The organism is Embleya sp. NPDC059213 (assembly GCF_042754445.1).
Lineage (GTDB): Bacteria > Actinomycetota > Actinomycetes > Streptomycetales > Streptomycetaceae > Embleya.
Genome location: NZ_JBHZAV010000034.1, coordinates 1 through 57671 on the forward strand (window position 1 = coordinate 1; position 57671 = coordinate 57671).

Here is a 57671-nt window from a genome sequence, read left to right on the forward strand (position 1 = left end):
TTTTTTTTTTAAATCCCCCTGGGGGGGGTACACCCGGGTTCGGTCGGGGTTCTTCTGGCTCCCCCCCCCGGTGGGGGGGGCCCGGCGCCGGCCCCCCCGCGACTTCGCGGGACGCGAAGTGCCTGGGCCCCCGTGCCGACCGGATGGCTGCCCGGCCGGCCGGGCGGTGGCGGTAGTCCTCCCAATCGTCGGGTGAGCCGGCCCGCACGGTTTCGGCGACGCCGGGCAGACGCGGCGGGAGGAGCCCGCATGCGTCGTCGAAGCCGCCGACCGTCTCGCCGAAGAGGGTCGCTTCGATCCCGGCGATGTGCGCTGCGGGGATGGGGAGAACCCCGCGTCATCGCGTCCGGCCCCCGGCCGGTCTCCAGGCAGTACACGCGGTCGCCGACGCCCATGATCAGCGGCGGTCGACGCCCGCCCGGTCGGCGTGCCGAACGGTTCGACCCGGTGCGTGGTCGCGTCATCCAGCCTCGTTCCTGCGCAGCACCGAGGAAGCCGAGAGCGGATCCGACCGTGCCGCATCGGCGTGGGCCCGACAGCACTGAGCGAGAGTGCAATTTCTAGATACGTTTGCATCTAGATCTCTAGTGAAAAGATCGATAGGAACCCCGTAAAATGCGGCCCTATCGTAGTGCGCTGCCGGGCGGCACCTAGCACCTTTTGCATCTAGGTCAAGCCCGCAGCCGCCTTGGGTGTCGATGTCGGCCGAGCGCCACGCACGTCATCGGGCTGCCCGGCGCCAACGGACGGTCGTCCGGCAGGCACACTGGTCTCGCACAGGTTGTCCCAGCCAGCCAGAAGGAAGGGTATGCAACTCGACTTCGTCATCCTCGGGATACTCGCGCTGCGCCGCTACTCCGGCTACGACCTGCGCAAATGGATGGAAGGCCCGCTCAAATACATCGGCTACGGCGTCCAGCTCCCCCAGATCTACCGCCGCCTGGCCAAACTCGTCGAACGCGGCTGGGTCGAATACGACGTCGACCCCCGCGACGGCGGACCCGACGCCAAGCTCTACCGCATGACCGAGACCGGACAACAAGCGCTCAGGGACTGGGCGCGCTCTCCGTATGTGCCGTCACCGCGCATCGGCGACCCCGAGTTCGTCATCCGCTTCATTTTCGGCGGCCAGCTCGACCCCGAGATCGCCCTCACCGTCGTACGCGCCGAACTCGCTTTCAGGGAGGCGAACCAGGACCCGTCGGGGGCGCCGCCGTGGACGCACAATCTCCCCTACGCCCACCTCCAGATGCCCGGCCTGGATCCCGCCTGGGTGTCGGAGGTGCACCTGTCCGCACACGAACACGGTTACAGCACCGGGTCCGCCTACATCGCGTGGCTGCGACTCCTCCAACACCGCCTCGAGCGGCGAGCCGCGCAGATCGCGGCGACGCGCACCGACGGGGCGCCGGGGACACCGCCGCGCGAGGCGCCGCAATCCGACGAGGTGCAGCCGGACTGATCACGGGCGATCCCCCGGTATTCCGCCGGATGCCGGTGCCGTGGCAGACGTGGCGACGCTGTCGCTGCGCTTGATGGCGCGTTCGTCGGTGCCCAGGTAGCCGGCGATGACCTTCGGATCGTTGCGGACTTCCGACGGCGTCCCGGCAGCGATGACGCGGCCGGTCTCCAGGCAGTACACCCGGTCGCTGATGCTCATGATCAGCGGCATGTCGTGCTCGATCACCAGCAGGGAAGCGCCCAGTTCGCGGCGGATCTCCTGGATGAGGGGGCCGAACGCCTCGGTTTCTCGCTGCGCGACGCCGGCGGTCGGCTCGTCGAGGCACAGGACGCGGGCGTCGAGGGCGAGCAGTCCGGCGAGTTCGACGATGCGGCGGGTGCCGGTGGACAGGTCGGCGATGAAGGCATCGGCATATCGGCCCAGTCCGAGGAAGTCGACGAGGTCGTGCGCCTCGGCCCTCTTGGCGCGTTCCCCCTTGACCGACCGCGGCAGCCACAGCGCCGAGGAGAGCAGGCCGGAGCGGCCGCGTGCCTCCAGGGCGATCTGCACGGTCTCGGTGACGGTCAGCTCGGGGAACAGCGCCGCCGCCTGGAAGGTGCGCCCGAGACCGAGCGCGGCACGGCCTGCGGACGGTTTGCCGGACACGTCCTGCCCGAGGAGTTCGACGCTCCCGGTGGCCGGGACGAACCCGCCGATGGCGTTCATCAGGGTCGACTTGCCGGCGCCGTTGGTGCCGATGAGGCCGACGATTTCGTTAGCTCGTACTTCGACCGTGACCGCGTCGACCGCCGTGACTCCGCCGAATCGGACCCTGATGTCACGGGTCGCCAGCACCGGCCGGTCGTCGGGCAGCGGCTCCTTGTGTGGTCGCGCCGCAAGCCGGGGCGGTGCCGCGGCCCGTCCGGCGGGCGGCGGACCGAGGCGTCGTTCGGCCCAACCGAGCAACGCGTCGCGGGCGCTGTACCCGATCTGCACGAGGCCGCCGGGGAAATACAGCAGCAGGATGAGGAGGCCGAGGCTGGACGCGAGCAGCGGCACCAGTGAGTTGCCCGGGAACACCGCGGGCAGGCCGATCACCCACAGCGCGCCGAGTACCGGCCCGGACGTCGAGCCGAGGCCGCCGATGACGACGACGGAGACGAGCATGAGGGAGTCCTCGCTGCGGAAGTACGCGTCGCCGTACGGCACGGTCTGGAGCGCCCCGGCGAGCAGCGCCCCGCCGAGTCCCGCGATGCCGCCGGCGAGGGCGAACGCGCGCAGCTTCACGCGGGCGGCCCGGACGGTGTACGCCGCGGCGGTCGCCGGGTTGTCGCGTACCCCGATCGTGGTCCGGCCGACCCCGGTGCGGCGCAGTCTGCCGGTCACGGTCAGCACCACCGCCAGCACCACGAGGACCACGTAGTAGTACGAGCGCTGCGAGGTGACGTCGATGCCGAAGACGTCGGTGCGAGGGAAGGACGCGGTGGTCTGCGTAGTGCTGTCGTGGAAGACGTCCTGCCGGTACACCCATTGCTCGCAGGCGACCGCGAACGCGACGGTGCTGACCGCGAGGAGCAGCCCCCGCACGCGCAGCGCGCCGACTCCGATGACGGCGGCGAGCATCGCGGTCAGCAGCGCCGCAGCGGCGACCGCGGTGGGGAAGGTGAGGCGTTCGACGACGAGCACCTTGTCGTTGCCGATGTCCAGGCGCAGGCCCCGGTTGAGCGAGGCGGCGGTGAGCGCGCCGATGCCGGCGAAGGCCATTTGGCCGAGGGAGAGTTGCCCTGCCCAGCCGGTCAGCACGGTGACCGATGCGGCGCAGATGGCGTAGGCGGCGATGGTCGTGTACAGCAGGTGCCGCGACGGCTGTGTGACGATCAGCGGGACGACGACGGCGAAGAGCAGGAGACCGAGCAGGGCGAAACGTTCGAGGTTGCGTACCCACCACAGGTTGCGCAGCCGTTCCGGAACCGGTCGCACCCGGGGCGCGAAGGAGAAGGCGCCCCCCTCGGCGGCCTTGTCCCGCCCGGCGGCGAACACGGCGGCCAGGACCAAAGCGAAGACGACGAGGTCGGTCAGACCGGGCTGGTCGAGCCAGTTGAACTGCACGACCGACTCCAGCAGCCCGAGTCCGACACCGGCGGCCAAGGCGACGCGGAACGATGCCATGCGGGCGATGACCGCGGCGGCGAGGGCCCGCATGAGGGTAGTCATGCCGAGCACGGCGGGCGACGTCACGGAGCCGTTGCGGCCGGAGATGAGGATCAGGCAGACGGTGGCCATGAGCCCGGCGATCGCCCACACGACGGTGGACACCACCTTGGGGCTGATGCCGTTCAGGCGTGCCAGCTCCGGGTTCTCGGCGGACGCGGTCACGGACTTGCCGAGCACGGTGCGGCCCAGGAACCAGCCGAGCGCGACCGCGGCCAGGGGAACCACGACGAGCACCGCGAGCTGGGTGGCCGTCACCTCGACTCCAGCCGGACGCCATGAGGCACTGGACCACACCGGGTACGAGCGGGATCCGTCCACCTCGGGATACGACGTGACGATGACGAGCGCCAGCTGGGCGACGCCGATCGTGGCGACCAGGAGGATCACCCGTGGCGCGGTGAACAGACGGCGTACGACGACGAGGTCGACGATCGCGCCGAAGGCCGCGCCTGCGGCGAGGGACAGCGGCAGGGCGATCCAGAACGGTACGCCGTACCGAACCGCGAGGAGCGCGAAGAGTGCCGAGCCGACGAGGCCCATGTTGGCGACCGCGAAGTTGATGATGCGGGTGGACCGGTGGACGAGCACGATGCCCATCGCGAGGAGCCCGACGACCAGGCCGTTGACGATGCCGTCGAAGGCGAGCTGGCGGGTGAGTTCGATCATGGTTCAGCCACCGTCCTTGCCGAGGAACACCGCGCGTGCCAGGTCGTCGCGTTCGGCCAGTTCGCGGGCGTCACCGGTGAACCGGACCTGCCCCTTCTCCAGGAACACCGCCCGGTCGGCGATGGCGAGGGCGATGTTGAGGGACTGCTCGACGATGATCATGGTGAGTCCGTCGGCCTTGAGGCGCTCGATGATCACGAGCAGGTCCTGGACGACCACGGGGGCCAGGCCGAGCGAAAGTTCGTCGATGAGCAGGATCTCGGGTTCGTGCATGAGGACCATGGCGAGGGCGAGTTGTTGCTGCTGCCCGCCGGACATGGAGCCGGCGCGCCGGCCGAGCCGGGCGGCGAGGTCGGGGAACACGTCCAGTACGTAGGCGAGTCGCGCGTCGCGGTGCGCTTTGTCGCGGTCGCGGAGCTGGAACGCCGCGATGTCCAGGTTCTCGCGTACGGACATGCCGGGGAACACGCCCTTGCCGCCGGGCAGCAGGCGGATGCCGTGCCGCCCGCGCTGCTCGGGGGCCACGTACGTGATGGTCCGGCCGTGGAGCCTGACGACGCCGCGCGATGGCGTTCCGAGCCCGCAGATCGCCTTGAGAATGGTGGACTTGCCGGCACCGTTGGTGCCGAGCAGAGCGAGCGTCTCGCCACGCCGCACCTCGAAGCCGACGCCGAACAGCACCTGCACGTTGCCGTATTCGAAGTCGATGTCGTGGACTTGGAGCACCGGGATGTACTCCGCGTTGCCGGCCTGCCGGTCGCGCTCCTCCAGTTCCTCGCGGAGTTCGGAGACGACGCGGGACAGGTCGTTCTTGATGAACGCCGAACTGCGGATGAGCATCAGGGCACCGATCAGAATCGACGGCACACCGATGATCAGCGCGGCGGCACGCGGATCGTACGAGTCGAGGATCAGTGCCGACAGGAGCGAGCCGCCGGTCGCGCCGATGAAGAAGATGTAGATGGCTGCGAGCGCCGACGCGAGGCCGCGCAGCCGGTAGGGCGCCACCGACTGCATGACCGGGCCGACCATGGCGAACGCCGAGGACAGCAGGATCATCGGCAGCATCTGCGCGACGACGAACAGCGGAGCGGTTGGCATCGCCCATTGGAGCGGCATCAGCACCGCCACCGGGAGGATGAGGACGCCGATGAGCCGGAGCGCCCGGGCCGGGTCGGTGCGGTAGAGCCGGTCATAGCGCGGGCCGACGAAGGGTAGGACCGCCAAGACGCCGAGCCCGCCCAGGGTGCCGTACACGCCGCGCTCGAACGTGCCGAGCCCGAAGTGGTCCTCCATCCACAGGTTGGTCAGCACCGGCGCGGTGAACAGCCCGAAGCCGATCGCGGCGAAGGCCATGACCACCGTCTTGGTGGTGCGGATCTTCATCAGGCGCGCGAACGCGGCTTCGACCGAGACGGGCATCGGCTTGTCCTGCTTCAGGACTTCGCCGAGGACCGCCTTCATCTCGTGCTGCCCGCGGGGCGGTTCAGGTAGGCGGAAGGCGAACAGCGCGGCCGCCGCGGTGGGCACCGCGAGGACGAAGAACGCCCAGCGCCAGCCTTCGCCGCCGCCCGCCGCCGCGGCGATGCCGCCGACCGCGAGCGGGCTGAGCACCGCGGCGATCCGGCCGGCCATGCCGTTCGTGGCCGCGAGTCGACCGCGGACGCCGATGGGGTACGTATCGGCGTTCAGGGAGCCGTGCACGGGCATGGTGCTCGACTTCGAGACGCCGACGCCGAGCCGGGCCAGGAACATCAGGAAGACGTTCGCCGCCGCGCCCGACGCGAGCATGAACAGCGAGAAGGCCAGGCCCGCCCATCCGGCCACCCGGCCGCGGCGGTACCGGTCGGCGAGCCACCCCATGGGCAGCGCGCCCAGCACCAGGAACGCGCCGGATCCGGCGGACAGGAACACGATCGCGCCGTCGCTCATCCCGAATGTGTCGCGGATGTCCGGGGCGAGGACGCCGAGTGTGGCGTGCTCCAGTTCGTCGAACGACGACAGCAGCATCAGCGTCAGGAACGTCGCCGATCCGCCGGCCGCCAGCCCCTCGCGCAGCGTCAGCTGCTCGGCGCCGACACCCGGCAGCAGGTCGACCGCGAAGACCGCGTCGCGTTCGGCCTCGGTTCGGCGCGCCCGCTCGGCCTCGGCGGCGACCAGACCGGCAGCAAGGCCGGACGCGGTGGTTTCGGTTGCGGACGGCCCGGATGTGCCGTGCGGCGCCGTCATCGACGGCTCCTGCGCAGCGGGCAGCACGAATAGAACACCATTGTTTGCACTCCCCAGGCATGGGTCGGCGGGCCCGCCGCCCCGTCACGGCGCCCCGGGTCACGGCGCCGAGGCTCGCTCCTACGGGCGCCCCGGCGAACGGAGATCGGCACGTTGATTAAGTGCCCATGAATCTATGGAGCAGACTGGAGTGTCCGCTAATGACTGTCAAGAGAAACAGATAGTCGCTCGCTGAACTGCCTCTGATAGATACCTAGGCATCTACAAGAAGCCGGCGTCAGCCAATGCCGAGCGCCTTCCGATGCGCCTCGGGGATTGCCCGCAGCATCCGCTCCCAGTCGAAGACGACGGTCTCGGGCGTGTACCTGCCGTCGATCCGGAGGAGTAGGTGGCGGGCGAGGTTCCCGCCGTACTCCCCGCCGTTGTCGGCCGCCTCGGCGATCACCGCGCGGTACGGACGCGCACGTTCGGGCCCCAGCGCGGCCAGCGCGGTCAGGGCCTCGAGAACGACCGCGGGCGGATGATCGGTGCTCGCCGACCCGGCGAGCTCGTCCGCGGCCTCGGCATCCCCGAAGTGACAGGCCAGCGCCTCGGCGCAGGGGATGCGGACGTGGGGGTCGGGATCGTCGGCGACAGCCGCCCGCAGGAACGGCACGGCGTCGGCCGCGGCTCGGCCGAGCGCGAGCACGCCGATGGCGCCCCAGCGCCGCACCGTGGCGTCGGTGTCGGTGAGCGCGGCCAGGTAGGCCGGCAGGTCCGCCGGGTCCCGGCGGGCGATGCGGTCGGCGACGTCGAGGATGCGCGCCAGCGGGTAGGCCTCCGGCGCGCGGCTCGCGTCGTACCCCTCGGCGGCGGACCCCTCGGGGAGGAAGCCGTTGTCGTTGACCGCGGTCATGTGGGCGCGAAGGGCGTCGTCGAGCCGGCGTTCCACGTGCGCGTGCGCGGGGTCCCCGGCGAGGTTGCGGACCTGGTCGGGGTCGGCGGTCGTGTCGTACAGCTCGATGCCGGGCTTCTCGCGCCAGAACGCTTCCTGAACGTCGTCCAGTTCGGCGTTCAGGTGCGCCGCCTCCCAAGCCTGGTAGCCCTTGGCAAGCCAGGCGAACGCCTGATGGAGGCCGTAAGGGCGGTGTGGCTCGTAGTTGCGGATATAGCGGTAGCGGGCGTCGCGCACGGTGCGCACCATGTCGTTGCGCGCGTCCATGCGGTTGCGCATACCGAAAGCCAGTTCGCGGTCCGCGTCGAAGTCCGCGCCGACCAGGCTCGCGCCCTGCATGTGCGCGGGCACGGTGCCGCCGACGAGGTCGACCAGGGTGGGCGGGATGCGGATGGTGCCCACTGCCGCCTCGACGCGGGTGCCCGGCGGCGGGAACAGGTGGGCGTACCGCTCGGGCGCGGCGACGATCAGCGGGACGTGCAGGCCCTCGTCGTAGCACCAGCGCTTGGAGCGCGGGTTCACGCCGCCGTGGTCGGAGGTGTGGATCACGATCGTATCGTCGAGCAGGCCGTCTTCGGCGAGTTGAGCCAGCAGCCGCCCGACCTCGGCGTCCATCTCGGCGATCTTGCGGTAGTAGTGCGCGAAGTCGGCCCGGATGTCGGGAGCATCGGGGAGGTACGCGGGCAGCCGGACCGCATCCGGGTCGACGATGGGCTCATCGCGCCGGAACACGCTGCTCTCGTGCGTGCCGTCGATGTTGAACACTGCCAGGAACGGGGCGCCTTCGGGGCGGTCGCGCCAGTGCGCCGTCGGGGCGCAGGCGTCCCAGACGGCGTGCGGGTCGACATCGCAGTTGTAGTCGGTCTTGACGTTGTTGCTGCAGTAGTAGCCCTGCGCGCGGGCCAGTTCCGGGTACGTGGTCATCCAGGCGGGTCGGTGGGCGACCGCACGCATGTGGTGTGCGGGGCCGTTGCTCTCCGGTGCCACCCCGGTGAGCAACGCGAAGCGGGACGGCGCGCATACCGGGGCAGCGGAGTACGCCTGCCCGAAGAGCGTGCCGCGCTCTGCCAGCGCGTCAAGGTTGGGCGTGGCCGCGAGCGGGTCGCCGTAGCAGCCGAAGCGCGGCGGGCAGTCTTCGCTGACCGTCCACAGGATGTTGGGGCGTGTGTTGCGGGTCATGCGGGCACTCCGGGGTTGGTGGGGGCGGTGGCGGGGCCGAGTCCGCCGAGGGCCGCGGAGACGGTCCGGACCACGTCGGGATTGAGCAGGCCGGCCGCCAGCGCCGACAGCTGGATCAGCGAGAGGTCGCCGACCATGCGGACGAGACTGCCGTCGACGAGCCGTCCAAGGCCGTGGTTGCGCAACACTCCGACCGCTGCCGCGTCGGCGAACAGATCGCGCATGGGCGCATTGACACTGCGCGGACCGTCAGGGAAGTCGGCCGGGTCGAGCGGCTCGGCGTCGCGTGCCGCCTCGGTTTCGGCGCGCTGGACTCGGGCCAGCAGGTGTTCGGGTGTGACCGGCCCCTCCGTGGGCAGACCAAGGCGCGCGTACTGCTCGGCGGGCGCGTCGCAGGCACGCATGACCTCCACCAGCATTGCGGCCATGCGCAGTTCGAGGTCGTCATCGATGAGCGGTTCGAGCTGGTCCGGGTCGGCGGCCAAGTCGAACAGAAGGGTGCCGAAGGAGGCGGGTGACATGGCGAACGCGGCGACCTTGAGGACCGGTGCGCCTTTGGTGAACGCGTACTCGCCGCCGCGAACGAGTTCGGCGCCCGCGAGTTCGCCCGGCGTGAAGCGCGCCGCCATACGGGTGGGCATCAGGGTGAGCTCGGAGAGCGGGGTATTGGCGGGGGTCGCGCAGGAGCGCATGTAGACATGCCGGCCGTCGGTGACGGAGACGTGGCCGCCGAACGAGCCGAAGATGCCGGCCTCGCGCACGGGGGTGTCGTCGGCGACGGTGGCGCGCAGCGGGACGCCGGTCATGTCGGGGGTGCGGTCCACACCGAAGAACTCCAGCAGAGTGGGCGCCAGGTCGACGGTCTGCACCAGTGCCGCGCGGCGTTCGCCGGCCACGCGGCTGCGCGGGTCCCAGACGAACAGCGGGGTGTGGATGGTCTCGTCGTACCAGGGCTGGACGTTCTTTCCCCACCAGCCGCGTTCGCCGAGCAGGAACCCGTGGTCGGTGCAGACGATCAGCATCGTGTCGTCCCACAGGGCGTGTTCGTCCATCGCATCGAGGACGCGGCCCAGGTTGTGGTCGCACATGGACAGCAGCGCGGCGTACTCGTAGCGGACGTGCTCGACCTGCTCGGGCGTCTCGCGCACCATGCGGTAGTCGGGCCAGTCGTACTGAGGGCCGTCGTAGTCGTGCTTGTACAGGTCCTTGTACTTCTGCCGGCTGAAGAACGGCTCGTGCGGATCGAACGTCTCGATCTGCACGAACCAGTTGTCCTCGGTGTGGTTCGTCGCGATGAACTCCAGCCCGGCGTCGAAGGTCTTGGTCTGCGGCTGGTCCTGCTCACGCGTCATGTACATGCGGTTGACCCAGTCCTGGCGCCACTTCTCGCCGCGCAGGCTCTTGAGTGTGTCCGGGGTGTCCGGGGCCGCGACGTGGCCCTTCCACGCGTCCCCCTCCTGCCCGCGGAAGAACTCGTAGGTGCGGAAGCGGTTGTGGTAGGTCGCGCCCCCGTCCTCCCAGTAGTGCTGATGGTCCGTCACCAGGTGGGTGTAGACCCCGGCGTCGGTGAGCATTTCCGGGCACGAGTCGTCGTACGGCTCCAGCGGACCCCAGCCGCGGTGCAGGAAGTTGTGGCGGCCGGTGTGCAGTTCGCGCCGGGCCGGCATGCACGGCATGGACCCCGCGTAGCAGTTCTCGAAGACCGCCGTGCGCTCCGCGAGCCGCGCGAAGTTCGGGGCGTGTACCCACTCGGGCGCTCCGTACGGAGGCAGGTACTTCCGGATGAGGGTGTCGAACATGACCATGACGGCTTTCACGCGCTGCTCCAGACCGGCACTGCCGAGGGTCGGGCGTATATTTCCCAGTGATATGTACGCCAGAACGTAATCGCATGCAAGAGGGGCCATTGACTACAGGTAAGTATCGAAGCATTCTGAGGCCCCTTAGGTTCCTGGGACTGTAGTGGGCGCGAGTGCCTGCGTGTCCCGGCTGACGGGAGGTCCGTCCCCCATGCCATCGCACGCTCATGACCCGCGCCGGCGGAGCCTCGCTCCGCGGCGGCTCCGGGCCCTCGCCGCGGCTGCTGCGGTGACTCTGGTCGCCGCCGGGTGCACGATCGAGTCCAAGGGCCCGGCCGGGGCACCCGGCGCCCCCGCGGGACCCTCGGTCCGCGCCGAAGCGCCGGGCGTCACCGCGGACAGCATCAAGATCGGCATCGCCTACCCGGACTTCGCCGCGATCAAGGCGTTCGTCAACATCGACCACGGCGACTTCGAAGCCACCTACCGGGCCCTCATCGACAAGATCAACGCGGACGGCGGTGTACAGGGTCGCAAGCTCGTACCGGTCTTCGCCAAGACAAACCTCATCTCTCCGGCCGCCGCGCAGGAGACCTGCGTCAAGCTCACCCAAGAGGAGAAGGTCTTCGCCGTCCTGTACGCCGCGCCGGGCAACCAGCAAGCCGCGTGCTACCTGCAGAACGGGCGCACCGCGGTGATCGGCGGACCCATGGGCGCCGGCATGTACGCACAGGCCCGGGCCCCGTGGTTCAGCTTCATCGGCGAGGACGCCGCCGGCCGGGCGGTCGAGACATTCGCCGCTCGCGGCGACCTCGCCGACCGCAAGGTCGCCGTGGGCGGAGTCGTCAACGACCAGGCACAGATCGAGCAGATCGTGCTCCCGGCCCTCAAAGCCGCAGGTGTCACACCGGTCGCCACCGGCTACATCGCCGCCAACGCGTCCGACCCCGCGGCGTTCGCCCAGCAGGCGGGCGTGCTCTTCCAAAAGGCCCAGACCGCGGGAGCCGACACGCTGCTGAGCGTCGGTGCCGGTGCGCAACTGATCCCGCAGTACCTGGAAAAGACCGCCTGGCGACCCCGCCAGCTGTTCACCGCCCTCCCCGACGGGTACCTGACCACCAAGGGCGAGCACGACTTCTCCACCCTCAAGGACGCGGTCGGCGCCACACAGGTCACCGACTTCGCCGACCCGGCCCTGACCGCCTGCGCCGACACCGTCACCAAGGCCGACCCCACCCTGACCGGGAAGCTCGTCGACCCGGCCACCGTGCCGAGCGGCCGGCCCACACCCGGCGCCTCCATGGCCACGGCATGCCGGACCCTCGCGCTGTTCGCCGCGATCACCGACAAGGCGGGCCGGAACCTCGACCACGCGACTTTCCAGCAGGCCGGCTTCGACCTCGGCACCTTCCACGTGCCGGGCTTCCGCGAACCTGCGACCTACCGGCGTGAGACCCCCTCGGGCGCGATCCCGATCCGTGCGATGGTCTACGACGCGACCGCCAACCGATTCGTCCCGGCGGCGAACTGACCGCCCGGAGCCCCTTGCCGGCGTACTCCGCCGCCTTGAACCGAAGGAGCGCCCATGGGCGACCCCTCCGCCTCCGCGCCCCCGTCCTGCTGCACACCCGGACGGCCGGGGCCCGTCGCCGTCTCGCCGCGGCCGACACCCGCCCGCGGCGCCGACACGGGCCTGGACGGCATGGCGATTCTGCCCGGTGGGGAGTTCCTGATGGGCACCGACGACGCGGAAGGCTTCCCCTCGGACGGGGAGGGCCCGATACGACCGGTGCACGTCGACCCGTTCGCCATCGACGTGTACGCGGTCAGCAACGCACGGTTCGCCGATTTCGTCGCAGCCACCGGCTACCTCACCGACGCCGAACGCATCGGCTGGTCCTACGTGTTCGCCGCGTTCCTGCCCGGCTCGCTGCGCCGCGGCGCACCCCGACCGGAGCGCACCCCCTGGTGGTGTGGTGTGGCAGGGGCACGCTGGGACCAACCCGAAGGCCCCGGCAGCGGTGTGGACGAGCGCCGCGACCACCCGGTCGTGCATATCACGTGGAACGACGCGGACGCCTACTGCCGCTGGGCCGGCAAACGCCTGCCCAGCGAGGCCGAATGGGAGTACGCGGCGCGCGGCGGCCTCGTACAGCGCCGCTACCCGTGGGGCGACGAGCGCGAGCCCGACGGCGTCTACATGTGCAACATCTGGCGAGGCAATTTCCCGGCGAAGAACACCGCCGAGGACGGCTACCGCGGCACCGCCCCCGTCGACGCCTTCCCGCCCAACGCGTACGGCCTGTACAACATGGCCGGCAACGTGTGGGAGTGGTGCGCCGATTGGTGGTCGCCCCGCCACCTCGGACCGTCGGACAACCCACGGGGCCCGCAGACGGGACACGACAAGGTCATGCGCGGCGGCTCGTACCTGTGCCACGACTCCTACTGCAATCGCTATCGCCTCGCCGCGCGTACCGCCAACACCCCGGACAGCTCCAGCGCAAACGCCGGATTCCGCTGCGCCCGTGACCTCGGCGACGCCGCCTGACCCGCAGCCGCACCCCGTACCGCACCCGCGCCGAGCCGCCGTCCCGCAACCCGGCGCATCCCATCGCACCACGTTTGGAGCCCCGATGACCGAGCCGATCGACGCCGACCCGCCCTTCGCAGCTCCCGCCGAGGAAGCACTGCGCGACCTCCTCGCCCGACTGTCGCCGGACGACAAACTGCGCCTCGTCACCGGTGAAGACGTTTGGTCCCTCCCGGAGATGCCGCACATCGGCCTGCGGAAGCTGCGCATGTCCGACGGTCCCGTGGGGGTGCGCGGCACGACCTTCGACGCCGCGGACACCAGCATCGTCCTGCCGAACCCCTCCGCACAGGCCGCGGCCTGGGACCCCGCCGTCGCGAACCGGTTCGGCTCACTTCTCGGCGCCCAGGCCCGCGCCAAGGACGTGCACATCCTGCTCGCACCGACGGTCAACATGCACCGCACGCCGCTCGGCGGACGCCACTTCGAGTGCTTCTCCGAGGATCCGCTGCTCACCGCGCGCACCGCGGTCGCCTACATCGAGGGCGTCCAGTCCCAGGGAGTCGCGGCCACGGTCAAGCACTTCGTGGCCAACGACGCCGAGAACGAGCGCATGACCTACGACGTCCGGGCGGACGCACGCACCCTGCGCGAGGTCTATCTCGCGCCGTTCGAGGCCGCGGTCCGCGAGGCGCGCGCCTGGCTGGTCATGTCCGCCTACAACTCGGTCAACGGCGACACCATGACCGCGAACTCCCCGCTCCAGAACGACATCCTCAAGGACGAGTGGGGCTTCGACGGTGTGGTGGTGTCCGACTGGATGGCCGTGCGCTCGTCCGAGCCGGCCTTCCTGGGCGGCACCGACATAGCCATGCCCGGGCCCGCCGATCTCTGGGGGGAGCCGATCCGCAGGGCACTCGCCGAAGGACGCATCGACGAGGCCGTCCTGGACGACAAGGTGCTGCGCGTCCTGCGGCTTGCGGCACGCGTCGGAGCACTCGGCGATTTCCGTGCCCCCGCCGCCGATCCGGGCCTCCCGGCCGGAGCCCGGGACCGGATCCGCGCGCTCACCACACGCACCATGGTTCTTCTGGAGAACCCCCGCGGCAGCCTGCCCCTCGACACGTCGGCGCTGCGCCGCGTCGCACTCATCGGCCCGAATGCCATCCGCACTTCCGCACAGGGCGGCGGCAGCGCCACCTGCTTCCCCGAGCATGTCGTCGACATCGCCGAGGGCCTGCGTTCGGCGCTCGCCCCGGAGACCGAGCTGACGGTGCGGGCCGGCGTGTTCACCCACCGCAAGCTGCCCGGCATCAACCGGGGCAACAGCACCGACCCGGACACCGGCACACCCGGCTTCACCCTGGAGTTCCGCGCCGCCGACGGCACCGTGCTCGGCAGCGAACACCGTCTCGGCGCACAGGCGATCGTGTGGCCCGGCCTCTACCCCGAAAGCACGCGCGTGATCGCCATGCGCACACGCCTTACCCCCGAGCGGGACGGTGACCATCTCCTCGAAGTACTGGGCCTCGGAACGATGACAGCGACCGTGGACGACACGGTCCACACCCTCGACCTGGGGGCGGGCGCGGGCGACGTGGGCGAGAATCTGATGCGCCCGCCCCTGACCCACATCCCCGTGACCGCACAAGCGGGCGTACCCCTCGACGTCGAACTCGTGCACACCGCCGACACCGACGTCCTGGTCGCGAGTGTCGGCCTCGGCTGGGCCCCGGCCCCGCCCGATGACGACACCGAGCTGGCCGCCGCGGTCGCGGACGCCGCCGCCGCGGACCTCGCCGTCGTCGTGGTCGGCACCACCGAGGACATCGAGTCCGAGAGCTTCGACCGCACCGGCCTCGCCCTGCCCGGCCGTTCCGACGAACTCGTGGCACGCGTGGCGGCCGCCAACCCCAACACCATCGTGGTCGTCAACGCCGGATCCCCGGTGCTGATGCCATGGCGGCACGACGTCGCCGCCGTGCTGTGGGCCTGGCTCCCGGGGCAGGAAGGCGGCGCGGCCGTCGCCGAGGTCCTCACCGGAGCCGCCGAACCGGGCGGGCGCCTGCCCACCACCTTCCCGGCCGACGAAGCCGACGTGCCCCTCCTTGCCCACGACCCGGTCGACGGCGTACACCACTACGCCGAAGGATCGGCCATCGGCCACCGGCTGTGGGCGCTGAGGGGCGCCAAGCCCGCCTACCCGTTCGGGTACGGCCTCGGCTACACCACCTGGGACTACCGGGACCTTCGCGTCGAAGGCGATGCGGCCGCGGGGCTGACGGTCACGGCGACTCTCGCCAACACCGGGGCACGGCCGGGCCGGGAGATCGTGCAGGCCTACCTGGAACCGGTCGACGGCGAACTCTTCGGTGCGCCGGAGCCGCCGCGCCTGGTCGGCTACGCCGCGGTCGACGCCGACCACGGGCATACCGCGACCGTGCGCATCACCGTCCCGCCGCACACACTGGCCCGCTGGGACCCGGCGGCCGACGCGTGGCGCATCGTGCCCGGCGCGTACCGGCTCACCGTCGGCGGGCACGTCGCGAACACCCGTGGCACCGCGACGATCACGCTGTAGCACCGGCACCCTACGGACCGGACCGCCGACGGCCCATCGCCGCCCTCAGAGGTCCGGTCCGCCCGCCCCCGCACCGACAGGAATCCCATGCGCATCATCTACGTCGACGTGGACACCCTCCGCGCGGACCACACCACGCCGTACGGATACCACCGGCCGACCACCCCGCACCTCCAGGCACTGGCCGACAAGTCCGTGGTCTTCGACCGCTACTACTGCTCGGACTCCCCGTGCCTGCCCTCCCGCACCGCGCTGACAAGCGGTCAGTTCGGCATCAGCAACGGCGTGATCGGACACTTCGGCGCCGCCGCCCGGTTCCGCCTGGACGCCGGTCACCTGCCCGACCCCGACCGGCCCATGCTGGGACAGCACTTGGTGGCCGGGGGCATGAACACCGCGGCCGTGTCCGTGTTCGCGGAACGGCACCGGGCGTACTTCTTCCACGCCAACTTCCGCGAATCCATCCGCGCCACGCCGAACCTCGGCGACGAAGAAGCCCCCGACGTCAACCGCGCCGCAACCGACTGGATACGCCGGCACGCCGAGGACGAGGACTGGTACCTGCACATCACCTACTGGGAGCCGCACACCGACTACCACCAGCCGGTCGAGTGGACCGAACGGATGGCAGCGTCCGGGCCCGTGCAGGAATGGCCGGACGAGGAGACCATCGCGCGTCACGGCGCCGAGACGTACGGGCCGCGCAGCGCCCTCGACCTGCACTACACCTTCGGCGGCACGCGCACATCCCCGGTGCCGCACAACATGCCCGACCGGATTGCCTCGCGCGCGGACTTCGAGCACCTGATCAACGGCTTCGACGGGGCGATCGCCTACTGGGACCACTACTTCGGCGAACTTATGGCTGTCCTGGAGGAGTTGGGCATTGCCGAGGAGACCGCGGTCATCGTGAGCGCCGACCACGGCGAGTCGTTCGGCGAGAACGGGTCGTACGCCGAGCACGGTCTCGCCAACGAGCCGACGCACCGCCTGCCGCTGGTGTTCTACTGGCCCGGCCTGACCGACGACCTGCCCGAGGAGGCTCGACGCAACGACGCCCTCCTCTACAACATCGACCTGGCACCCACGCTGTGCGACCTCCTGGGGCTCGGCGTGCCCGACGGATGGCAGGGCGAGTCGTTCGCGGCAGCCGTTCGCGGCGAGATCGTCGAGTCACGCGAATACCTGGTCCTCGGCCACGGCGCGCACACCTACCAGCGGGCCGTCCGGACACGCGACCACCTCTACATGCGCACGTACCACCCAGGTGCGTTCCGGGCCGAATGGGAGCAGCTCTTCCACGTCACCGAGGATCCGCACCTGACCCGGGACCTGCTCGCCGACGAACCCGAACTCGCCGCCGCCATGCGCTCCCGACTCGCCGAGTGGTGGCACACGTACGCGGGCCGCCCCGGCTGCCTCCCCGATCCGATGCAGGCGACCTTGCAAACCGGGCCCCAATACGCCGATCCCGCCCAGTACGCCCGGCACTTGCGAGCCACCGGCCGCGGCCACCTCGCCGACGACCTCGAAGCCCGGCTCGACAACCTCGTCGTCCCCGTCTCCTGGCACGCCCGCGAACAGACCTTCGGCGAGGACCTGATGAAGCGCTGGATTCCCCGCATGCAACGGTCCGCGTCCGCACCGACCTGACGCGCGAACGTTGGGGCGGCCAGGCCGGCGGGGTCGCGGCGGGCGAGGCGGTCGGCAACGGCGAGGATGCGTTCCAGCGGGTGGACGCCGGGGCTGCGGCTCGGCTCGCAGCCTTCGGCGGGCCCCTTCGGGGAGGAAGCCGTTGTCGTGGAGGGCCGGGCGGGCCGGGTCAGAGCGCGCCGTTGAGGTGCTCTCCGATCCGGACGAACGTCGGCACCAAGGGGGCGACGGGGGCGGACGGGGAGACGATCTGTGATCCGTAGTGGGCGACGACGAGTTCGAGTCCGGGCGAGATGAACAGCCGCTGCCCGTGGATGCCGCTGGCCATGAAGGACCCGTAGCGGTCGTTCAGGATCCACCACAGGTCGTGGTACGAGAGCGTGGCGGGCGCGGTCGGCGGCGCGGTGGGGAAGCGCACGCGCTTCGGGTAACCGTCCGGGACGCCGGAGACGATTGTCGAGGCGACCGCTGCCGGGATGATCTGCCGGCCGCCGGCCGCGCCGTCGCAGCGGATCGCCTCGCCGAGCCGGGCGATGTCGCGCGCGGTGGCACTGAACCCGCCGCACGCCGCCTCGTTGCCTTCGGCGTCCAGGACGAAGTAGGCGTCCTCGTCCACCCCCAGCTTCGACCACAGCAGTTCACCGAGCAGCTCGGCGATGCCGGTTCCGGTGACGGCGCGCAGCACGTCGGCGAGCGCCTCGACGTTGCCGTTCTCGTAGCGGAACTCGGTGCCGGGAGTTCCGGTCGCCCGGGCGGTGGCCAGGTGTTCGCGGATCGTCGCCGGGCCGGTGTAGCCGTAGGGCCGCAACTGCGGTGCGAGGACGGCGAAGTAGCGCTGCGCCTCCAGCGCCTTGTCGTACGGGCGGGCGGCATAGCTCGGGAGCGTGCCCATGTGCAGCAGGTGGTCGACCCGCGCGTCGCCGAACGCGGTGCCCGACAGGTGGGGGGCGTACTTCGCCGCCCGCGCGGTGCGGTCCAGCAGGCCCTGGTGTTCCACCATCGCGGCCAGCAGGCCGATGTACGACTTGGTCGCCGAGGCGTTGAAGTGCGGTACGTGGGGCGGATATCCGTGCAGGTACCGCTCGTAGACGACGGTGCCGCGGTGCATCACCAGGAGGGCGTCGGTCTGCGCCGCCGCGAACAGTTCGGCGAGCGTGTGGCGCCCGCCGCCCGCGGCGAAGGTCAGCGCGTCCAGGTCCGCGGACCCGGTGGGCAGGGGCCGCGCGGGCTCGGGGCCGCGCCAGACGCGGCGACTGGGCAGGGTCTCGCGGCCCGACGTGGCGTGCACCCGCACCCAGGCGGGGTCGGCGAACCCGCGCGCCCAGGGCAGGTCCGTCAGCGAGGTGGTCGGCTGGGGCATCGTGGCACTCCTTGGCACTCAGTGGAGAGCCGTTACCGTACATCGTGTCCGGAAACGTTGGCCAGTGGGAGATCGGCGCGCATGCGCGCTCACGTCTCCCGGGACCCGGCTCCGCCCGCCACGGGGGCGGTCGGGGCGTCGAACGCGCCGGGCACGTCCGCAGGGGCCAGCCCGGAGGCCCAGACGCGGCCGTACACCGAAAGGTCCCGCAGGTGCGTGGTGATCTCGGTCGCGCTGTAACCGGTGTCGGCCTCCACCCACCAGGTCAGGACGCCGACCAGCTCGCCGGTCCAGGCCCGCGCCACGACGTCGAGCGGTACCCGGGGCGTGGCGCCGTGCTCCTCGGCGCGCTCCCGGAAGACCTGTTCGACCCGGTCGCAGATGATCGCGGTGAACTCCCGCAGCGCCCGCCCGTCGCCCTCGCCGCGCAGGATGACCCGGTAGACGTCGCGCTCCTGCTCCGCGTGCTCGAAGATGTAGCGCACCGGCAGCCCGGTGAAGCCGCGGGTCTGGGCCTGGACCACGGCCGGCAGGAGGCGTTCGCGGTCCTCGGCCAGGTCGCGCACGATGCCGACGAGCAGGTCGTCCTTGTCGCGGTAGTGCGCGTAGAACGTCGCGCGGGCGACGTCCGCCCGCGCGGTGATCTCCTCCACGGTGATCGGCTGGAACCCCTTCTCCAGGACCAGGTCCACCAGGGCCTGGCGCAGTGCGCGGCGGGAGCGGCGGACGCGGCGGTCCTGGGCGGGCTTCATGGCCGGACTCATCTCTGTCGTATCTCCCGTACGCGGACCGTTGACCTGGCGGCCCCGCCATATTACGTTGCCGGACACCAAAGACGTTTCCAGACTCACTGTTCACTAACGTGGTCGACTGGGAGCGCCGATCGACAGTGGCAGGCGGCGTGCGCGCCGCCGTCCCGCGGCAATCGCGCAGCAATGGAGTCCCGATGAACCTTGGCCGGTACGTGCGCCGGACCAGCAGCCACCAACCCGATGCGGAAGCCGTCGTCTGCGGCGACGTGCGCATGAGCTACGCGGAACTCGACGAGGGCAGTGACCGGCTGGCCGTCGTCCTGCGCGCCGCGGGTCTGCGGCGCGGCGACCGGGTGGCGACGCTCGCCGCCAATCGCGCCGAGCTCGTGGTCACCGAAGTGGCCCTGTACAAGGCGGGGCTGGCCCGCGTGCCGGTCAACGCCCGCCTCGGCGTCGCCGAGGTCGCGCACCTGCTGCGCGAGTCCGGGGCGAAGGCGCTGCTCGCGGACGCCGCGCACCTGGACACCGCACGCCAGGCCCTGCCCGGCACCGACGTGGCCACAGTGCTCGGCTATGACGGCCCGAGCGACCTCGGAGAGGGTTACCCGGACGCGCTCGCGGCGGCGGCCCGCGAACCGGTCGACGTGGACTGCCGCGAGGACGACACGGCCGTCCTGCACTTCACCTCGGGATCCACGGGCAAGCTCAAGGCCGCGGTGCAGACGTACGGCAACCGGCTCGCGCTCATGCGCAAGACGGTGATGAACCCGGAGACCCGGGTCGGGCCGGGCTCCCGGCAGATCCTCGCCGGGCCCGTCACGCACGCGTCCGGCATGCCGCTGACGGGAATCCTGTTCGCCGGCGGCTGCGCGGTGGTCATGCCGCGCTGGGACGCCGAGGCGTTCCTCGCCACCGTCGAACGCGAGCGGGCGACCCACGCGTTCCTGGTTCCCACCATGGTCAACACCGTGCTGGCGCTGCCGGACAACCGGAAGTACGACCTGTCGAGCCTGCGGCAGCTGATCTACGGCGCGGCGCCGATGTCCGCCGCCCGCATCCGCGCCGCCTGGGACCTGTTCGGCCCCGTGCTGTCCCAGGGGTACGGCTGCGGCGAGACCACCTCGGGCGTGCTGTTCCTGTCCACCGAGGACCACCGGCGCGCGATCGACGGCACCGACGCGGAACTACTGCTCTCGTGCGGGCGTCCGCCGGCCGAAGCGGAGGTCAGGATCGTCGACGAGAGCGGCGCGGAGGTGCCCGACGGCGAGATCGGCGAGATCGCCGTCCGCGGCCCCGATGTCGTGGCCGGCTACCTCGACGAGCCCGACCTGACCGCCGAGTCGTTCCGCGACGGCTGGTTTCACACCGGGGACCTGGCCCGGCGCCGCGCCGACGGATACGTCTTCATCGTCGACCGCAAGAAGGACATGATCATCTCCGGCGGCTTCAACATCTACGCCGTCGAGGTCGAAGCCGTACTGCACCGGCACCCCGACGTGTTCGAGGCGGCCGTGGTCGGCGTCCCCGACGCCGACTGGGGCGAGGCCGTCAAGGCGGTCGTGGTCCCGCACGACGGCACCGCGCCCACCGAGGCCGAACTGATCGAGTTCTGCGCCGCCCACCTGGCCCGAATGAAAAAGCCCCGGTCGGTCGACTTCGCCGACGCGCTCCCGCACAACCCCAACGGCAAGATCGACCGCCGCGCGATCCGCGAACGCTACTGGCACGGCACCGAGCGCCGCGTCCACTGACCGGCCTCCCGCACCGCCCAGCGCGCCGGCCGGCGCCTCAGTTATCGGTCAGGAGTACCACCATGCCCTTCACCCTCGACCCCTCGTACGACCACAACTCCCGCCTGCACGACCTCGTCACGCGGCTCCGCGACTACCTGAACGGCGAACTCGCCGACTACGAGAACCGCCTCGGCCTCGCCCAGGAGTCCCGCTACACCCGCGCCGACCTGGAACCGGTGTGGCGACGCAGCCGCGAACTCGGCTTCTACGGCGTGCACCTGCCGGTCGAGCACGGCGGCCAAGGGCTCACGTACACCGAACTGGCCGCGCTGAAGGAGGAAGTCGGCGCGTCCGGCCGCATCCTGCAACACAGCGTGCTCGGCGACATGGGCGGACCACTGCGCACGGGCTCGATCCTGGAATACGCCACCGACGAGCAGTTGCACCGCTACCTGCTGCCCGTGACCCGCGGCGAACGGGCCTGCTGCTTCTCGCTCACCGAGACCGACGCCGGGTCGGACGTACGGGCCATGAGCACCACCGCCACTCCCGACGGCGACGGCTGGCGCATCACCGGCCACAAGGTGTTCTCCTCGGCCGGACCGTTCGCCGACTTCGCCGTCCTCATCGTCAGGATGGCCGACGACGTCCGGCAGCCGGACGCGAAGCCGGTGTTCTCGGCGTTCCTCGTCGACCTCGACGCCCCCGGGGTCACCGTCCTGGACGGCCGGACCCCGATGTCCGGCGAGCACATCGAAGCCGACATCGTGCTCGAGGACTGCCGTGTCGGTCCGGAACAGCTCCTCGGCGCGGTCGGCGACGGCCTGCGGATCGGGCTCGGCCGCGTCACGGTCAACCGGCTGCTGCACTGCCCGACCGTGCTCGGCATGACCCGCCGCGCGCTCGAACTGTCCGTCGACTTCGCCCGCACCCGCCACGTCGGCGGCGCCCCGCTGGGCGCGCTGCAGTCCATCCAGCACAAACTCGCCGACATGGCCACCGCCTACTACGCGGCACGCGCCATGACCTACGACGCGCTCGCCTCCCTGGACGCCGGCCGCCGGCCGAGCACCGAAGCGTTCATGTGCAAGCTCTTCGTCGCCGAGAACGCCTTCCGGATCGCCGACGAAGCCGTCCAGATCCACGGCAAGGCCGGCCTCGTCCAGGGCTCCGAACCCGAATCGCTCTTCCGCCGCCTGCGCATGTTCCGGATCCTCACCGGGTCCTCCGAGATCCAGAAGAACGCCATCGCCGGACGACTCCTGCTCGGCGACGCCCGGCCCTGACCCGCGGTGCCGCAGCCGCCCCCAGCGCCCGCTCCGCATCGCCTCCCGCACGTGCCGGTCCTTCCTCCCGGGCCCCCGCCCGGCAATCCCGCCTGGAGCCCTCGATGTCGCGTGCCCTCAACCACCGCGCCACCGGAAAACGCGGTACGGCCTCGCCCCCGGAAACGTCACCGGGCACCGGGCGAGTCGCAGCAGTAGTCGGATTCCTGGTCGTCGTCGAGCTGCTCAGCGGCGTCGTGCAGAGCATGATCCCGCCGCTGCTGCCCAGACTCGGCACCGACCTGCACATCGGCACCGGCGACCTGAACTGGATCGGCGCGGTGCAACTGGTCGCCGCGACCGTCTGCGTCCCGTTGTTCGCACGCCTCGGCGACCTGTACGGCCACCGACTGCTGCTGCGCGTGGCGATGGTCTGCGTCGTGGCCGGTTCGGTCCTGGTGGCCTGGGCCCCGTCCTTCGAGGTCCTCCTGCTCGGCCGGGTCCTCCAAGGCCCACTCGCCGCGCTGCTGCCCCTGGAGATCGGCCTGGTCCGCGGGCGCCTCACCGCCGAGGGCGCCCGCAAATCCGTCGGGATGCTCGTGGGCGCGCTCACCTGCGGCACCGGCATCGGGTTCGTCGCCTCCGGACTGCTGGGCGAAGCGCTGTCGAACGTCCACGCCATCCTCTGGGTGCCCGCGATCGCCACCATCGTCTGCGCCGCCCTGACCTTCGTGCTGGTGCCCGACACCGACACGCGCGCGCCCGGCGGTGTCGACTGGGCCGGAGCCGCACTGCTGAGCGGCGGCCTCGCGGCCCTGATGCTCGGCTTTTCCCGCGGCGCCGACCACGGCTGGAACCAGCCCGACACCCTGGCCCTGTTCACCGCGTCCGCCATCCTGCTCGCCGCCTGGGTCATGGTCGAACTGCGCGTCGAACACCCCGTCGTCGACATCCGCACCGCCACCCGCCGCAGCCTCTGGCCGGTCTACACCGCCGCCCTCATTCTCGGCGTCACCCTGTACGCCTCCAAGACCGCCGCCGCACTGTTCCTGGCCGCGCCGCCCAAGAAGCTCGGCTACGGCTTCGGCTACGACACCCTCACCATCGGCTGGATGCTCCTGCCCGCCGCGCTCTGCGCGTTCCTCGGATCGGCGCTCGCACCACGCATCGCCCGTGCCATCGGCTCCCGCGCGGTCCTGGTAGTCGGCAGCGCGTCCATAGCGTCAGGATTCGTCTTCCTCGCCCTCGCGCACGGCGAACCGTGGCAGTTCATCGTCGCCGACGTCGCGCTCGGCCTCGGCCTGGGCCTCGGACTGAGCATGCTGCCCGTCCTCGTCCTCGATTCCAGCGCCGCCGACCGCACCGGGGTCGACACCGGCATCTACAGCACCGCCAAAACCCTCGGCGGCAGCCTCTCCGGAGCCGTGTTCGCCGCCGTACTGACCAGCATGACCGTCAAGGGCGGCCGGTTCCCCTCCGAGACCGCCTACGAGACGGTGTGGTGGATCTCCGCAGGCGTCTCCCTCCTGATCGCCGCCACCGCGGCAGTCCTCACCACGACCCCCCGCCCCCACCCGGGCACCGCTGCCCCCACACCCGCAGCACGGGCCTGACTCCACCTCGACACACCGCGAGCGGGTATGGAGCGGCCACGCGGCAACTCCAACAGCTATGAACAGTCGACCGAACCGCTGTGATACGCCTGATTGAGGCACACGATGGCCACCACACGCATGCGCGGCGCGCCAGGCCCCTGCCCAGGTGGTTCCGGCGCTGTGGGCAGCGGAGCGGGCCGCCAACAGTACGAGGAAGTCTGCCGCGCACCCTCTGCGGTTCGCCTTCCACGGGCGAGTGTCGACCGAGGATCACCAAGATCCCGCGACTACTTGACCGCAGTGCCCGCGCGGATGCCGAACAGCCGCATCAGGTGGACCGGGTCGGCCGACGTCGCGAGCGTCGGATGTCGGGTTTCGGAATCCACCACAAGCGCGCACATTACGGCGATCACTCGCAGAATCCGCGTGTGATCGCGGAAATCCCAAACGACCTGATGAACCCTCGAACATCACCCCGCCCACCAGCCCAAACACGGCTACACGCGAGCGCGTGGCCTTACGGCGAACCCGTGCGTACTCCACTCATCAACCGCACCGGCACCACGCCCGCCGGCGCGGTCGCGCGACGGGCGTCGCCCACGCCCATGCGTCTCTGCAACAGGCCGAAGTCCGGCATGCCGTCCCCGCCCGGGGCAACAACCTCGCCGTCCAGGACCACCGCCCGCGAGCCCAGCCCATCGCCAAGGCCAGCCGATTCCGGATACGTGGCGGATACATCGACACCACGCCGAGACCGCAACCGGACCGTCCCGTCGCCCGGGGCCACAACCAGTTCACGTGTCTCAGGCGGTTGGTGTCTCATCGCCGGCCCCTGTCCCAGGCAGTGTCTCTTTGAGCAGCCGGCCCGTTGATCGGATATTTCTGTCCGATTAGTGATTTCTGATGCGATGTGGGCTCGAATCCAGCCGCTGATGCCGGTCGATCCGGCCCGCGGGCGGCGATGGGCTGATCACCGCCGCACCCTTGAGGCCATTGCCTGAAAGTACGGACCGGCTCGCCCTGGCGCGATCTCCCAGATGAACTCGGACCGTTCCGGACCGCACACAAACGACTGATCAGATGGGCGGTGGACGGAACCTGGGAGCGGATCCTGGCTGCGGTGTCGGGAGTCGCGGATGGTAGTGACGACATCGGCTGGACCGTCTCGGTGGACTCCACCGTCTGCCGGGCCCATCAGCATGCCTCTGGAGCCAGGAAAAGGTGCCCCGATGGTCTTCGTCAAGCCGCGACGGTTGTTGGTGGTTCGTAGAGGGCGCCGTCGCGAAGCAGGGCAAAGAGCACGTCGATGCGCCGGTGGTCGGCCGCCCGCCTTCGACGCCGAGGCGTACAAGCAGCGCAAAGCGGTGGAACGCTGCATCGATCGGCTCGAGCAGTGGCGCGGCCCGGCCATGCGAACCGACAAACTCGCCATCGCCTACCAGGCCGCACTCCACCTTGCCGCCATTCACATCCGGAGCCGCAGACGACCGGCGGTTCCGGACTTCGGTCCATCACCTGCGCCGCGTCGGCATTCGGCCCCGCACCCCCGGACGGCCGCCGGGCCATGTCCCCTCCTACCGGTTGAGGACCTCCTTGATCTTGTCGGCCACCTGCTTGGCCTGGATGTCGCGGCCCTTCACGTTGGGGTGCGCGTACCAGGGGATCTTGGTGCCGAGGAGTTCGAGCTGGGAGTCCTCCAGCAGGCCGCCGATGCCCCGGTCGGCGCCGTCGCAGGCCGTGTTGGCGCCGGTGCCGGCGTAGAGGTCGACGAAGTCGGCGCCGCCTTCGGCGTCGGCGGCGACCTTCTTCATGGCGTCGTTCAGCCGCTTCTGGATCCGGTCCAGGACCGGCAGGGCGTCCTGGGGAATGTCGGCGAACGGCAGCTGCGTCCGACCGGGCGCCGCGGTCTGGCACTTGGTGGTGTCCTCGGGCACGAGGCGGGGGTAGCCGACCAGGACGCGCTTCGCGTCGGGGGCGAAGTAGCCGATGCGCTCGAGCAGTTCCTCCAGCTCCCAACCGACCCGATCGAACTGACCGTCCAGCCACTGCTTCCCGTCACCGGTCTCGAAGAACTCACCGCACTTGGCGGCCGGCTTGTCCCCGTCCACCGGGTCTCCCGGCAGCAGAGAGGGCTTCCGGAGCTCGTCGGAACACTGCTTCAGGATGCGGTTGAAGCCCAGCGTGTTGCCGCCCATGCTGCCCACGGCCAGCCGGGTGTCCTGCTTGAGCGCGTCCTGCTGCGCCGGGAGCTCGCCGGCGCCGAAGGGTAGCTCCTGCTTCTCCCAGAAGTGGTGGACGAGGGCGCCTCCGCAGGAGACGTCCGACTGGACGTCGAGCGTGATGCCCTTGTCCGCGAGGCTCCGGGTGGCGACGGCGGGATGGTTCTCCTTCGCCTGGAAGCACCAGCCCCTCTCGCTGTCCTGGTTGTTCACGGGGGCGATGCCGAAGTTGGCGGTGTAGGAGTCGCCGAAGAAGACGGTCGGTACGGGGTCGGTCGGAGCCGCGCCGGCACCGCCCGCAGGTCCGGCGAGCGCCAGGCAGCTGCCCAGCGCGACGGCCGCGGCGGCCAGCCGCCGTGCCACTGGGGAGTTCGTCGCACGCATGGCAGAAGACATGGATGTGCCCTGTCGTCGAGGCCCACAAAAATGGGCCGGTCAGCTGGAACACTTGGTGATCATTCATTCACGGAGGGTAATCAGTCAATAGATGTGCGTGCCTCCGGCGTGTCCGGCAGCCGCTCACATGCGTCCATCCGTCCCGCTCAGCGAGGCGTCAGGGAGACACGCCCTGGCTAGGCGCTGCCCATGGAGCCGATGATCCTTCAGGTGTCTCACCCGACGGATCGAATCGTCACCCGAACGAGATCGGTGAGTCGGTCCGGTGTGCTCGGTGGGATCCGGCCGGGAGTCATGGGTGGCTCTGGTGCGGTGCCTGTCAGTCCCGGCTGGTCGGTAGTTCCCACCAGTACGCGATGGTTGGGATGGTGAGGGGGCGTGGGGGGCGTGGGGGGCGTGGGGCCCGGGGGTGCTTGGTGTGGGTGGGGGCGGTGATGGTGAAGTCGGGTTGTGTGGTGCGGTGGTCGTTGGGTGTGTGGGGGTCGGAGTAGCGGGGGGTGTGGCTGCTCCAGTCGAGGTAGCCGCGTACCCATTGGGTGAGTCCGTCGGGGTAGCGGCGGAGGTTTTCGTGTGCGTGGGTGTGGAGTTGGTGGTGGAGGCGGAGGAAGGGTTCCATGACCTGGTCGCGCATGGCGGTGGCTTCGGCGAGTGCGCGTTCGGTGGGCCAGGTGTGGTGGTGGGCGAGGACGGTGATCAGGTTCTGCAGGCTGGGGTAGCCGTAGTGGGTGGCGCGGTACAGCTCCTTGTTGTAGGAGGTGATGTCGTTGTCCCAGCCGACGAGTGCGACGACCATCTCCCGTAGTCCCCGGACCCATGGGTCGGCGAAGTCGGTGGCGTCGAGTTCGTATCCGCCGGCGAGTTCGATGAAGAACAGGCCCGGGGTAACGGCGGCGGTCGCGGGGGAGGTGCGGCGCCATCGCAAGGCGCGGAAGATGAGTGCGCAGCAGCTCGCGGACGCGTGCACCGCGCTGGGTGTGGAGATGCAGCGTGGGGTGTTGGCGAATCCGGAGATCGGGCGGCGGGAGTCGCTTGATGTGACCGAACTGGTGACCCTGGCGCAGGCGTTGGGGGTGCCGGCGATCAGCCTCCTGTTCCCCGTGGGTGAGGTTGCCACGGTTTCGCCGACCCCTGGCGTTGTCGTCGATACGTGGGATGCGCTTGCGGCCTTCACGGGGGAGACGGCGTTGTCGGAGTTGCCGCCTTCGGATTCGCCGCGTGGGCGGCTCGAGGCTTTTCGGCAGCACGCGGTCGGGGTCGAGGCGGCGTTGGCGTCGGGGCGGTTGGCGCAGGATCGGCGTCGGCCGGCGACCGTGAATCTCGATCCGGTGGAGCACGAGCGGTTGGGGCGGGTTGCTGCGCAGTACGAGCGGTTGGCGTTCGAGGACGTCCTGGCGTTGCGCGATCTGCGGGTGCGGATGCGCGATCGGGGACTGCAGCCGCCCGTGCCTCCCGCCGGGCTCGCTCATGTGGACGACGGGGTCGTGACGGAGGCGTCCGGCGCGTGAAAGGCCCTACACGTCAATGCCGTTGCGACGGTCGCCTGGAGGGGGAGCGGGCGGTTCTCCGGGTCGGTGAGCTGCGCTCTGGGTGGTTGCGGCGCGTGGGGGAGTTGTCGGCTTGATGCGACGCCGCCTTCGGTGAAGGTGGTTCGCGGGAGTACATCGCGAAGGGCCCGTGTGGCTCATGGAGCTCGCGTCGGTCGACGGCGCGAGCGATCGACCGAATCGTTGGAGCGGAGCGCGCGTGCGCTTCGGAAGCATGCATCCATAACGGGCTGATGTGGAACGACGGGTAAGGACAGGGGTGGTATTGGTGCGTCATCTGCATCGGAGGCGGATTCGGCCGGAGAGTGTGGAGCGGGAGATGGCCGGGGCGGGGATGTTGGAGGGCGGCTGGTAGTCCACCGAGGAGGTCGCCGAGCTGCTCGGCGTCGATCCGTCGACATTGCGGCGGTGGCGGACGGGGAAGCCGGTGCAGGGGCCGCCGTTCGTGCCGCTCTCGGCACGGACGACCGCCTACAGCGTGGCCGATGTGGAGGCGTGGTTGGCGGGTCGTCGAGCGGATCCGCAGGTGGCCGCCTGATGCCACCGCCGCGAATACCGGCCGTTGGCCTCAACCTGCCCTCCGACATCGAGTTTCGTGAAGGCCGGCCGACGCCGTTCCGGGCCCGGTTGCGGTGGGTCGATCCGGCGGGTCGGGGACGGTTGTCGGTCTCTGAGGCCCACGACACACAGGACGAGGCGGAGGCGTGGGTCGAGCGGCTGAAGAGGTTGGCCGCGGCGGGCGTGGATCCCGCGATGGCCGTGATGCCGTTGGGCGAATACGGCGACCTGGTCATGGACATGGCCATGTGCGGGCTGGAGCGCAAGACCACCGATCCGTATCTGGCCGGGTGGCGGTTGCGGGTGAAACCGTGGTTGGGACACCTGCCTGTGCACACCGTCACCTGCGGTGCGGTGCGGTGGACCGGGCCGTGTACGGGTGGAGCGAGGACGGGGCGGGGTTGTCGACCGTCAAGAACACGATCGCGATCCTGGTGCGCGTGATGCAACAGGCCCAGCGGGACGGGCTGATCGAGACGAACCCGGCCCGGGTCACCGGCCGGCAGCACTCCTACCGCACGGCCGAGGACGAGCTCGACAACCCCCGAGCGCTCGCCTTGAGGGATTGGGCGGCGCTCGACGGCTTGGCCGACGCCCTCGTCGCCCGCTCGCACGGGCGCTACCGCGGGTGGGGTGACGTGGTCCGATTCGCCGGCTGCACCGCGGCCCGCATCGGGGAAGTGTCCGGGGTGCGGATCAAGGACATCGACACCACGACGTGGATGTGGAACCTGTGTCGCCAGACCACCACCTCCCCCGGGGGCCTCGTGGACAAGGGCACGAAGGGCAAGCGCCGAAGATGGGTGCCGATCATCCCGCAGGTGCGCCCGCTCGTGCTCCACCGGATTGCGCTCGCCGGGCCCGACCCCGACCCGATGACGCGGCTGTTCACCGGGCCGCGCGGAGGGCGGATCACCACCGCGATCCTGCGGGACGCGACCCACTGGGACGAGGTAGTCGCCGCGCAGGGCTACGAGTTCCTGCTCCGGCACGGATTGCGGCATACCGGGCTGACATGGATGGCCGATGCGGGGGTCCCGGTGCACGTGCTGAGAAAGATCGCCGGGCACGGATCGCTCTCGACGACGCAGCGATATCTGCACCCGGAACTGCGGTTGGTGACCAGCGCTTCGGAGGCGCTTCAGGTGCATTTGAACCCCGGCTGGTCCCCAAGTGGTTCCCAAGAGGGTTTCGGGATCTCTTCCAACCGGTAAGTGGTCTAAACCTGCAAGAGGCGCTGACCTGGGCTTTTGCCCCTGTCAGCGCCTCTTGAACACCGTCGGGACGACAGGATTTGAACCTGCGACCCCTTGACCCCCAGTCAAGGAGATGGGGTTTTTCTGCAGGTCAGGGGCACTTTGCTGCCCAATACGACGTTCGATTTCCAGTATATCGTGTCATTTCGTGCATGGCGTGTGGTCCACAACTGGTCCACAGCGTACGAGCGTTGGTGTTGCGCGTTTGTCCGGGCCCAGCGGGTCCGTGTCGGAGTTCGACGACCCGAGTCGGGCCTACCGGAAGCCACGGTCTGGGTCGTGCCGCCTGACGTTGTCGAAGTCTTCGAACCACACGAGTGGTTGCGCGTCGCCGACGCCGGGGGTCTGGTTGAGTGGATGGGATGGGGCTTCAACGCCGGTGTGCTTGGAGTCGTAGAGCCACAGGACGTCATGGTCCTGGAAGAAGAACTCAGAGCAGGCATCCCAGTCGTGCTCGGGCATCGTGATCCCCGGCTTGCCACATACGACTCACGGAGAATTTGTCCTTGGCCAGGCGGTGTAGGCAACGCTTCCTGAAAAGTCCGCGTGCTGGAACGAAGTTGGACGCGAGAATCATCGCGTGAACGACGATGCCATGAGCGAAGCAGACCGGGTTCTCCTGCAGACCATCTACGAGTTGATGGGCCAGCGCGGAGCGTGGCCGACCTTCACAGCTGTGGACCTGCGGGCCGACCGCGAGCTGGGTATCGAAGATGCCCAAGCCGCTTTGGTTGCGCTCAGCCCCCGCTACATAGGCAAACCCTGGCAGGCGCACGGGTACTCCGACAACGACGAGGTTCGGTTGACCCTCAGAGGGGTGGCCGCTTGTGATGGGGGTCTGGATGATCTGGCCAGGCTGACTGAACTCGTCGAGCGGACCGTCGCACTGGAACAGGCGGCGACGACAGACGATGCGGAGGCAGTCGTTGCCGCAAGCGCCGAATTCGCCTCCGACTCCGGGCTGCCGCTGGACCCATCAGGGGGTGGTCTCGAACAGCCAACCCGTGAAGTTGCCGAGGCCCGCGACCTGATGGGCCGTTTGTATCTACTGGCGGACATGCTGCCGAACCTGTGGAAGGGAGGCAGCCGATCGCCAAAAGAACCCTGGTTGTGGAAGTGGTTCGTGAACCGGCGCGGCATCCGTCCCTACCGCAGGATCAGCAGCGTTGAGCAACTGTTGACCTACGTCGACGATGCGGAGCGCGAGCGCCTCGAGATCGTGGGAAGCGTCACCAATATCCATTACCACAAACCCGTGTTCCTGGCGCATGGTGAACCTGGAACTGCTCCGACCCCATCCCCAGGTGGGGAACTCGATGTCCAACTGACCTTTCTCCGCCCCGAGGTTGTCGAGGCGTGTGGCGACCTCCTCCGCGCGGACCGGTTCGACGACGCGATCTTCGCGGCGTTTCGGCGACTCGAGCACGAGGTGCAGCATCGCGCCGGAAGCCAGGCGATCGGGAACGACCTCGTCACGGCCGCGTTCCGAGACAAGAAGAACCCGATCCGGGTCTCCGAGCGGGAGCAGGACAAGCACCGGTTGGTGGAACTGTTTGCGGGGGCCATCGGACTCTTCAAGGGCGATCGCTCCCACAAGGACCGGCCGCTGCTTCCGTGTCGCTCGCGTCGCGAGTGCTTTCGGCTACTTGCGCACGCCAGTTCACTCTTGGACCTGCTGGATCGTGACGTCGACCGGGCGCCGGCCGTGCGCGGATACCGACACGATCAGGGCGCCACTCTCACCTTGTGGACCGAGCGCGCCGGGAGCCAGGCACAGGTATGGCTCGATGAGCGGACCCGACTGGACAATGTCAGCTACCAAGCAGGCACCTTGGTTGTCGATGTGGGCGGAGTGCCCGCCGGGGAGCATCGCATTCACCTGGTGGAGGGGACTCGCCAGGGGCCTGCCCAGACGGTGTGGATCACCCTCGACCCGGGCCAGACGAACTGGTATCGCGTAATAGAGGTAGGCCTCCCGCTGTACGCGGACGCGATGGGGGAGCGGCAACTCGAATGGTCCGGTGTCCGGTTGGCGTTGCTGGAGGCAGGAGTCACCGGGGAGCGCCTTGTCGTGACGAAGGAGAGCTACCGGGTCGGCCACTATGTTGCTCAGCATTGGGTCAATTCCGGCAGCGGGACTGGGCCGGTGTGGGCACGCGAAACTCCAGGTGGCCTACCACGCAAGGTGTACGAGAACAGCCTTGTCTTTGACGGGCAACCCGTGGCGCCGGCCCACCCCGAGCGGCTCATGAAGATCTCCATCGAACCGCCGCACCTGTCGCTGCGTCCCAAAGACAAGATCCCGCTACGCGTCATGGGTCACTTCACCGACGGAACAGCAACCTGGACGACGCCGCTGGAAGATCCACGAGTCGAGACGGATTCAGAGAAGGTTGCTATGTTCGCGGGCGGCCGCGTCTTCGCGAAGGACCCCGGAACGGCCGTACTCAGATGCCTCCACGATGGCTGCTCCGCAGAGGCGAGTGTGGAGGTCGCAGCCCACCCCAGCGGTGCGATCTCGACGTATCTGTCAGGGCTGCCGCCAGTCTCGGGTATTGCTTGGACTCCCGAAGGCCTTGTGGTGAGCACCCGGGGTCGGCAGCTATGGCGAGTAGGAGGAGATGGTGTCTACCGCCTGATCGCCGCGGTGCCCACTCAACTGCTGCCGAACGTTGGCACGGACACGTTGGCCGCTCGCAGTGACGGTGAACTCGCGGTTCGGCTCCCCGAACAACTAGGCATCCTCGTTCTCCATCACAGCGCTGGCTACGGCCGCAGTACCTTCGTCAGACCGTGGCCGGAACGGGCCGTGTTCCCGATGGCGTTCGTGTGGGACGACGCGGAGTTGATCGTTGCCGTGCACACGGGAGAGCTTCAGCGATGGACCATGGACGGCTCAGCGCTCGCTCTGGCGACTGTTCCCGGCCGGCCCATTGCTCTGGCCCGCAGAGACCGATCACTGCTCGTGCTGTGTTCCCCGGACAGGGACGCGCCGGAATGCCTCGCCAACCGATTGTGGCGCGTGTCCCTTGATACGCCTGCCCTCGCTCCGATTGACCTGCTGGCCGGACATGCTCTGGCAGGCCTGAACGGTGTGGCTTGGATCAATGGCGACATCGCGCTCAGCGACTTCGACGAGGGAAGACTCCTTGTGCTCAGGGGGGAACGGATTGTCGAACTGCACAAGGGACTTCGCCACCCCGGCCAGCTCGCAACCTCGGAGTCTGGCGACCTCTACCTCGCGGAGTTCGGGACAGGTGCTGTCCGGCGCATCTTGGCGTAACACGGCCCTGACCATGAAGTCGAGCGACCGACCTGTCTCTTGCTCCCGACCCGCAGATACTGATCACAAGGCGTCCAGCGTGACTGTGGCGTGCTCCGCGCCGAGACCACAACCGACGGTTGGTGAAGTTGGGCGAAAGCAAGACCGGAACGCTGGCAGGGCCAGCAATCCGGTGACACCCGAAGCAAGCCAGCTCGGAGCGCGAGCGACGGCCGGAGCCGTCACAATGAAGTCCCGTTGTCGAGGTGATAGGGACCAGCCATGCCTGAAACGCTGCTGCGGGGCGGCGACGAAGTCAGCCTTGGCGAGTTGATCAGCAGGCGGCAGACCGAACCGTTGTCACCGCCCATGGCCCGGCCGGACTGTCTTCCGTTCCTCGAGCTGACGCCTCCGGTTTTCGAGCGTGTCGTCGCGGAGGTTGTCTGGCTCATCGACGGAATGAACACCATCCGTGCATACGGACGTTCAGGCCAGGAACAGGGAGGACTGGACCTTGTCGGGCGGCGAGCGGGTGAAACGCACGTCTACCAGGTCAGGCGCGTCAAAACCTTCAACCCGGCCGATTTGCGCAAGGCTGTCGAGGACTACGCCGGGCGATTCGTCCTGGCCACGTGCTGGCAGGACCAGGACACCGCAGTCGAGGACGAACTCTTCGCACTCCAGAGGGAATATCTGGGCGACCTCGACGTCGAACTCTACGACGGGCGACGTCTGTCGCCGGCCCTGCAGGAGCGGCCGAGCATTGTTGCCGGAGTGTTCGGCCCGGCATGGGCGCAGGCCATGTGCGGCGTCGAACCCCCCGGGCCATCCGCTCTCCCACACGGCTACGCGCTGCTCAACGACCCGCTGGAACACATGGGCCTGTCCGAGGCCTTGCGACGTGCCGAACAGGAAGCAGCCGCACAACCCGCGGCAGCCGCCGAACTCGTCGGCCAACTGGTGGCCGAGCTGAGGAAGACCGCCTTCCCGACCCACGCCGACCAACTCACCGTACGACGCCGCGAACTGCTCGAAGCGGCCGGGGAGCCAGCTCTGGCGTTTGATGTCTCGGCCGGGATCCTGCTTGATCGATACGAATCCGGTGAGCGGATGCTCAGCGAACTCGACCGGGCCCGCGACCTGGCCCCGGGCGCCGGTCCTACGGCGTCTCGAGTACACGAAGTACTCACGGCCGTGGAGAACTGGTTCATGGTCGGCTACGACCTGGATCCCGTCGCGGAAGCTCTGGCTGACCTGATCGAAGCCGACAGTCCGCTCGCGGCCCGGCTGACTCTCGCGGTAGCCGAGCAGGTGGTGGTCGACGAGGATCCACGGGATGACATCGGCCGCCTAGAATCTCTGGCTGCGAGGGCGAACGGGCTCGGGTCGTCCCCCGAGCACCGCGTGCGCCTTCAATGCTGCCTGGCCGACTTCGCCGTCCGAAACGGGGCGACACCACAGGCTGCCTTCCAGGAACTGGAAAGGCGAGCCTTGAACGGATATATCCCGGAGCGATTCGCCGGTCTGATCCACATGAGACTGGGACGGGCCCTGGCGCGGGCCGACCTCGGTGTCGACGCGATCGACGCATACCGGCGGGCCGTGATGGCGACCACCCGCGAAGGACTGGCCGGAGACGCTCGCGACGCGCTGCGCTCCATCTCGTACCTGTCCGACCGCTTCGGTTTCGGGCTGGAGGCTTCCGTCCGGGCGATGACGGCGGCGCGAACCGTCGGCTCGGGTAGCGGTCTGATCCCTCCCTCGTTCGACCCTGCTGTGGCCGCCCTCGAATCCCTCCTCGACGGGAAGCCCAGGAGAGCGCTGCGAGAAACGCGTCACTGGCTCTGGCACGACAGGATCTCGGGTGCCCTGACCGACGAGCTCCTCGCTCGAGGCCGCTACGGCGAGGTGTTCGTCAAGATGAAGCGCCCAGATCTAGCGGTTCGCCACTTGGTCCTGGCCGGACGGTCCGAGGACGCTCGAGCCGCAGCATCTGCGGTGACCGCCTACGTGGACATCCGGGGCTTGTTGGAGGCTCAGGCAGGCTGGGTGTGCCGCGCTGCCGCTGCTGCCGCGGAGGGGCAGGCGGACCTGATTCCCGACGGCTGCGTGGATGCCGTCGCGAACCGACTCGCCGACCTCGTCATCAACGATTCGACATCGCGCCACTCCGCCAAGGGGCCCGCCGTCGAGGCTCTTGGAGCATTGGCGGCCCTCGGGCACAGATTGCCCGAGGGAGCAGCTCGAACGGTCCTGCCGTCGCTCGTTGAAAGCCTGGACAGGACACCGGACAAGTATCAACACACGGATGAACCGCTCCGAGTTTGATCGAGACTCTGGTTCTTGAGAGAATCGGACGAATCATGCCGAAGCACTATCCAAGGGACCTCAAGGAGCGGGCCGTGCGCCTGCTACTGGAGTCCCGTGACCAGTACAAGTCCGAGCACGCGGCGATCCGATCGATCGCCGCCAAGCTCGATGTGGGACCCGAGTCGCTGCGCCATTGGGTACGCCAGGCGGAGGTCGATGCCGGTCACCGGCCCGGGACCACGACGGAGGAATCCGCGCAACTCAAGGCGTTGAAAAAGGAGAACGCCGAACTCAAGCGCGCGAACGAGATCCTCAAGGCGGCGGCGTCTTTCTTCGCGGCCGAGCTCGACCGGCCACACACACGCTCGTAGCCTTCATCGACGAGCACCGGGACCGCTTCGGCGGAGTCGAGCCGATCTGCACCGTGCTCATCGCACACGACTGCAGCATCCACCCGAGCACCTACTACGCGCACAAGAAGCGCACTCCCTCGGCACGATCCCTTCGCGACGCGGAACTGACCGCCCTGATCGCGAACGTCCACGAAACCAACTACGGCGTCTACGGAGTCCGCAAGGTCTGGGCCGAGTTGAAGCGCCGCGGCCACACCGACGTCGCCCGATGCACCGTTGCCCGGCTGATGAAGGATGCCGGGCTCTCCGGCGCCGTCCGCGGCCGGAAGGTCCGCACCACCGAACCGGACCCGACGGGGGCTCCGAGCAGGCCCGCCATGTTCTGCCGCCGTATGCGCCGGGGCGGTACTTTCGCCAGTACAGCAGCGCGATTCGCCACCTCGACAGGCCCTGGCTGTTCGAGAACCGCCCCAGCTATCGCGTCACCGCCGTGGACTGGGAACGGGCCACTCTCTCGTTCGCCGCGACGGCGTACTTCGACAAGGTGGACGTCAGCGAAGGTATCGGCCACGGGTTCGCGCTCGCCGCGCAGCGCGACGCTGGGAACCCCACCTGGGCCCGGCTGCCGTTCCGTAGCGCGTTCGACGGTCCCTACGGCCTTCATCCTCCACTGGCGTGGTCCCGCAGCGCGTGGCGACGGCGGGAGGGCAGTACGGTGTCATCCCCGCAGGGGGGTTCCAGCCGGGAAGCGTGCACATGACGATGCCGAACCCGGATGCCGGCCTCGGCCTGTGGCGCAACATCGTGCGGGGGCTGGACGAAGAGCTGCTGGGCGCACCGGAGAGCGACGGCAGCGACAGCCATGCCTTGACCGTCCGGGACTGGCCGCTCCTGAGATCCCTCGGCAAGGCCCGCACACGGGGTGCCGCCCGAGCGTTCTGCTTCGGCATCGGCTGCGACGCCCTGACGTTGGCTGCGACGTTCCCCACGGTCCTGGTCCTCGACGCCGACGTCTTCGATCACCTTTTCGGCGAGGCCGTCGACGTGAACGACGAAGGCAACGTCGTCGCGCACTGGCCGCCCGGAGCCGACTCCGCCCCCGGCATTGCGTTCACCGAGGAGAACGTTCGCCGCCTCCTCGATCACGAACCCATGGCGCCACCGGGCGCGGCGTGCTTGGCTTTGAGCTGGCGTCACCGTGACCTCCTCCTGGGCGGATGAGATCGCGCGACACCACGAGTTCGTCCGTCGAATGAAGGGCATTCCGTGGACTCCGACCCGTCCCCGCTCGTTCGCGACGACACGCCGCAGGAGTCCCAGGAAGCCTGGTTGGCCGTACGAGGGCACCTCAACGAGCAGCGGTTCGCTCTCACGGACGAAGTCCTCGGCCAAGCGGACGAGCAGACCCGTCGACTGCGACTGCTCACCCGGCCGGGTTGGATCGCGGACGGGCCCGTGCCGCTGGAGGCGGTGCGGCTGCTCCGCGACCCGGCGTCGCGCGATCGTCCCGGACTGGATGGCACCGAGGCCGAGTTGGCTGCCGTACGGCCGCGCCGTGACGACGGGACGACGATCCTGCGGTACTCCGAGGCCGTCGCCGACTTGGCGCGTCCGCGGCTGTTCGAAGACCGCTCCTGCTATCGCCTGCTGGATGTGGACACGGCCGCCGGAGCACCCACGCTCACGTTCGGGTCGAGCAGCTACTTCGCAGGAGTGATCGATATTTGCGAGGCGGCGGCCCACGAGTTCGCCGCAGCCTCCATGTCGGCACCCTCCCGCGTGGGGACGCCGTTTCGGGATGCGATGGGCGACCCCACCGACCTGACGCGCCGGCTCGTCACGACGGCGATCAGCACGTTGACGATCCGCCTCGACCGCCGGACGGGCGCTGCCCAATTCCTGGTGCACTGGCGTGACCCCGCAAAAGTCGCGAGCGGCGGAGGTCTTCACCAAGTCATGCCGGTGGGCGTGTTCCAGCCGTCCGACGACGCGACCTGGAACGAGGAGAACGACTTCGACCTGTGGAAGGCCATCACGCGCGAACTGGCGGAGGAACTTCTCGGCAAGACCGAGGACTACGGCAGCGACAAGGCCCCCATCGACTACCCGACGTGGCCCTTCTACGCCGACCTCACCCAGGCCCGCCAAGACGGCCGCATCGGAGCGTTCTGGCTCGGCCTCGGAATGGACCCTCTCACCTTTGTGACGGACATGCTGACCGTGGTCGTGATCGACGCCGACCTCTTCGACGACATGTTCGCGCAGATGTCCCCCCGCAACAGCGAGGGACACGTGGTGGTCGAGGACGGCACAGGTGCCAGCCTGGGCACTCCGTTTACTGAGCAGCATGTCGAGCGGCTGCTGCATCGGGAGCGAATGCAACCAGCCGGGGCCGCCTTGCTGAGCTTGGCGTGGGGCCACCGTGAGCGGCTCCTAGGGCCTGTCTGACAAATGATCACCCGTGGACTCGCGGAGCCAGAGGATCAAGGAAGCCAGGACAACTCCGGCACGGTAGCGGTCGCCGAGCTTGTCGAACCGGGTCGCGATCGCGCGGAACTGCTTGAGGCGGGCGAAGCATCGTTCGACGACGTTGCGGTCGCGATAGGTGACCTTGTCGAAGGCCGGCGGCCGGCCGCCGAGGGCTCCGCGTCGGCGGCGGTTCGCCGCCTGGTCGCGGCGCTCGGGGATCGTGGCAGCGATGCCCCGGCGCCTCAGCAGATGACGGATGGACCTGCTGGAATACGCCTTGTCACCCAGCACACGATCCGGTGTCGTGCGCGGGCGGCCCGTGCCGAGGCGCGGGGCGCGGATGCCGTCGAGAACCTGGCCGAACGCCGTAGCGTCGTTGACGTTGCCGGGCGTGAGCACAATCGACAGGGGCAGGCCCCGGCCATCGACGGCGAGATGGACTTTGGTGGTCAGTCCGCCTCGGGAGCGGCCGAGGGCCTGGCGCGCTTGCGAGCCGCCCGGATCTTCCACTTCGTCCCCGTTCGCATCCCCTTTTTGCGGGCGCCCACTGCGTGCTGGTGGCTCGGTTGATGGTGGAGTCGACGGAGACCGTCCATTCCACGCGGCCCACCGCGTCATCGCGGACCTGAACATGCTCCAGCAACCGTGCCCAGGTGCCGTCCGCCTCCCAGCGGGCGAACCGCTCGTAGACGGTCTGCCACGGCCCGAACCGGTCGGGAAGATCCCGCCACGGAGCCCCGGTCCGCAGCCGCCACAGCACCCCGTTGACCACCTGCCGGTGATCACGCCACGGACGGCCCCGTCCGCCCACATGAGGCAAAAGGGGCTCTATCCGCCTCCATGCCGCGTCCGTCAGCTCACCTCGACCTGCCACAAGATCAATTATCAGACCGGCTATAGAGTCCTGCCCGTGGTGAATCATCAGGACGAGACCAGGACGGCCTACGACGGTGTCGTTGAGCTGTACGCATCGCTGTTCGCAAACCGGCTGGAGACACAACCTTTCTCCCGGGCCATGATCGGCACCTTCGCCGAACTGGTGCGCGCGACGGGCAACCCGCGGGCAGCGGACGTCGGGTGCGGGCCCGGACATCTGACAGCCATGCTGCACGAACTCGGCCTGGACGCCTTCGGACTCGACCTTGCCCCCGGCATGGTCGACCACGCCCGGCAGGCCCATCCGGCGCTGCGCTTCCAAGAGGCGCGGATGGAATCCCTGCCGATCGAGGACGCCGCGCTCGGCGGCGTACTGGCCCACTACTCAATGATCCACACCCCTCCTGGAGAACTACCGGAGCTGCTCACCGAACAGGTACGCGTCCTGGCGCCGGACGGTCTGCTCCTGGTCTCCTTCTTCGGGACCGACGGACAAGAACCGGTCCGGTTCGACCACAAGGTGGCGCCCGCCTACAGCTGGCCGGTGGATCGCCTCGCCGAACTGCTGGGCGATGCTGGGCTCGACCCCTTCGCCCGGCTGCTCCACGATCCAGCCTCTGATCGGGGCTTCCTCGACGCCCATCTACTGGCCCGCCGTTCGTAGCCACTGCCCAGTCCCCGGCCGCTCGGCGCACCTCCTGATTGCCAGCTCAGCCGAATCTCGCTGATCAGACCGGAATTGTCAGACACCCCCTAGGCAGCCAGCGCATCTGAGACCTGAGAGTGGCGTTCACAGGACCGTGACGAGAGCGGTTCTGCTTTTCCGGCGGTCTTCCGATGAAGCGCCACGGTGGCGATCCGTCGCAACTCTGGTGCTCACAAATGCCGTTCGCTTCAGGCAGGAAATACCCGGATCCCTACGGTTGTTGCGTTCGTACCGTTGTCGAGACGATCGCTGCTCGGCGCGCAGGTGCGCCACTACCGCAAGGAACGCGGGATGACCGCACAGCAGTTGTCCGCGGCGTGCACCGCGCTGGGCGCGGACGTGCCGTCCAGCGTGATCAGCAACCTGGAGACCGGCCGCCGGGCGTCGTTCGGCGTCGCCGAGTTGCCTGTCGTCGCCCGGGCGCTGGACGTGGCCCCCTGACCCTGTTGTTCCCTCTCGGCCGTCGCGAGACGGTGGAGGTCCTGCCCGGCCACGACATCCCGGTGTGGGAGGCGGTGGCCTGGTTCACCGACGAAAGCCCCCTCACGCAAGCCCCGGGCGAGGGCTCGCCCCGCGCGATCATCGACGCGTTCCGCGTCCACGCTGACGCCGTCACCACCGCCCGCACCTCACAACGTCTGCTCGGCGAGCACCAACGCAAGGCCGCCACCACCCTCAACCCCACGCGCCGCGCGGACCATCTGCGCTCGGCCGCCCAGTTCGGCGAGATGCTCCTCCAGGACGGCCAAGCCCTACGGACCCTGCGCGCGGACATGCGCGCCCACGGCCTGATCGCACCGGCGTTGCCGGACGACCTGCCCCGAGACCGGGCGTCAATACGGTTCCACGTGCCCGCAGTTGACGTCCAAGCGCCACGGCACCTGGTCCCTGCAGCAAGAACTGCCCGACACCGAGGACGGCACCCGCCGCAAGCTCCGCCGCAGCGGCTACGCCACCGCAACCGACGCCCAGAACGACCTCGACCTGGCCCGCACCCTGCTCGCCGTCCCGACAAGGACGACCTGCCCGCCCGCCGCACCGTCGCCGACATGCTGCTCGAGGCCACCCGCACCAAGTCCCCCTTCCCCGACCTGAAGGAAGTGCTGCGGCGCGTCCGCGCCGGCCAGGCCCTCAGCGAACGCATGACCGTCGGCGCGTGGCTCGACAAGTGGATCAGCGGCCGGCACGGCATCCGCCCCGGCAGTGCCCTGCGCTACGAGAGCATCATCCGCGTCCACCTCAAGCCCCACCTCGGACACCTGCGCCTCGATCGCCTCAAGATCGAGGACGTCGAGGCGATGTTCGACGCGATCCGGGCCCGCAGCGAGGAGATCGCCGAGAGCAACATCCTGCGCCGCGCGGCGCTGGATCGCCTGGCGGCCACCCCCTGGAAGGGCCGCGAGAACCGGGCTCTGCGCGCGGGTCTCAAGGCGCAGATCGCCGGCATGCCGCCGTTCCGGCAGACCACGGGCCCCACGTCGCTCCACCGCATCAAGGCCACCCTGCGCGCGGCCCTGAACGCGGCGATCACCGACCGCAAGATCACCTTCAACTGCGCCTCCCACGTCGAGTTGGAGGGCGGCGAGCAGCCGGACCCGCTGAAGTGGACGCCCAAACGCGTCCGCGAATGGCGCCGCACCGGCATCGTCCCGGCCAAGGTCATGGTCTGGACCTCCGACCTGACCATCGAATTCCTCACCCGGGCGGCCGGACACCGGCTCTATTCGATGTGGCACCTGATCGCTCACCGAGGATTACGCCGGGGCGAGGCGTGCGGGCTGCCCTGGGTCGACGTCGACTTCGACGAGCGCGAACTGGACGTGTCCACCCAGCTCGTCGAACTGGGCTGGGCCATCGAGCAGTCCGCCCCCAAGTCCAAGGCCGGCGTGCGCACCGTCTCCTTCGACAAGGGCACCGGCAAGGTCCTGCGCGCCCACCGCAAGGCCCAACGCGCCGAACGTGAGGCCGCGGGCAACGCGTGGAAGGAGACGGGCGTCGTCTTCTGCACCGAGGACGGTTCCTGGCTGCAACCGAGCTCGGTGACCAAGGAATTCAATCGCTTGGTGGGCGAGTTCGACCTGCCGCCGATCAAGCTGCACGGCCTGCGCCACGGAGCCGCCTACAACGAGGTCGACAGCACCGGCGACCTGCGCGCCGCCCAGCTCCTGTTCGGCCACTCCAGCGTCACCGTCACCACCCGATACGTCCCGCGCGGGAGCAAGAGCGCCCGCAAGGGCGCCGAACGCTCCGCCGCCAAACTGCGGGCCAAGGGCAGCGGCAAGAGTGCCGCCGCCACCGAGGCGGACGACACCGCTACGCCGCCCGACGATCCGGATCAGTGACGCGCCGCTTCACTCGGCGCCCTGATGGCACGCGCGCCCTCCTCGGCATCGAGGGCGCGCGTGCCGTACGCCTCGGCCCGCTGAGCCGAGCCCACCTCGCGCTCCGTCAATCCGAATGAAGATCAAACCAGCGTGTGAATCATCTGCAAGCCCTTAGGTCCTCGCAGAACGCTTCCCAGGACGCGCAGATCAGCACCACGGCTGAACGGCTGAGCACCTGGATCTCGGGACGACGCCGGCCTCGGGCCGTTCCTGTCTCCTTCTCGTGAAACTCGACCAGTCGCTCCATGTCGGGGACGGCGTTGTCCAGAAGACTGCGATGTGCGGATCCGAAGGCTGCCATGATGCCGTTGGAGACGACAGTGACCTGTGGTTCAGGTCCGGACGGTCCAGAGACGGATCACCCGGTCGCTGCCGGCGCCGGCGAGGGTGCGTCCGTCCGGGTTGAATGTCACCGATCTGACCGGCCCCGTGGGCCCGGACAGAGTCATCAGCGGTTCCCGGGTGTGTGCGTTCCACAACCGGAACACCTTGGCGTCGTCGGCGGTGGCTGCCAGGATGCGGCCGTCCGGACTGAACGCCATCGAACTCACGACCTTGGTGGATCCGGCGTCGTTCGCGTTATTGGTGTATCCGCCCAAAGCGTCGAGTGGTTGTCCCGTCTGCGTATCCCAAAGGCGAACGAGCTGGTCGGCGGCGCGGCGCCGTAGTTTCGTGTGGCTGGTGGCCAGGGTGCGGCCGTCCGGGCTGAACCTCAGCGTGACGATGGTCAGTTTGGTGGACAGTTCGAGGCGCCGGACGCCGGTCTGCGCGTCCCAGAGATAGATTTGGCCGTTGTTGCTGGCGCTGGCCAGGGTGTGGCCGTCCGGACTGAACGCCACCGAGCGAATCCCACCGGGATGGGACAACTCCAGCCGAACTTCGCCGGTTCGCACGTCCCAGAGTTGGATCATGCCATGGCGACTCAGCAATCCGCTGGCTCCGGCCAGGGTGCGGCCGTCCGGACTGAACGCGACGGAGAATACCCACGTCGTGGGCCACCCGGGGTGGCGCAGCGTGTTCCGCGGTTCGCCGGTGGCGGCGTCCCACAGACGGACGTTGCGGTCGGTTGCGGCGCTGGCCCGCGTGCGGCCGTCCGGGCTGAACGCCACGGAGTGCACCTGTGATTGGGGTCCGGGCACTCGCAGTGTGAGCAGTGCTTCGCCGGTCTCTGCATCCCAGGTGCGGACATTCCCGGAGGTGGCGGCGGCCAGGGTGCGCCCATCCGGGCTGAAGACCAGGGAGATCGCGGGTGCGTGCGCGGCGAAGGTGAGGCGGTGTTCGACGTCGGGAGTCCGGAGAGGTTCGTCGGCGGCGTGTCGCCGCAGAGACGGTGCGTGGACCTGCGGGGCTGGGGGTGTGCGCCGGTCTGCCGGAGAATCGGGCGGTGTATCAGTGACCAGTGTTCGTGTGACCTGCCGGTCCGCGCGGGGGTTGGGGGTCGTCGGGACGGCCGACGCCGCGGGGCTCCGCCCGGCCAGTTGGGCCAACTCTGCGGCCAGGGTGGGGGCGTCGGGACGGTCTTGGGGATCCTTGGCGAGCAACGCCAGGATCAGATCCTCCAGTCGGCCGTGGGCGTGGGGACGGAGAGTGTGCGGACGAGGCGGGGGCTGTTCCAGGTGCCGGCGCATCATCGCGTAGACGGACGGGGCGTCCGAGAACGGAGAGCGTCCGGTTAGAAGTTCGAACATGACGCAGCCCAGGGAGTACAGGTCGCTGCGGCCGTCCACCGGCTCTTCCCGCCACTGTTCGGGGGACATGTACGCCGGGGTGCCGATTACCCGCCCGGTAGTCGTCATCGTGGTGGTGCCGTCCGCGGTACGGGCGATGCCGAAGTCGCAGATCTTCACACGGTCCGCAGGCTGCACGAACAGGTTTCCGGGCTTGACGTCCCGGTGGACCACACCACAATCGTGCGCGGCGCTCAGCGCAGCCACGGTCTGTGTCGACAGACCCAGCGCGCGATCGATGGGCAGGCCCCGTTGGTGATCGGCCATCAGCCGCGACAGGTCACAGCCGCGCAGCAGTTCCATGACGATGAACAGATACCCGTCGTGGTGGCCCGCGTCGTGCACCACGGTGATGCCGGGATGCTGGAGACCGGCCAGGGTGGCGGCCTCTCTTCGGAAGCGACGCACCGACTCCTCGCCCGATACGGCGGGTAAGACTTTGACCGCGACCTCGCGCCGCAGAATCGAACCATCGTGGGCCAGCCACACCTCGCCCATACCGCCGTGCCCGATCATCCGATCCAGCCGATAGCGGTCCGCCAGGACCACCCCCGCCAGGCCTGACCCGGAATCCACCCAGTGCCCCCGTTCCGGACCGAGTGTGCGTCCGTGTGTTCCTTGAACGTTCCCGAAGACGCGACCGCTTCAGGCCCCCGGCCGGCCCATCATGACCAGGAGGCCATCGCAGCCGATCACTACCCGACAGCGCAAGGCTCTCGCGTGGATAGACGACGTGGCCGTCGACACCTTGACCTGCTTGTAGCTCTGCTCGATCCAATGACGGATTCCGTGGATCCGCACGATCTCGTCCGGGTCGGCGGCCGGGTACGGGGCCTCGTCCTCGCGTGAGCCGCCGGGACGGGGAAGGTTCGTGACGAAGTACCAGGTGGCCTTGCTCGGAAGCATCACCGGGTCGGCGGTGGCGACCACCGGTCGGGTCGTGCCGTCCGGGCCCCACCAGCCCGGCGTGGCGTCGGCTGCCCACCAGGTCTCGGTGTGCCCGTCGCGGAAGGTGCGGATCACCGCGTTCCAGTCACCCGGATCCCGCGGCCCGCCCCAGGACAGTTCGCGGGCGGCGTCGACCGGGGTGTGGGCCTGGTCGCCGTAGGCCCAGGTTCCCCGCCGCGGCTTCAAGGCCATGACGAACGGCAGTCCGGCCTCGCTCAGTTCGCCGCGGAAACCGTCCTGGTCGCGAGCTGCGCGCAGGCGAGGGAAAGGTCCCGAGGCGCGGGCGCGAATCCCCGACTCCGGCGACCGGGCGGCTTCGCCGCCGACGGGGCGTGGATTGCTCGGTCGGCGCCCGCGCCGTGCGCCATCGCGATTTCTCCCGCCTCCCGCGATTCCGCGTGGAGGACCCGCCAAGTGGGATGCCAGGGCGTCCAGGACCCGCACCTGCCCGGTCTCGTCGCCGTGGCGGGTCGGGCGCCGTCGACGTTTGCGGGCGCGGGTCAAGGCCCGGCGCACCTGTTCGATCCAGGAGCTAACCGGGAGGTCGGCAGGGGTCTTGTGTTCGGGTAGCGGTACGAGAGTCCAGGTAGTCCAAGAACAGCGATTGCAGATCCGGGGTCAGAGCGATGACGTCCTCGCTCGTCGGGACCAACGTCAGCCCGCCTCCCTTGGGGATGCCGCGGTGAAATGCTACGTCGACCCTGCGTGCCTCGAACAGACGCCCATCCGCGGACAATACGAGGCTGTGTTCGCTGTAGCCGGTCTCCGGTGCGAACGTCGCCAGTTCCCAGCCCTTGCCGACCTCCTCGAAGACCCGCACCAACTGTGTCTTGCGGCCGAATAGGCCGGCCTTCTCCTTGCGAGTGTCGATGTGCAGGAACAGTGATACGAGCTTCCGTGTGGGCAGCCGCCCGGCCACGTCGGCCACGAAGGTGGCGAGCTCGGGAGTCATCCGAACTCCCCGGCGCGAGTCGATGCCCGAGAGTCTGAGGCGCTCCCGCTCTTCCGCGAACTTGATCTGTTCGATCTCGTGCTCCCGCCTTCGAGCATCGTCGACCGGCCCCATCCGCCACCCCCATGTCCCTGGTGCCGGGCACGTTAGTCCGTGAGCGGCCATCGTGACTCACGAATGGCGAAGAACCACCGCGCGAGGGCACGGAACGAGCCGGGTGCGGAGGAGTTGGTTTGGATCAGCAAGACTGGGTGTCTCTTTATGGGACAGATGAATGATTTTCCGTGTATCCATGGAGCAAGATGAGCGGGCGCGGAACCTGGTGGCGGTCGTGGCTGGCGAGGTACGCCTTCATGGCAAGTACGGAAGATGAGCGTGCAGCAACTGGCGGATGCCTGTACTGCGTTGGGCTTGGAGATGCAGCGTGGAGTGTACGGACGGGCCTGCCCGTGGGAGGTCCTGGCCAGACCGGCCGGCGTCCGGGCGGACAGCGGGGCGCTGGGCATCTGCGCCTTCGGTGGCTACGCCCTGGCCGCGACGACGTCCGACCTCCGGAGCAGGGCGGTTGCCGCCGTCGGTGCCGTGGACATCGCCCACCAGTTTCGCGATGGCGCCGTGTTCAGGACCCGCCCATCTTCCAGAGCATGCTCGTCGAGGCCGCCGCCGCGCGAACTGCCGAGGCCGGCGGCGAGGGAGTCCGGACCTTCCCGCTCTTTCCCGACACGGCCGCGCAGGCTCGCGCACTTGGGGGCCGGCATGCCGTGGAGGGCTGGGAGTACTACGGTTCCGACCGCGCCCGCCACCCACGGTCCGCGAAGTCCTTCACGTGGTCGAGCGTTGACCGCATGGCCATCTTCGATGCCTTCCGTCTCGTCACCTGATCGCGTTGCGCCCGCTCCTGCTGATCGCCGGACGCGAGGCGGTGACGTCCTGGACGAGCGTGGAGGCGTTCCGGAACGCCTCCACCCCGAAGGAACTCCACTGGATCGACGGCGCCGGCCACCTCGATCTCTACGACAAGGAGCCGTACGTCAGGCCCGCGATCGAGAATCCGACCGACTTCTTCCGACTCCGCCCGATCGATGCCGAGTAGATGTCGGGGCGGGGCGCCGAGTGGACGTCGGATGCCCTGGACACCTCGACCGCGAGGCCAGCAGGCTGGGTATCGAAGTCGGGCCCGCCCGATCCCGCTCGCCGAGGGCGTGCGGTGGCGCCGGACCACCGGGGCTCCCTCGGGCCGACGTGTGCAGCGAGATGGATTTGGATGCGTTACCGATCGTTCGTTGTGCCGGAGTCGACGTCGAATCGGCGGATCCATTGCACGTCGCCGGCACCTGCGGTTGCGACCAAACCTGTGGCCAGCCAGATCATGACCTCCAGAATCTCCCCATCGAGTCTTGTGGTCGCCTCGTCCACGGTGAGGTCGGGTGCGTCGGGATGGCCGATCATCCCGGCCATCACCATCGCGGACTCGGCCGTGTCCGGGCTCAGTTCGGTGCGGATCCACTCGAGGACGGCCCGTGCTCCGTCAGTGCCCAGCCCGTTTTCTCGCGTGCCGGCCAACCAGGCGGCGAGGGCTGCGAACATGAAGGAGAGGATGTATCCGGCGTCATCCTCCTCGAGTGCGTCAGTGCCCGCGGTGACGTTGTGGGCCCAGTCGGGATCGCGCGTGTCGAGGATCTTCGTCACGATGGCGCTCATGCCCTCGTTGACGGTCCGGGCGAGTTCCCCCGGCGTGGGCTTGTCGTAGTCCTCGTCTTTGTCGTCGAGTTCGTCGTGGTGCCGGGCGACGGCTTGGGTGAACGCCCGCACCTCCTCGGCGGAGAACGTGTGTCGATTCTCCTGGGTGACGATGTAGCCGACCTCGCGCCACGCGTGGATCATCGCGGGATCCACACCGACCTCCGCGGCCCGTTCGGCCATCTCGCCCAGAGCCCGATCGAAGCCCTGGCGGCTCAGCGCGACCGGTTCGTCGGCGTCGGGATCGAAAAAGAGAGGATCGTCGGGGCCGGGGTCGCGGCCGAACTTCGCCCGGAAAGCCTCGGTCTGGGCGGCGAAGGCTTCGTTCATCTGCCCGCCCATGGCGCTGTCGGCGTGCCATGACACCTGTACGCTTCCGTCAGCCGCGCGTGTCCGCTGAACGAACCTGGGATCGCCCGATCGCTCGGCCACCAAACGCGCATGCTCCTCACGGAACCGCTCCTCGTTCTCCAGCCGGCGACGCTGCTCCCAAGACGCCTGGCGCCGCGCGGCCTCCTTCTGCCGGGACGAACGCTTCTTCGGCACGCTCTCGATCTCCTTCAACGCACTGGGCTTGCTCCGGCGACCGAGACACAGCATCGGCGCCCCTCATCAGAGGCATCCTAGAAGTGCTCCTGTGCCATGGGTGCCGAAATCGTGGACTTTGTACGGGGGCACGCGAACGTTCGTATCAGTCAGCCGCCACGATCGAACCGATCAAGGACAGCCGAGACTTCGGGACAGTGTCACCGGTTCGGAGCCAACGCCGGTTGGCCGCTCTCAGCGGCCAGCCACCTCCGGGAAGAACTCGGCGCTCTGGCGCCGTCGGTCGTCAGCCAAGGACGGTGCTTCGCCGGTGCTTCGCGTTGCTGGGAACACGTTCCAACGCTAGGAGCCGCTGTCTGATGGCGCCATGGTTTGCCGGTATGAAGCTGACTTCGGCTGATCATCACCGAACATATGGTTTTGGGCAACTTCGGTCAGGTGGATAGTCGTCCCGAGACGTGTGCGAGGTCTTGAACGCGCTGAAATCAGCGGACTTCATCAGAAGGCTCGCCGACGTCACCGCTGATCTTGGAGGCGGCGTGATGCGGTTGCCACTCCCAACGAGGCTGGAGCAGGTGATCGAGGGCGTCTTTGGCATCGCGGATGAAGTTCGAGTCGGAGTCGTACTGCCATGTTCGCTCTTGCCCTTCGGCGGGCTTGCCGTAGCGGCTGTTCCAGCTCCGGCGAAGGCTCCTCCAGCTGTGTCCTTCGAGCGGGTCCACGAACTGTGCCAGCCCAGTGGGACCTGGCTTGGGAGGGCGGCCCTGTCTGCGCACGTCGCGGGGGTTGTGTACGGAAGTTGCAACGTACGGACCCACATGTTCCGCGAGTCGATAGTGCTTAACGGAAAGGGAGTTCGAGCGCTCGCTTTGCAGTTTGGCTTTGAGTCGTCCGTAGATCGCGGCGACTTGCTGCGGCGTCAAAGAGGGGTCCAGATGCATGGTCACCCGGGTGGTCGCGACCTGGGAATGGTGGCGTATGGACACTGAACCGGTGTAGACGAGGACCTCGGGTTGCCGGCCCGTGAGAGCGAAGGTGGCCGCCTCCGAGGGCGACCATCGGTAGTGATCGGCGAGCGTGTCCGCGAGTTTGGCCGGATCGCCGAGGACGGACGTCGCATCGACAGTGAGGATGCGTTCCTCGCCGTCGGCGATGTACTGCAGGTCGGTCACGGGCCTCGCGCGACGGGCACCGACGCGTGGTGGCTTCCCGCCGGCGTCCGCGGGTGCCGAGGTCTTTGCGAGTTTCGCCGGCGTTTGCGGGGCCGTTGCGGAGTCGGTCGGGCAGTCGCATTCGATCGAGGCGAATCCGGGGCGCGGTCCGCAGGAGACGGCGACGGATAGGCGTTGTTGTCCCGGTAGTACTTCCCGGCGTCGGTCAGTTCGGCGCGCCATTGCCCACGCCGTTTGGTGACGACTGCCAGGTGCCGGTTCTGCAGCGCGATCGCGACGGTCTTGTATGTGGAGTCCTCCCAGACGCCGTCGGGGCACCCGACAGCGGTCCAGTTCAGGACGTTCAACTGCCGCTCGTTCAGGGGCGGCCACACTCTGGACATGGTGTTCGGTCCAGCGCGAATGCTACGAGATGGCGGGGTATTCCGGGCAGGAAGGACGCCCGGTCGATCGTTGATTCGCCTGGCCCGAAGGATGGCCGCTTGGGAGGGCCCCTGAGCCCGATTTTGCTGCCGGCCTCTTGCCCGGTCTATACGCTGGGCAGCAGCGTGGCTGCCACCGCGACGTAGGAGCAGGAACACAGCGCGCCTCACGGAGGCTTGCATCCGCTGTCCTGGACGGGAAAGGACGACGAACGGGCATGGCCCGAAGTCTCGACGACGACGACGCGGCGAGCCGTCTTCAAGCCGCCGATGCACACGTCAACGCGGACGCACACACAACGCTCTACCAAGTGCGCCGAACCGTTGCCGAAAGTGAAGAAGACCTCGCACGCTGGAGATTCATCGCCCGAGTGCGATGGACGGCCATGTGGGTCACGATCACTGCCTCCACCATCGGCTTTGTCTGGACCGTGACAGTCTGGGGGGATCGCGGCCGGTACATCAAGGCCGATATCGTCTGCGCGGCGCTGATGGCGGCGTCGGCCGTGGCTGCGCTCGCTACAACGCTACAGAGCCGCCGGTTGATGGACCGCTCCTCGGTCGAGGACGTGCTTCGCACGAACCGGGAGGCACTGCGCACGCTCGGGGCCGCCGTCCACCCAGCGTTGGACTTTCGGCGGCGGCTGTATCGCGAAGACGTCCCCGGCATCATCGAGCATTACCAGTCCGATAGTCGCAAGTACCGTCGTGTCCACAACGGTCTGCAGTCGCTGATCATGGTCGGATCCGCAGCAACCACCACGGTGGCCGCGTTGGAGACGGGCAAAGAGCTCACATGGCAGAACCTCACTATCGTGGGCATCGGCTTCGCCATCACGCTGGCGGCGGCATTCACCGGCTACTACAAGTACCGCGAGCGTAGCTACTTCCTCCAACAGACAGCCGACGCTATCGAGGAAGAGTTCAACACGTTCACGCTCGGCGTCGGCGAGTATCGTCAATTCGGACCCGACCAGGACAACGCGGCGCTCGCCCACTTCACTCACCGTGTAGAGGGATTGCGCAGCGAACAACGTCGCCGACAGCAGCAGCTCGACCAGCCGGCCGACCAACCGGCCCCGTCGGGGCCGGCAGTGTGAATCCCGACCGCAAGCCTCGGTCGGACCGGTGCCGTCCGTCGGCAAGGAGCAGGTTTGGCTCTGCCGCCTCCGGCGGCCGGAGTGGGTCTGCCGACGGTGAATACCTGAGCGATATCCCGATGGGAATCCTCTGCTCCTCCCGTGGAGACCGCCCGAGGCGGGTCGGAAAAGCCACCCGAACCCGACTTATGGAAAGCCGCAGCAGAAGGCGACCGGCATTGTCGGAAGAGCGCGGCGAACTCACGCGTAAGGGCTTCATCGCGCGGAGTACCGTCGGGCAAGGGTGAGAAGCGCATGCACATCGGGCAAATTACCGCGTCGATGCGCTTCGACAGCCTGCCCGGTCATGGTGTGACGTGTTCCGGGAAGAACCTGGCGTCCAGGATCGTGAGCGTGGCAGCGTTGTTGAGCCGGCAGATGGGAAGCTGGAGGGCGAACATTCCCTTGGCCCACACAGCATCGGCGCGGTCGACCGTCTTGAGCCAGCGCACCGGCAGTACGTACTCGGCGACATCGGGGTCGTTCTCGTCGCCGGGGTGGCGGTACCTCCCCACGAGTTGCTGTTCGGCCAGGCGCACTGTCCCGTCCCCGAGGACGGCCTCGGCGAACGCCGTCGGCTCACCGCATACCTCGCCGATGCCCACGTACCCGAGCTTCGGGATGTGGAGGTTGATCCGTTGCCCCGGCTGCGGTCGGCGCAGCCCCTGCGAATACCACTTGCCGCCGCCGGCTGAGATGAACCCGAACCGGCGGGCGTCGTCCCATGACCGGGTGCCGCCTTCCTCGCCCAGCGCCGAATACCAGTCGACACCGTTCCATGGCTCGCGCGTCGAGGACCTACCCACACGGGCGGTGGGTGCGGATTTGGCTTCGTCCCGTAGCCAGGTTCGTGCGAGGTAGCGGCGGTCGTCGTCCTCGTAATAGTGGAAGGAGACGGCGTTGACCGGAACGCCGAGGTCCGCGAGGTATCCCACGATGCGCTCGGTGGCCTTGTCCAGCCGCGCTGCCACGATCGTCACCCGATGTGCCGCGTTCAACTCCTCGGGCGCGGAGGTGCCGAACCGTTCTTCGAACGCGGCCTCGAACGTCGTGTCGCCGCCGCGGTAGTCGGCGAACAGTTTCAGGATCTGCGTGTGGGAGAGCGTCGTCGCCCATGACGCGTAGTCCAGCGCCTGGGCGATCACCTCCCGCGCTCCTCGGTCGCGCTTCAACTCCAGGACGCGCAGACTGCCCTCGCCATCGACCGCGAGGAGATCGACGAACCCTCCATGGGAGGTGGGTACCTGACGCCCGATCAGCAGGACGGGCTCCCCGAAAACGTCCGGTTCGGCTTCGATCACATCCTCGAGATCGCGCTCCAGGGGCATCGTTGACGACCGCAGGCGCTGTGGTCGTTCTCCCTCGTCCAGCCGCCATATCGCAATCTCGCTCGGCATGTCCCCCCAGCCCATCGAAATGCTTGCCTCACACGCAACTGCCTGTTGTCATGCATTGTTCCGATGCCGGCTTCCCGATGTCACGACGGAGTGTTCAGGTCGTCGTGGAGATGTTTCCTCGGAGGACGCGCATGGTCGACACCCGTGTCGCCGACGTGGGATATCCAGAATATTCACACGCGCCGGGGGCGCTTGGGCGGTCGACCTCCCGGCTTCGGTGGCGGCACAAGAGGGGCGAGAACCTCCCCTTCCACGTCGGTCGGATTCGCCCCGTACACAGCGCGTGTGCCCGACCATGATCCGCATCCCTCGGGGAGGCGACTACCAAGTTGCCTCCCCTGAACAACCCTTCTCGGACACCCTCCAGGAGGTCCCGTGGCCCATCAAGGCAGCAGTGGCGGTCTTCAAGGGGCTGGTCAGGGCGGCGACGGCGTGCAGGGTCCGGAGGGGTGGGCCGCCGATCCCGGCGTGGCTGACGAGGTTGTCGAGCGCGGTGGCGTGCGTCGGCGTGAGGGTCGCTTGGCAGGTGCGCGCGGTGAGGGCTTCCTGTGCGGCGTAAGCCTCGGAGGTTTCGAGGATTCGGCGGACGAGGTGTGCCCACAAGGGGGCCATCCGGTTCGGCCCCGCTCCGAGATCGTCCGCGATGTGAGCGAGGCGGACGTGGTGCAGCGTGGCTTCACCCGACTCGTCTCCCGTGCCGGCCGTGGTGTCCGAGAGCCGGGCGATGAGTTCCGTGAGTCCGTCGTGGTGCGGGCGCCCAGCCGCTGCGTTGACGATGGTGCGGAGGGCGACGGCGATCGGGGCATCGTGATCGGCAGGGTCGGTGTTGTCGAGAACCGCGAGGGCGTCGGTGTGGTTGCCTGCGGTGGCGAGAGCGATGATCCGTGTCTGCCTGGCCGCTTGGAGGCGTTCGGGCAGAGGGTCGTGGAGGGCCGCGTGGGCCGCGGCGCGGGTCCATTCGGCTGTGGCGGCCAAGGCTCGGGTGCCGTCTCGGAGCAGGACGGTCCGGTACCAGGAGCGGACCTGTTCGATGTCGTGCGGGGCGGTGAGTCCGTCCAGGGTGATGGTGGTGTCGTGGATCGGTGGGGCGTCGTCGTGGTCCAAGCCGTGCTCGATGTCGGTGAGTAGGCGGTACATGACTTCGGGGCGGTTGCCGCGTCCGTGGAGGCGGGCGAGGTTGATCAGTGGCTGAAGCGCGGCTATGGCGATTCGTGGGGGCAACGGCCAGGCCGTGCACAGCAGTTCGAATTGTTGGTGGGACAGGTCTGCGGCCAGGCCGGGGAGGCCGCCGTCTGCGGCGATGAGAGCGGCGAGGTTCCAGGCGCTGCAGGCCCGGTCGACGCGTTCGTCGGGGTGGTCGGATGCGGTGGCCGCGTGGGCGTGGTCGCGGACGGTTTGCATGCGCTCCGGCAGCGGTGGGCAGCGCGGGCGGGTTGGAGGAAGCAGGGGGAAGTGCCTTGAGGCGTGGCCGACGTCGATTTTCGGGGCCGCTCGTCGTGGGGGGTTCTTGCGCCGGCTGGGAGTGGAGTCGGCCGGTACCGGTGGGCCGAGGATGGCGTGCCGGGCCGCGTGGGCGAGGAGGATTTGTTGGCCGGTGGAGAGCCCGACTCGGTTCCAGTGGAAGAGCACGTGGTAGGCGAGGATCGTTCTCAGTCCACGTTGTAGTCCTCCACCGCGGGCGAGATGCGCCAGGAGGCTCCCGCAGGCGTGGAATGCCTCGGCTCGGCCGCGAGAGGATGCCAGGAGACCACCGTCGCCGAAGGCGTTGCCGTCGGGGGCCGGATCGGTTCGCAGGATTGTTTGTACTGCCGTGACGACGGCGTCGAGGTGTGCGGGCGCGACACTGGGAGGCAGCGGCCGGTCGTGTGTGACCCTGGCCCACACGTCGCCGATCTCGTACGGCTCCAGCCGGGCTCCACGGACGAGAGTGCCGCAGCACAGCATCGACAGTTCTCGTGGACCGAGCGGGAGGTCGGGGACGGGGCACAGGATGGCTCGGCTGTCCGCGGCGAAGAGGGTGTGTGCGGCTTCCATGGCTTCGGGGCCGCCGAATGCGGTGGTTTCGGGTTCGTAGTGGCCGGTGGACCAGCCGCGAAGGATCCCGTCGTCGGTGAGGCCGTCGAGGGCCTGCGCGACCTGGGCATGCCGCTCGGTCCGGTCGCGTGTACCGAGATTCAGTCGCACTCGCCAGTGGGGGTGCTTGCGGATGAACCACCACGTGCCGCCGCCGGCGGTCGCGGTCTGCAGCACGGGGAGCAGATGCGTCGTGGCGACAGTCGCGGCCGACTCCCAGTCGGTGAAGTGCAGTTGGACCTGGAGCCAGTCGGGTGTGCCGGTGGGGTCGGCGTTCAGGTCAGGAGCAGGCATGCGTCCCATCCGGAGGCGGGTGGTGGGTCGGTGAGGTCGAGGGTTGTGGTGTGGAGGGCGAGGAGGGTTCCGGCGTCGCCTTCCAGGAAGCCCGGTCCGTGGGCGTGGGGTCGGCTCGCGAGTTCGCGGAGGCGGTGGGCCGCTGCGGGTAGGTGGGTGGCCAGGTCCGGGTTGAGGGCGTCGCGGGCCGCGTGCCAGGCGGTCTGGTGGACTCCGGCGGCACCGTGGCACAGTCCCGCGTCGGTGAGGAGAGCTTGTTGGACGGGGGCGGAGAGGCAGGCGACGAGGGCATCCTCGTAGGTGCCTTGGGCGTGTGTGTCGCCGATGGCGATGGCGGCGAGCTGTCCGGCTCGGGCGATGCCGGGGGTGCCGTAGCACCAACTGGGCCGACCGGGCGCGGTTTGGGCCGGTCGCTTGGCGGTGAGTTCGGAGCGGCTGATCCACTGTGGCCACCAGGCGCCGTTCGGTCCGTCCTGTCGCCAGGTATCGAGGAATTCGAGGATGGTGTCGATGGCTTCGGTCTGGCCGTCGACCGTGGTTCCGTTACGCGCGGCGAGGGCGAGCAAGGCGAGCGGGCCGGTGATGCCATGGGCTATGCCGAGGTTCGCGTGTCCGCCGGGGAATTGTGGCGACTGTCGGCGGTGGGGGTCGTGCTCGACCCACCAGCCGGGCAGTGGTGACTCGTCGATGCGCCTGGGGCGCGTGAGCGCGACGACAGCGGTGAGGACGTGCTCCATCGCGCCGCCGTGGGGGGCCAGACGTAGCAGCAGCGCGCCGATTCCGGCGAGGCCGAAGAAGACGTCGTATTCGCGGAAGATGGCCGGCCGACCGGCAGCGATACGAGCGTGAGTGGCCTGGGCGAGGTCGTGGGCCAGGCAGCCGAGTGCGACGTGGGTGTCGGCGAGCGCGTGTGGTTGGCGACCGGTGGCGTGGAGAACGAAAACGATCGCCGGCAGCCCCTGAAACAAGCCGGTGTCGGGGCCGCAACCGACGGGCGCCGCGCACGCCTGCTCGATCCATCGGCGCGCTTGGTGCCACGAATCAGCGCCGTGGCGGGCACGTTCGACGTGGGCGAGTGCGATCCCGATGTCGCCGCCGGCGAGGGAGTGTGCCCGCCATGGCGGCTCGGAGGCGGACGCGCCTGGGCGGGGAAGACGTGCCAGGCATGCGCTTGCGGCCGGCGGCACCGGTGGTGAGGTCGATGCTTCGGTCATCGGGGCTTCGCATGCAGGTCGCGGAGCGCGCAGGCCCGCGCGAGGCGCAGGGTGGTTTGCTCATTTGCAGAGCCGCAGGTGCGGCGGTGGTGGTTGTGCAGGAGCACGGTCAGCACCGACATCGGGTCGCGTTCGGTCTCAAGGGCTCTTCTGTAGGCGTCGAGGTCTCGGGCTCGTTGTCGCCAAGCTTCGATCACCGTGTCGCAGCGTGGGAGTTCGGTGATGGCGCGGGGGACGAAGGTGCGGTCGGTCAGCCGCAGGGTGTGGTTGCGCAGGGTGGTGTCGAGTCCGCCTCGGGCGCGGGGTAGTTCGTCCACGAGAATGCGTGCGGCTCGTTCGGGTGCGCCGGCGAACGCGATGGCCAGATCGATCATGCTCGTGGCGGTCAGCGCGAGCGGAGGTATACCGGTGCGGGTGGCAAGGTCGATCTGGGCGAGTGCCGCTTGGGAATCGGACGCGAAGACCGTGTGCGCGGCCTGCAGAGCGGGGCCGTGCCCGTACTGACCTGAGCGTGGGCGGAACGCCTCCACGCTCAGGGCGTTCGCCAGGTTTTGCTCGACGAGGTCGGAGGCCCACGCGGTCAGCCGCGTGCTCGCGAGGCCGTGATCGTCGCCGGAGGGCAGGTGGAAGTGGAGAAGGAGGTGGCCGATGCGGTCGGGGTAACGCAGGTTTTCGTGCCGCTGGAACCACCACAAGGGCGCTGTGCGGAAGGCGTTCAACAGTCGGGGCAAGTGCTCGATGAGGATTTCGTCCCAGCGATCCGGATGAGCCGACAACCGCGAGGACAAGACCGCTGTTGTCTTGAGTGGCCGGGTGCCGGCTTGCGGCGGGGTCGGTCGGGGAGAAGAGGTGGTCGGCTGCGTGGACAGCGTGAGGGGCAGGAGGATCTGGTGGGCGCGTCCGAACCAGCGGTCGTCGGTGTTGTTCTCGTGTAGTTCGAGCCGGCGTGCGCGATTGAGTCGAGTCCGCAGGATGTGCCGGTGCAGGGGCAGGCTCAGGTCCAGCGGCAGGCGTCGATCGTGTTCGACGAGGGCGACCCGTGCGGGCACCGACCATCGCCGTCGCCACTCGGCCAGGGCTTTCTGCCACACGTCCGCGGAGACCGACGGAGCAGGCAGCGCGCGGGTGGGCAGGAGCCAACGGGCGGGGGCGAGGATCGTGCGGCGGTACCGCACACGAGGCAGGCGGGGCAGGCGGGAAGCCGCCCCGAAGTCGAAGGCGGTGTACAGGGTTCCTCGCGCCGTGGAGATTTCCGAGAGAAACCGGGCCAGCGGAGGAATGTGGGTGGTGGCTTCGAGCGCGTGCGCGACACGGATTTTGACGCGCCGCCCGGATGGCGTGTGCAGGAGATGAAACCGGTCCGCGTCCGCCGACACGGCGAGTTCGCTTACCGAGATCGGCCGGGGCGCCGCCTCACCACTGTGGGCCGGTGGGTGTTCGGCGAGCGAGACGAGGTGCCCCAGAGACGGAGTGCTTGCGGCGAGGGATGCGTTGCGGCGGAGACGGGGCGGGAAGGACAGTTGGGCCGCGATCGTGTCCGGATCGGCGGCCTGGTACGTCGCCGCGAGTCGGGCTCGGGAGTCCTTCGGCAGTAGGTGTGCATGCCGGCCGATCATGCTGCTTCCGGCCCGGGGCGTTCCGGCGATGGACAGCATGAACCGCTTCCGGTCGATGTCAGCGGTCGACGCGGCGTGGATGTGCAGACCGATTTCGACGCGGTCGGGCCATGGCGGGAAGGCGTCTCGATCATCGGCCAGTTCGTCCACCGTGGCGTCGGTCA

39 protein-coding genes and 4 pseudogenes (1 of these 43 running past the window's edge) are annotated in these 57671 nt (G+C 68.9%); 24 read left to right on the top strand and 19 right to left on the bottom strand.

The window, feature by feature from the left end; all coding sequences use genetic code 11:
- The first annotated feature begins 808 nt into the window (after positions 1 to 808).
- Positions 809 to 1462, top strand: a complete 654-nt coding sequence (locus ACFXMF_RS15405; protein WP_360305893.1) for a PadR family transcriptional regulator — start codon at positions 809 to 811, stop codon at positions 1460 to 1462.
- On the opposite strand, the gene ACFXMF_RS15410 is transcribed toward ACFXMF_RS15405, so the two are convergent.
- The 4 genes from ACFXMF_RS15410 to ACFXMF_RS15425 all read right to left on the bottom strand — a co-directional run bounded on the left by ACFXMF_RS15410 (position 1463) and on the right by ACFXMF_RS15425 (position 10480).
- On the bottom strand, positions 1463 to 4321 hold the full coding sequence (locus ACFXMF_RS15410) for an ATP-binding cassette domain-containing protein (protein WP_360305895.1): 2859 nt from the start codon (positions 4319 to 4321) through the stop codon (positions 1463 to 1465).
- A 3-nt stretch (positions 4322 to 4324) separates the two neighbouring features.
- A complete protein-coding gene (locus ACFXMF_RS15415; protein WP_360305897.1) occupies positions 4325 to 6550 on the bottom strand; it encodes an MFS transporter in 2226 nt (741 codons plus the stop codon).
- A gap of 277 nt (positions 6551 to 6827) precedes the next feature.
- Complete coding sequence (locus tag ACFXMF_RS15420; RefSeq protein WP_379988666.1) at positions 6828 to 8663, bottom strand: sulfatase-like hydrolase/transferase; 1836 nt, start codon at positions 8661 to 8663, stop codon at positions 6828 to 6830.
- On the bottom strand, positions 8660 to 10480 hold the full coding sequence (locus tag ACFXMF_RS15425) for a sulfatase (protein WP_379988665.1): 1821 nt from the start codon (positions 10478 to 10480) through the stop codon (positions 8660 to 8662). The genes ACFXMF_RS15420 and ACFXMF_RS15425 overlap by 4 nt, the downstream gene beginning before the upstream one ends.
- A gap of 271 nt (positions 10481 to 10751) precedes the next feature.
- On the opposite strand from ACFXMF_RS15425, the gene ACFXMF_RS15430 reads away from it, so the two are divergent.
- The 4 genes from ACFXMF_RS15430 to ACFXMF_RS15445 all read left to right on the top strand — a co-directional run bounded on the left by ACFXMF_RS15430 (position 10752) and on the right by ACFXMF_RS15445 (position 17229).
- Positions 10752 to 11993, top strand: a complete 1242-nt coding sequence (locus ACFXMF_RS15430) for an ABC transporter substrate-binding protein (protein ID WP_360305903.1) — start codon at positions 10752 to 10754, stop codon at positions 11991 to 11993.
- A gap of 54 nt (positions 11994 to 12047) precedes the next feature.
- The gene (locus ACFXMF_RS15435) at positions 12048 to 13013 is read left to right on the top strand and encodes a formylglycine-generating enzyme family protein (protein WP_379988663.1); all 966 of its coding nucleotides are present in this window, start codon (positions 12048 to 12050) and stop codon (positions 13011 to 13013) included.
- 85 nt (positions 13014 to 13098) lie between these two features.
- Positions 13099 to 15576, top strand: coding sequence for a beta-glucosidase (locus ACFXMF_RS15440; protein WP_379988661.1), 2478 nt, complete (start codon positions 13099 to 13101; stop codon positions 15574 to 15576).
- 87 nt (positions 15577 to 15663) lie between these two features.
- Positions 15664 to 17229 carry a sulfatase gene (locus ACFXMF_RS15445; protein WP_360305907.1) on the top strand — a complete coding sequence of 522 codons (1566 nt, stop codon included), beginning with the start codon at positions 15664 to 15666 and terminating at the stop codon, positions 17227 to 17229.
- Between the two features lie 169 nt (positions 17230 to 17398).
- Here ACFXMF_RS15445 and ACFXMF_RS15450 read toward each other — a convergent pair whose 3' ends face one another.
- Both ACFXMF_RS15450 and ACFXMF_RS15455 read right to left on the bottom strand, forming a co-directional pair.
- Positions 17399 to 18589 (bottom strand): serine hydrolase domain-containing protein, encoded by a 1191-nt coding sequence (locus ACFXMF_RS15450; protein ID WP_379988660.1) that lies wholly within the window; start codon positions 18587 to 18589, stop codon positions 17399 to 17401.
- Between the two features lie 89 nt (positions 18590 to 18678).
- Complete coding sequence (locus ACFXMF_RS15455) at positions 18679 to 19341, bottom strand: TetR/AcrR family transcriptional regulator (RefSeq protein ID WP_360305911.1); 663 nt, start codon at positions 19339 to 19341, stop codon at positions 18679 to 18681.
- Between the two features lie 194 nt (positions 19342 to 19535).
- On the opposite strand from ACFXMF_RS15455, the gene ACFXMF_RS15460 reads away from it, so the two are divergent.
- From ACFXMF_RS15460 to ACFXMF_RS15475, 4 genes and pseudogenes are all read left to right on the top strand, one after another.
- Positions 19536 to 21092 carry a long-chain fatty acid--CoA ligase gene (locus tag ACFXMF_RS15460; protein WP_379988659.1) on the top strand — a complete coding sequence of 519 codons (1557 nt, stop codon included), beginning with the start codon at positions 19536 to 19538 and terminating at the stop codon, positions 21090 to 21092.
- A 62-nt stretch (positions 21093 to 21154) separates the two neighbouring features.
- Complete coding sequence (locus ACFXMF_RS15465) at positions 21155 to 22360, top strand: acyl-CoA dehydrogenase family protein (RefSeq protein ID WP_379988658.1); 1206 nt, start codon at positions 21155 to 21157, stop codon at positions 22358 to 22360.
- A gap of 104 nt (positions 22361 to 22464) precedes the next feature.
- Positions 22465 to 23952 carry an MFS transporter gene (locus ACFXMF_RS15470; RefSeq protein WP_360305917.1) on the top strand — a complete coding sequence of 496 codons (1488 nt, stop codon included), beginning with the start codon at positions 22465 to 22467 and terminating at the stop codon, positions 23950 to 23952.
- 860 nt (positions 23953 to 24812) lie between these two features.
- Positions 24813 to 25436, top strand: a pseudogene (locus ACFXMF_RS15475) (transposase); the annotation flags it as partial.
- Between the two features lie 72 nt (positions 25437 to 25508).
- Here the strand turns inward: ACFXMF_RS15475 and ACFXMF_RS15480 are convergent.
- On the bottom strand, positions 25509 to 26516 hold the full coding sequence (locus ACFXMF_RS15480) for an SGNH/GDSL hydrolase family protein (protein ID WP_379988656.1): 1008 nt from the start codon (positions 26514 to 26516) through the stop codon (positions 25509 to 25511).
- 352 nt (positions 26517 to 26868) lie between these two features.
- On the bottom strand, positions 26869 to 27471 hold the full coding sequence (locus tag ACFXMF_RS15485) for a hypothetical protein (RefSeq protein WP_379988655.1): 603 nt from the start codon (positions 27469 to 27471) through the stop codon (positions 26869 to 26871).
- A 10-nt stretch (positions 27472 to 27481) separates the two neighbouring features.
- Here ACFXMF_RS15485 and ACFXMF_RS15490 point away from each other — a divergent pair, with 10 nt between their 5' ends.
- From ACFXMF_RS15490 to ACFXMF_RS15500, 3 genes and pseudogenes are all read left to right on the top strand, one after another.
- Positions 27482 to 28054 (top strand): XRE family transcriptional regulator, encoded by a 573-nt coding sequence (locus ACFXMF_RS15490; RefSeq protein ID WP_379988654.1) that lies wholly within the window; start codon positions 27482 to 27484, stop codon positions 28052 to 28054.
- A 406-nt stretch (positions 28055 to 28460) separates the two neighbouring features.
- A pseudogene (locus ACFXMF_RS15495) lies at positions 28461 to 28631 on the top strand (helix-turn-helix transcriptional regulator); the annotation flags it as partial.
- Between the two features lie 379 nt (positions 28632 to 29010).
- Complete coding sequence (locus ACFXMF_RS15500) at positions 29011 to 29865, top strand: tyrosine-type recombinase/integrase (protein WP_379988653.1); 855 nt, start codon at positions 29011 to 29013, stop codon at positions 29863 to 29865.
- 297 nt (positions 29866 to 30162) lie between these two features.
- Here ACFXMF_RS15500 and ACFXMF_RS15505 read toward each other — a convergent pair whose 3' ends face one another.
- Positions 30163 to 30369: a hypothetical protein gene (locus ACFXMF_RS15505; RefSeq protein WP_379988651.1), complete on the bottom strand. Its 207-nt coding sequence runs from the start codon at positions 30367 to 30369 to the stop codon at positions 30163 to 30165.
- A gap of 118 nt (positions 30370 to 30487) precedes the next feature.
- Between ACFXMF_RS15505 and ACFXMF_RS15510 the strand changes: the two genes are divergently transcribed.
- From ACFXMF_RS15510 to ACFXMF_RS15535, 6 genes and pseudogenes are all read left to right on the top strand, one after another.
- A complete protein-coding gene (locus tag ACFXMF_RS15510) occupies positions 30488 to 33190 on the top strand; it encodes a TIGR02391 family protein (protein WP_379988650.1) in 2703 nt (900 codons plus the stop codon).
- Between the two features lie 261 nt (positions 33191 to 33451).
- The gene (locus tag ACFXMF_RS15515; RefSeq protein WP_379988649.1) at positions 33452 to 35497 is read left to right on the top strand and encodes a hypothetical protein; all 2046 of its coding nucleotides are present in this window, start codon (positions 33452 to 33454) and stop codon (positions 35495 to 35497) included.
- 35 nt (positions 35498 to 35532) lie between these two features.
- A complete protein-coding gene (locus tag ACFXMF_RS15520) occupies positions 35533 to 35850 on the top strand; it encodes a transposase (RefSeq protein ID WP_379988648.1) in 318 nt (105 codons plus the stop codon).
- Positions 35851 to 35903: 53 nt separating this feature from the next.
- A pseudogene (locus ACFXMF_RS15525) lies at positions 35904 to 36149 on the top strand (IS3 family transposase); the annotation flags it as partial.
- A 439-nt stretch (positions 36150 to 36588) separates the two neighbouring features.
- Positions 36589 to 37053 carry a hypothetical protein gene (locus ACFXMF_RS15530; protein ID WP_379988647.1) on the top strand — a complete coding sequence of 155 codons (465 nt, stop codon included), beginning with the start codon at positions 36589 to 36591 and terminating at the stop codon, positions 37051 to 37053.
- A 45-nt stretch (positions 37054 to 37098) separates the two neighbouring features.
- Positions 37099 to 38280 (top strand): XRE family transcriptional regulator, encoded by a 1182-nt coding sequence (locus ACFXMF_RS15535; RefSeq protein WP_379988646.1) that lies wholly within the window; start codon positions 37099 to 37101, stop codon positions 38278 to 38280.
- Here the strand turns inward: ACFXMF_RS15535 and ACFXMF_RS15540 are convergent.
- A pseudogene (locus ACFXMF_RS15540) lies at positions 38266 to 39175 on the bottom strand (IS5 family transposase). The gene ACFXMF_RS15535 and the pseudogene ACFXMF_RS15540 overlap by 15 nt on opposite strands.
- 36 nt (positions 39176 to 39211) lie before the next feature.
- On the opposite strand from ACFXMF_RS15540, the gene ACFXMF_RS15545 reads away from it, so the two are divergent.
- From ACFXMF_RS15545 to xerC, 3 genes are all read left to right on the top strand, one after another.
- The gene (locus ACFXMF_RS15545; protein ID WP_266410069.1) at positions 39212 to 39841 is read left to right on the top strand and encodes a class I SAM-dependent methyltransferase; all 630 of its coding nucleotides are present in this window, start codon (positions 39212 to 39214) and stop codon (positions 39839 to 39841) included.
- Positions 39842 to 40117: 276 nt separating this feature from the next.
- On the top strand, positions 40118 to 40324 hold the full coding sequence (locus ACFXMF_RS15550; RefSeq protein WP_379988645.1) for a helix-turn-helix domain-containing protein: 207 nt from the start codon (positions 40118 to 40120) through the stop codon (positions 40322 to 40324).
- A gap of 5 nt (positions 40325 to 40329) precedes the next feature.
- Positions 40330 to 42225: a tyrosine recombinase XerC gene (gene xerC, locus ACFXMF_RS15555; RefSeq protein WP_379988644.1), complete on the top strand. Its 1896-nt coding sequence runs from the start codon at positions 40330 to 40332 to the stop codon at positions 42223 to 42225.
- A 374-nt stretch (positions 42226 to 42599) separates the two neighbouring features.
- On the opposite strand, the gene ACFXMF_RS15560 is transcribed toward xerC, so the two are convergent.
- The 3 genes from ACFXMF_RS15560 to ACFXMF_RS15570 all read right to left on the bottom strand — a co-directional run bounded on the left by ACFXMF_RS15560 (position 42600) and on the right by ACFXMF_RS15570 (position 46008).
- Positions 42600 to 44570, bottom strand: coding sequence for a WD40 repeat domain-containing serine/threonine protein kinase (locus ACFXMF_RS15560; protein ID WP_379990705.1), 1971 nt, complete (start codon positions 44568 to 44570; stop codon positions 42600 to 42602).
- A gap of 69 nt (positions 44571 to 44639) precedes the next feature.
- On the bottom strand, positions 44640 to 45134 hold the full coding sequence (locus ACFXMF_RS15565; RefSeq protein WP_379990706.1) for a hypothetical protein: 495 nt from the start codon (positions 45132 to 45134) through the stop codon (positions 44640 to 44642).
- A gap of 340 nt (positions 45135 to 45474) precedes the next feature.
- Positions 45475 to 46008 (bottom strand): hypothetical protein, encoded by a 534-nt coding sequence (locus tag ACFXMF_RS15570; RefSeq protein WP_379990707.1) that lies wholly within the window; start codon positions 46006 to 46008, stop codon positions 45475 to 45477.
- Between the two features lie 530 nt (positions 46009 to 46538).
- Between ACFXMF_RS15570 and ACFXMF_RS15575 the strand changes: the two genes are divergently transcribed.
- The gene (locus tag ACFXMF_RS15575) at positions 46539 to 46775 is read left to right on the top strand and encodes a hypothetical protein (RefSeq protein ID WP_379990708.1); all 237 of its coding nucleotides are present in this window, start codon (positions 46539 to 46541) and stop codon (positions 46773 to 46775) included.
- 5 nt (positions 46776 to 46780) lie between these two features.
- The gene (locus ACFXMF_RS15580) at positions 46781 to 46987 is read left to right on the top strand and encodes a hypothetical protein (protein ID WP_379990709.1); all 207 of its coding nucleotides are present in this window, start codon (positions 46781 to 46783) and stop codon (positions 46985 to 46987) included.
- 176 nt (positions 46988 to 47163) lie between these two features.
- On the opposite strand, the gene ACFXMF_RS15585 is transcribed toward ACFXMF_RS15580, so the two are convergent.
- Together ACFXMF_RS15585 and ACFXMF_RS15590 are read right to left on the bottom strand one after the other, a co-directional pair.
- The gene (locus ACFXMF_RS15585; RefSeq protein WP_379990710.1) at positions 47164 to 48198 is read right to left on the bottom strand and encodes a hypothetical protein; all 1035 of its coding nucleotides are present in this window, start codon (positions 48196 to 48198) and stop codon (positions 47164 to 47166) included.
- Positions 48199 to 48665: 467 nt separating this feature from the next.
- Positions 48666 to 49352: a hypothetical protein gene (locus tag ACFXMF_RS15590; RefSeq protein ID WP_379990711.1), complete on the bottom strand. Its 687-nt coding sequence runs from the start codon at positions 49350 to 49352 to the stop codon at positions 48666 to 48668.
- A 640-nt stretch (positions 49353 to 49992) separates the two neighbouring features.
- Here ACFXMF_RS15590 and ACFXMF_RS15595 point away from each other — a divergent pair.
- Positions 49993 to 50874 carry a DUF4231 domain-containing protein gene (locus tag ACFXMF_RS15595; protein ID WP_379990712.1) on the top strand — a complete coding sequence of 294 codons (882 nt, stop codon included), beginning with the start codon at positions 49993 to 49995 and terminating at the stop codon, positions 50872 to 50874.
- 344 nt (positions 50875 to 51218) lie between these two features.
- Here ACFXMF_RS15595 and ACFXMF_RS15600 read toward each other — a convergent pair whose 3' ends face one another.
- The 4 genes from ACFXMF_RS15600 to ACFXMF_RS15615 form a co-directional block, all read right to left on the bottom strand.
- Positions 51219 to 52241, bottom strand: a complete 1023-nt coding sequence (locus tag ACFXMF_RS15600; RefSeq protein ID WP_379990713.1) for a hypothetical protein — start codon at positions 52239 to 52241, stop codon at positions 51219 to 51221.
- Between the two features lie 390 nt (positions 52242 to 52631).
- Entirely contained in the window at positions 52632 to 54677 is a 2046-nt protein-coding gene (locus tag ACFXMF_RS15605) for a thiopeptide-type bacteriocin biosynthesis protein (RefSeq protein WP_379990715.1), read from the bottom strand.
- Positions 54659 to 55891: a lanthionine synthetase C family protein gene (locus tag ACFXMF_RS15610; RefSeq protein ID WP_379990716.1), complete on the bottom strand. Its 1233-nt coding sequence runs from the start codon at positions 55889 to 55891 to the stop codon at positions 54659 to 54661. Before ACFXMF_RS15610 ends, ACFXMF_RS15605 begins: the two co-directional genes overlap by 19 nt.
- On the bottom strand, positions 55888 to 57671 hold the 3' portion of the coding sequence (locus ACFXMF_RS15615; RefSeq protein WP_379990717.1) for a lantibiotic dehydratase. Its footprint extends 1216 nt past the window's final position; 1784 of the gene's 3000 nt are visible here — the last part of the coding sequence; its start codon lies beyond the right edge, outside the window — the gene reads right to left on this strand; it ends in the stop codon at positions 55888 to 55890. Before ACFXMF_RS15615 ends, ACFXMF_RS15610 begins: the two co-directional genes overlap by 4 nt.

Coding starts and splice junctions, on each gene's coding strand:
- ACFXMF_RS15405 (WP_360305893.1), top strand. CDS start 809: ATGCAACTCGACTTCGTCATCCTCGGGATACTCGCGCTGCGCCGCTAC.
- ACFXMF_RS15410 (WP_360305895.1), bottom strand. CDS start 4,321: ATGATCGAACTCACCCGCCAGCTCGCCTTCGACGGCATCGTCAACGGC.
- ACFXMF_RS15415 (WP_360305897.1), bottom strand. CDS start 6,550: ATGACGGCGCCGCACGGCACATCCGGGCCGTCCGCAACCGAAACCACC.
- ACFXMF_RS15420 (WP_379988666.1), bottom strand. CDS start 8,663: ATGACCCGCAACACACGCCCCAACATCCTGTGGACGGTCAGCGAAGAC.
- ACFXMF_RS15435 (WP_379988663.1), top strand. CDS start 12,048: ATGGGCGACCCCTCCGCCTCCGCGCCCCCGTCCTGCTGCACACCCGGA.
- ACFXMF_RS15440 (WP_379988661.1), top strand. CDS start 13,099: ATGACCGAGCCGATCGACGCCGACCCGCCCTTCGCAGCTCCCGCCGAG.
- ACFXMF_RS15445 (WP_360305907.1), top strand. CDS start 15,664: ATGCGCATCATCTACGTCGACGTGGACACCCTCCGCGCGGACCACACC.
- ACFXMF_RS15450 (WP_379988660.1), bottom strand. CDS start 18,589: ATGCCCCAGCCGACCACCTCGCTGACGGACCTGCCCTGGGCGCGCGGG.
- ACFXMF_RS15455 (WP_360305911.1), bottom strand. CDS start 19,341: ATGAAGCCCGCCCAGGACCGCCGCGTCCGCCGCTCCCGCCGCGCACTG.
- ACFXMF_RS15460 (WP_379988659.1), top strand. CDS start 19,536: ATGAACCTTGGCCGGTACGTGCGCCGGACCAGCAGCCACCAACCCGAT.
- ACFXMF_RS15465 (WP_379988658.1), top strand. CDS start 21,155: ATGCCCTTCACCCTCGACCCCTCGTACGACCACAACTCCCGCCTGCAC.
- ACFXMF_RS15470 (WP_360305917.1), top strand. CDS start 22,465: ATGTCGCGTGCCCTCAACCACCGCGCCACCGGAAAACGCGGTACGGCC.
- ACFXMF_RS15490 (WP_379988654.1), top strand. CDS start 27,482: ATGAGTGCGCAGCAGCTCGCGGACGCGTGCACCGCGCTGGGTGTGGAG.
- ACFXMF_RS15505 (WP_379988651.1), bottom strand. CDS start 30,369: ATGCCCGAGCACGACTGGGATGCCTGCTCTGAGTTCTTCTTCCAGGAC.
- ACFXMF_RS15515 (WP_379988649.1), top strand. CDS start 33,452: ATGCCTGAAACGCTGCTGCGGGGCGGCGACGAAGTCAGCCTTGGCGAG.
- ACFXMF_RS15520 (WP_379988648.1), top strand. CDS start 35,533: ATGCCGAAGCACTATCCAAGGGACCTCAAGGAGCGGGCCGTGCGCCTG.
- ACFXMF_RS15530 (WP_379988647.1), top strand. CDS start 36,589: ATGACGATGCCGAACCCGGATGCCGGCCTCGGCCTGTGGCGCAACATC.
- ACFXMF_RS15565 (WP_379990706.1), bottom strand. CDS start 45,134: ATGGCCTTGAAGCCGCGGCGGGGAACCTGGGCCTACGGCGACCAGGCC.
- ACFXMF_RS15570 (WP_379990707.1), bottom strand. CDS start 46,008: ATGGGGCCGGTCGACGATGCTCGAAGGCGGGAGCACGAGATCGAACAG.
- ACFXMF_RS15575 (WP_379990708.1), top strand. CDS start 46,539: ATGCTCGTCGAGGCCGCCGCCGCGCGAACTGCCGAGGCCGGCGGCGAG.
- ACFXMF_RS15595 (WP_379990712.1), top strand. CDS start 49,993: ATGGCCCGAAGTCTCGACGACGACGACGCGGCGAGCCGTCTTCAAGCC.
- ACFXMF_RS15600 (WP_379990713.1), bottom strand. CDS start 52,241: ATGCCCCTGGAGCGCGATCTCGAGGATGTGATCGAAGCCGAACCGGAC.
- ACFXMF_RS15605 (WP_379990715.1), bottom strand. CDS start 54,677: ATGCCTGCTCCTGACCTGAACGCCGACCCCACCGGCACACCCGACTGG.
- ACFXMF_RS15610 (WP_379990716.1), bottom strand. CDS start 55,891: ATGACCGAAGCATCGACCTCACCACCGGTGCCGCCGGCCGCAAGCGCA.